The organism is Streptomyces sp. NPDC047002 (genome assembly GCF_040704505.1).
Lineage (GTDB): Bacteria > Actinomycetota > Actinomycetes > Streptomycetales > Streptomycetaceae > Streptomyces.
Genome location: NZ_JBEYWC010000021.1, coordinates 71,133 through 128,803, shown reverse-complemented (window position 1 = coordinate 128,803; position 57,671 = coordinate 71,133). Strand labels below are relative to the sequence as shown.

The 57,671-nt window shown below is 71.6% G+C and carries 51 protein-coding genes, 3 tRNA genes and 1 pseudogene (1 of these 55 only partly in view); 31 read left to right on the top strand and 24 right to left on the bottom strand.

Going from position 1 to position 57,671, the window contains the following annotated elements; genetic code table 11:
• Positions 1–9, bottom strand: the 5' end (the start) of a protein-coding gene (locus tag AB0910_RS20455; protein ID WP_366746005.1) for a CCA tRNA nucleotidyltransferase. Its footprint begins 1,464 nt before the window's first position; the window shows 9 of its 1,473 coding nt (coding positions 1–9); it begins with the start codon at positions 7–9; its stop codon lies off the left edge, out of view.
• Between the two features lie 255 nt (positions 10–264).
• On the opposite strand from AB0910_RS20455, the gene AB0910_RS20450 reads away from it, so the two are divergent.
• From AB0910_RS20450 to trxA, 7 genes are all read left to right on the top strand, one after another.
• Positions 265–2,646 carry a DUF6049 family protein gene (locus tag AB0910_RS20450; RefSeq protein WP_366746004.1) on the top strand — a complete coding sequence of 794 codons (2,382 nt, stop codon included), beginning with the start codon at positions 265–267 and terminating at the stop codon, positions 2,644–2,646.
• Positions 2,647–2,692: 46 nt separating this feature from the next.
• Complete coding sequence (gene murJ, locus AB0910_RS20445) at positions 2,693–4,891, top strand: murein biosynthesis integral membrane protein MurJ (protein ID WP_366746003.1); 2,199 nt, start codon at positions 2,693–2,695, stop codon at positions 4,889–4,891.
• A 119-nt stretch (positions 4,892–5,010) separates the two neighbouring features.
• On the top strand, positions 5,011–6,729 hold the full coding sequence (locus AB0910_RS20440; protein ID WP_366746002.1) for a protein kinase family protein: 1,719 nt from the start codon (positions 5,011–5,013) through the stop codon (positions 6,727–6,729).
• Positions 6,730–6,753: 24 nt separating this feature from the next.
• Positions 6,754–7,458, top strand: a complete 705-nt coding sequence (sigM, locus tag AB0910_RS20435) for an RNA polymerase sigma factor SigM (protein WP_366746001.1) — start codon at positions 6,754–6,756, stop codon at positions 7,456–7,458.
• On the top strand, positions 7,455–8,492 hold the full coding sequence (locus AB0910_RS20430; protein ID WP_366746000.1) for a zf-HC2 domain-containing protein: 1,038 nt from the start codon (positions 7,455–7,457) through the stop codon (positions 8,490–8,492). Before sigM ends, AB0910_RS20430 begins: the two co-directional genes overlap by 4 nt.
• Before the next feature lie 127 nt (positions 8,493–8,619).
• Entirely contained in the window at positions 8,620–9,612 is a 993-nt protein-coding gene (gene trxB / locus AB0910_RS20425; protein WP_366745999.1) for a thioredoxin-disulfide reductase, read from the top strand.
• Between the two features lie 48 nt (positions 9,613–9,660).
• Positions 9,661–9,993: a thioredoxin gene (gene trxA / locus AB0910_RS20420; RefSeq protein WP_366745998.1), complete on the top strand. Its 333-nt coding sequence runs from the start codon at positions 9,661–9,663 to the stop codon at positions 9,991–9,993.
• A 110-nt stretch (positions 9,994–10,103) separates the two neighbouring features.
• Here trxA and AB0910_RS20415 read toward each other — a convergent pair whose 3' ends face one another.
• The 9 genes from AB0910_RS20415 to rpmH all read right to left on the bottom strand — a co-directional run bounded on the left by AB0910_RS20415 (position 10,104) and on the right by rpmH (position 17,050).
• Positions 10,104–10,721 carry a GNAT family N-acetyltransferase gene (locus AB0910_RS20415; RefSeq protein ID WP_366745997.1) on the bottom strand — a complete coding sequence of 206 codons (618 nt, stop codon included), beginning with the start codon at positions 10,719–10,721 and terminating at the stop codon, positions 10,104–10,106.
• A 169-nt stretch (positions 10,722–10,890) separates the two neighbouring features.
• Positions 10,891–11,991, bottom strand: a complete 1,101-nt coding sequence (locus AB0910_RS20410; protein WP_366745996.1) for a ParB/RepB/Spo0J family partition protein — start codon at positions 11,989–11,991, stop codon at positions 10,891–10,893.
• Positions 11,988–13,067 carry a ParA family protein gene (locus AB0910_RS20405; RefSeq protein WP_366745995.1) on the bottom strand — a complete coding sequence of 360 codons (1,080 nt, stop codon included), beginning with the start codon at positions 13,065–13,067 and terminating at the stop codon, positions 11,988–11,990. The genes AB0910_RS20410 and AB0910_RS20405 overlap by 4 nt, the downstream gene beginning before the upstream one ends.
• A 377-nt stretch (positions 13,068–13,444) precedes the next feature.
• A complete protein-coding gene (gene rsmG, locus AB0910_RS20400) occupies positions 13,445–14,161 on the bottom strand; it encodes a 16S rRNA (guanine(527)-N(7))-methyltransferase RsmG (RefSeq protein ID WP_366745994.1) in 717 nt (238 codons plus the stop codon).
• A gap of 106 nt (positions 14,162–14,267) precedes the next feature.
• Positions 14,268–14,789: a R3H domain-containing nucleic acid-binding protein gene (locus tag AB0910_RS20395; protein ID WP_366745993.1), complete on the bottom strand. Its 522-nt coding sequence runs from the start codon at positions 14,787–14,789 to the stop codon at positions 14,268–14,270.
• 15 nt (positions 14,790–14,804) lie between these two features.
• Positions 14,805–16,163 (bottom strand): membrane protein insertase YidC, encoded by a 1,359-nt coding sequence (yidC, locus tag AB0910_RS20390; RefSeq protein ID WP_366745992.1) that lies wholly within the window; start codon positions 16,161–16,163, stop codon positions 14,805–14,807.
• Complete coding sequence (gene yidD, locus AB0910_RS20385; protein ID WP_345644378.1) at positions 16,164–16,526, bottom strand: membrane protein insertion efficiency factor YidD; 363 nt, start codon at positions 16,524–16,526, stop codon at positions 16,164–16,166.
• A complete protein-coding gene (gene rnpA, locus AB0910_RS20380) occupies positions 16,523–16,894 on the bottom strand; it encodes a ribonuclease P protein component (protein WP_366745991.1) in 372 nt (123 codons plus the stop codon). Before rnpA ends, yidD begins: the two co-directional genes overlap by 4 nt.
• Before the next feature lie 18 nt (positions 16,895–16,912).
• The gene (rpmH, locus tag AB0910_RS20375) at positions 16,913–17,050 is read right to left on the bottom strand and encodes a 50S ribosomal protein L34 (protein ID WP_003949374.1); all 138 of its coding nucleotides are present in this window, start codon (positions 17,048–17,050) and stop codon (positions 16,913–16,915) included.
• A 381-nt stretch (positions 17,051–17,431) separates the two neighbouring features.
• Between rpmH and dnaA the strand changes: the two genes are divergently transcribed.
• The 9 genes from dnaA (at position 17,432) to AB0910_RS20330 (ending at position 30,867) form a co-directional block, all read left to right on the top strand.
• Entirely contained in the window at positions 17,432–19,405 is a 1,974-nt protein-coding gene (dnaA, locus tag AB0910_RS20370; protein WP_366745990.1) for a chromosomal replication initiator protein DnaA, read from the top strand.
• A 1,209-nt stretch (positions 19,406–20,614) separates the two neighbouring features.
• Entirely contained in the window at positions 20,615–21,745 is a 1,131-nt protein-coding gene (gene dnaN / locus AB0910_RS20365; RefSeq protein WP_366745989.1) for a DNA polymerase III subunit beta, read from the top strand.
• Positions 21,746–21,821: 76 nt separating this feature from the next.
• Positions 21,822–22,745: a phosphogluconate dehydrogenase (NAD(+)-dependent, decarboxylating) gene (gene gnd, locus AB0910_RS20360; protein WP_366745988.1), complete on the top strand. Its 924-nt coding sequence runs from the start codon at positions 21,822–21,824 to the stop codon at positions 22,743–22,745.
• A gap of 62 nt (positions 22,746–22,807) precedes the next feature.
• Entirely contained in the window at positions 22,808–23,980 is a 1,173-nt protein-coding gene (recF, locus tag AB0910_RS20355) for a DNA replication/repair protein RecF (protein ID WP_366745987.1), read from the top strand.
• Positions 23,977–24,543, top strand: coding sequence for a DciA family protein (locus AB0910_RS20350; protein WP_366745986.1), 567 nt, complete (start codon positions 23,977–23,979; stop codon positions 24,541–24,543). The genes recF and AB0910_RS20350 overlap by 4 nt, the downstream gene beginning before the upstream one ends.
• 679 nt (positions 24,544–25,222) lie before the next feature.
• Positions 25,223–27,304 (top strand): DNA topoisomerase (ATP-hydrolyzing) subunit B, encoded by a 2,082-nt coding sequence (gene gyrB, locus AB0910_RS20345; protein WP_366745985.1) that lies wholly within the window; start codon positions 25,223–25,225, stop codon positions 27,302–27,304.
• Between the two features lie 146 nt (positions 27,305–27,450).
• A complete protein-coding gene (gene gyrA / locus AB0910_RS20340) occupies positions 27,451–30,084 on the top strand; it encodes a DNA gyrase subunit A (RefSeq protein ID WP_366745984.1) in 2,634 nt (877 codons plus the stop codon).
• 90 nt (positions 30,085–30,174) lie between these two features.
• Positions 30,175–30,732, top strand: coding sequence for a DUF3566 domain-containing protein (locus AB0910_RS20335; RefSeq protein ID WP_366745983.1), 558 nt, complete (start codon positions 30,175–30,177; stop codon positions 30,730–30,732).
• A gap of 58 nt (positions 30,733–30,790) precedes the next feature.
• Positions 30,791–30,867, top strand: a tRNA-Ile gene (locus AB0910_RS20330).
• Between the two features lie 162 nt (positions 30,868–31,029).
• Here AB0910_RS20330 and AB0910_RS20325 read toward each other — a convergent pair.
• The gene (locus tag AB0910_RS20325) at positions 31,030–31,491 is read right to left on the bottom strand and encodes a hypothetical protein (protein WP_366745982.1); all 462 of its coding nucleotides are present in this window, start codon (positions 31,489–31,491) and stop codon (positions 31,030–31,032) included.
• Between the two features lie 206 nt (positions 31,492–31,697).
• Between AB0910_RS20325 and AB0910_RS20320 the strand changes: the two genes are divergently transcribed.
• On the top strand, positions 31,698–31,835 hold the full coding sequence (locus tag AB0910_RS20320) for a DLW-39 family protein (protein ID WP_225018557.1): 138 nt from the start codon (positions 31,698–31,700) through the stop codon (positions 31,833–31,835).
• A 185-nt stretch (positions 31,836–32,020) separates the two neighbouring features.
• A complete protein-coding gene (locus AB0910_RS20315) occupies positions 32,021–33,331 on the top strand; it encodes a hypothetical protein (RefSeq protein ID WP_366745981.1) in 1,311 nt (436 codons plus the stop codon).
• An 18-nt stretch (positions 33,332–33,349) separates the two neighbouring features.
• Here the strand turns inward: AB0910_RS20315 and AB0910_RS20310 are convergent, their stop codons facing one another.
• Both AB0910_RS20310 and AB0910_RS20305 read right to left on the bottom strand, forming a co-directional pair.
• A complete protein-coding gene (locus AB0910_RS20310) occupies positions 33,350–35,101 on the bottom strand; it encodes a serine/threonine-protein kinase (RefSeq protein ID WP_366745980.1) in 1,752 nt (583 codons plus the stop codon).
• 28 nt (positions 35,102–35,129) lie between these two features.
• Complete coding sequence (locus tag AB0910_RS20305; RefSeq protein ID WP_345644331.1) at positions 35,130–35,675, bottom strand: DNA-binding protein; 546 nt, start codon at positions 35,673–35,675, stop codon at positions 35,130–35,132.
• Between the two features lie 144 nt (positions 35,676–35,819).
• Here AB0910_RS20305 and AB0910_RS20300 point away from each other — a divergent pair.
• Positions 35,820–35,892 (top strand) — tRNA-Ala (locus AB0910_RS20300).
• Positions 35,893–35,971: 79 nt separating this feature from the next.
• On the opposite strand, the gene argG is transcribed toward AB0910_RS20300, so the two are convergent.
• A complete protein-coding gene (gene argG, locus AB0910_RS20295) occupies positions 35,972–37,417 on the bottom strand; it encodes an argininosuccinate synthase (protein ID WP_366745979.1) in 1,446 nt (481 codons plus the stop codon).
• Positions 37,418–37,885: 468 nt separating this feature from the next.
• Here argG and AB0910_RS20290 point away from each other — a divergent pair, with 468 nt between their 5' ends.
• A complete protein-coding gene (locus AB0910_RS20290; RefSeq protein ID WP_366745978.1) occupies positions 37,886–38,317 on the top strand; it encodes a DUF6344 domain-containing protein in 432 nt (143 codons plus the stop codon).
• 160 nt (positions 38,318–38,477) lie between these two features.
• On the opposite strand, the gene AB0910_RS20285 is transcribed toward AB0910_RS20290, so the two are convergent.
• The gene (locus AB0910_RS20285) at positions 38,478–39,158 is read right to left on the bottom strand and encodes a DUF5324 family protein (protein ID WP_366745977.1); all 681 of its coding nucleotides are present in this window, start codon (positions 39,156–39,158) and stop codon (positions 38,478–38,480) included.
• A 285-nt stretch (positions 39,159–39,443) separates the two neighbouring features.
• Here AB0910_RS20285 and AB0910_RS20280 point away from each other — a divergent pair, with 285 nt between their 5' ends.
• Entirely contained in the window at positions 39,444–39,971 is a 528-nt protein-coding gene (locus AB0910_RS20280) for a peptidylprolyl isomerase (RefSeq protein ID WP_366745976.1), read from the top strand.
• 171 nt (positions 39,972–40,142) lie between these two features.
• Positions 40,143–41,078: a rhomboid family intramembrane serine protease gene (locus AB0910_RS20275; RefSeq protein WP_366745975.1), complete on the top strand. Its 936-nt coding sequence runs from the start codon at positions 40,143–40,145 to the stop codon at positions 41,076–41,078.
• A 312-nt stretch (positions 41,079–41,390) separates the two neighbouring features.
• On the opposite strand, the gene crgA is transcribed toward AB0910_RS20275, so the two are convergent.
• On the bottom strand, positions 41,391–41,645 hold the full coding sequence (gene crgA / locus AB0910_RS20270) for a cell division protein CrgA (protein ID WP_366745974.1): 255 nt from the start codon (positions 41,643–41,645) through the stop codon (positions 41,391–41,393).
• A 147-nt stretch (positions 41,646–41,792) separates the two neighbouring features.
• On the opposite strand from crgA, the gene AB0910_RS20265 reads away from it, so the two are divergent.
• The 5 genes from AB0910_RS20265 to AB0910_RS20245 all read left to right on the top strand — a co-directional run bounded on the left by AB0910_RS20265 (position 41,793) and on the right by AB0910_RS20245 (position 46,089).
• On the top strand, positions 41,793–42,569 hold the full coding sequence (locus tag AB0910_RS20265) for a DUF881 domain-containing protein (protein ID WP_366745973.1): 777 nt from the start codon (positions 41,793–41,795) through the stop codon (positions 42,567–42,569).
• A 175-nt stretch (positions 42,570–42,744) separates the two neighbouring features.
• The gene (locus AB0910_RS20260) at positions 42,745–42,924 is read left to right on the top strand and encodes a hypothetical protein (protein WP_345644309.1); all 180 of its coding nucleotides are present in this window, start codon (positions 42,745–42,747) and stop codon (positions 42,922–42,924) included.
• Positions 42,921–43,562: an aminodeoxychorismate/anthranilate synthase component II gene (locus AB0910_RS20255; RefSeq protein WP_366745972.1), complete on the top strand. Its 642-nt coding sequence runs from the start codon at positions 42,921–42,923 to the stop codon at positions 43,560–43,562. The genes AB0910_RS20260 and AB0910_RS20255 overlap by 4 nt, the downstream gene beginning before the upstream one ends.
• A 284-nt stretch (positions 43,563–43,846) precedes the next feature.
• On the top strand, positions 43,847–45,265 hold the full coding sequence (locus tag AB0910_RS20250; RefSeq protein ID WP_366746013.1) for a class E sortase: 1,419 nt from the start codon (positions 43,847–43,849) through the stop codon (positions 45,263–45,265).
• A 71-nt stretch (positions 45,266–45,336) separates the two neighbouring features.
• Positions 45,337–46,089 carry a class E sortase gene (locus AB0910_RS20245; protein ID WP_366745971.1) on the top strand — a complete coding sequence of 251 codons (753 nt, stop codon included), beginning with the start codon at positions 45,337–45,339 and terminating at the stop codon, positions 46,087–46,089.
• A gap of 19 nt (positions 46,090–46,108) precedes the next feature.
• On the opposite strand, the gene pknB is transcribed toward AB0910_RS20245, so the two are convergent.
• From pknB to AB0910_RS20215, 6 genes are all read right to left on the bottom strand, one after another.
• Positions 46,109–48,106 carry a Stk1 family PASTA domain-containing Ser/Thr kinase gene (gene pknB / locus AB0910_RS20240; protein ID WP_366745970.1) on the bottom strand — a complete coding sequence of 666 codons (1,998 nt, stop codon included), beginning with the start codon at positions 48,104–48,106 and terminating at the stop codon, positions 46,109–46,111.
• A gap of 210 nt (positions 48,107–48,316) precedes the next feature.
• A complete protein-coding gene (locus AB0910_RS20235; RefSeq protein WP_366745969.1) occupies positions 48,317–49,777 on the bottom strand; it encodes a penicillin-binding transpeptidase domain-containing protein in 1,461 nt (486 codons plus the stop codon).
• The gene (locus tag AB0910_RS20230; RefSeq protein ID WP_366745968.1) at positions 49,774–51,186 is read right to left on the bottom strand and encodes an FtsW/RodA/SpoVE family cell cycle protein; all 1,413 of its coding nucleotides are present in this window, start codon (positions 51,184–51,186) and stop codon (positions 49,774–49,776) included. The genes AB0910_RS20235 and AB0910_RS20230 overlap by 4 nt, the downstream gene beginning before the upstream one ends.
• A gap of 28 nt (positions 51,187–51,214) precedes the next feature.
• Positions 51,215–52,819, bottom strand: coding sequence for a Stp1/IreP family PP2C-type Ser/Thr phosphatase (locus AB0910_RS20225; RefSeq protein ID WP_366745967.1), 1,605 nt, complete (start codon positions 52,817–52,819; stop codon positions 51,215–51,217).
• Between the two features lie 142 nt (positions 52,820–52,961).
• The gene (locus AB0910_RS20220; RefSeq protein WP_345644285.1) at positions 52,962–53,480 is read right to left on the bottom strand and encodes an FHA domain-containing protein; all 519 of its coding nucleotides are present in this window, start codon (positions 53,478–53,480) and stop codon (positions 52,962–52,964) included.
• Positions 53,481–53,490: 10 nt separating this feature from the next.
• The gene (locus AB0910_RS20215; protein ID WP_366745966.1) at positions 53,491–54,321 is read right to left on the bottom strand and encodes a DUF3662 and FHA domain-containing protein; all 831 of its coding nucleotides are present in this window, start codon (positions 54,319–54,321) and stop codon (positions 53,491–53,493) included.
• Between the two features lie 513 nt (positions 54,322–54,834).
• Between AB0910_RS20215 and AB0910_RS20210 the strand changes: the two genes are divergently transcribed.
• Positions 54,835–54,921: transfer RNA gene (locus tag AB0910_RS20210), tRNA-Leu, on the top strand.
• Between the two features lie 188 nt (positions 54,922–55,109).
• Here AB0910_RS20210 and AB0910_RS20205 read toward each other — a convergent pair.
• Positions 55,110–55,724 (bottom strand): NAD(P)H-dependent oxidoreductase, encoded by a 615-nt coding sequence (locus AB0910_RS20205; RefSeq protein WP_366745965.1) that lies wholly within the window; start codon positions 55,722–55,724, stop codon positions 55,110–55,112.
• A gap of 161 nt (positions 55,725–55,885) precedes the next feature.
• Between AB0910_RS20205 and AB0910_RS20200 the strand changes: the two genes are divergently transcribed.
• From AB0910_RS20200 to AB0910_RS20190, 3 genes are all read left to right on the top strand, one after another.
• Positions 55,886–56,233, top strand: coding sequence for a helix-turn-helix domain-containing protein (locus AB0910_RS20200; protein ID WP_366745964.1), 348 nt, complete (start codon positions 55,886–55,888; stop codon positions 56,231–56,233).
• Between the two features lie 92 nt (positions 56,234–56,325).
• Positions 56,326–57,120 (top strand): hypothetical protein, encoded by a 795-nt coding sequence (locus AB0910_RS20195; RefSeq protein WP_366745963.1) that lies wholly within the window; start codon positions 56,326–56,328, stop codon positions 57,118–57,120.
• A 39-nt stretch (positions 57,121–57,159) separates the two neighbouring features.
• Positions 57,160–57,501: a rhodanese-like domain-containing protein gene (locus tag AB0910_RS20190; RefSeq protein ID WP_366745962.1), complete on the top strand. Its 342-nt coding sequence runs from the start codon at positions 57,160–57,162 to the stop codon at positions 57,499–57,501.
• 33 nt (positions 57,502–57,534) lie between these two features.
• Here the strand turns inward: AB0910_RS20190 and AB0910_RS20185 are convergent.
• Positions 57,535–57,671, bottom strand: a pseudogene (locus tag AB0910_RS20185) (hypothetical protein); the annotation flags it as partial.

Sequence of the window (57,671 nt, the reverse complement as noted above, 5' to 3'; positions counted from 1 at the left end):
GTTCGGCACAACAGGAAAGCGTACGTGCAGCGGAGGACGCGGTCCGCTCCGGTTTCCGGTATCCCGTACATCAACGGGTATCAACGGGTTTCGTCCGTACCCCCGCCTCCTCGGTGTGCGGTCGCACCGCCGGGCATGAGAGTCTTCACGATCTCGTGGAACACTCCCCAGCACTTCGCCACAGCGCCCATCGTTACCATGCGGGGACGCACCGAACGACAGACCACCAGCGGCAGCCAACGAGGACGAGGGACGGACGAGCGCGTGGCCGATGCGGCACACTTCCGGGGGACGGGCCACAGCGCTGCCCGTCGGTGGCTGCGGCGCGCAGTGGCCCTGACCGCCGGAGCTCCACTCCTCGCGGGCCTGCTCGCGGGCACCGCGCAGGCCGCGCACACGGCGGTCCCCGCGGCACCGGAACCGGCGTCCGCGCCGGTGAAGGCGGGCGCGGACGGCACCGTCGCCGTGGCCCTCAACACGCTCTCGCCGAGCGCACCGGTCAAGGGCGACACCCTCACCATCTCCGGCACCGTGACCAACCGCGGCAAGACCGCCGTCGACGACGCGGACGTCGACCTGCGGGTCGGCCCCCGCCTCTCGGGCCGCAGCGCCATCGACGACGCCGCGAACGCGTCGGCGAGCACCGCGGTCCAGGTCGCGCCGCTGGGCGGCAAGTACCGCGTCAAGATCGCGCACCTGCCGGGCAGGGCCCGCCAGGACTTCGCCCTCTCGGTGCCCGTCAGCGACCTCGGCCTCGACGAGAGCGGCGTCTACCAGCTCGGTGTCTCCCTCTCGGGCGAGACCGCCCGGGAGCCCTGGGATCACGTGCTCGGCATACAGCGCACGTTCCTGCCGTGGCAGCCCGAGCCCACGGACAAGAAGACACAGCTCACCTTCCTGTGGCCGCTGGTCTCCACGATCCACCTGTCGGCGCAGACGGGCGCGGACGAGCAGCAGACGCCCGTCTTCGACAACGACGACCTCGCGGCCGACCTGGCGCCCGGCGGACGGCTCCAGCAGATGGTGGCCCTCGGCAGCCAGCTGCCCGTCACCTGGGTCATCGACCCCGACCTGCTGGCCACGGTCGACGCGATGACGCACAGGTACAGCATCAAGAAGGGGAACACCACGGTCCCCGGCAAGAACCAGCAGCTCGCCAACCAGTGGCTGAACTCGCTGGAGAAGGCCGTGCAGCACCACCCGGTGGTCGCCCTGCCGTTCGCGGACCCGGACCTGGCGTCCCTGGCCCACACCGGGCGGGGCGTGTCCGGGGGGCTCAGCCACCTCCAGCCGGCCACCCAGGTCGCCGCGACCACCGTGGACACGATCCTCCATGTGACGCCGTCCACGGACTTCGCCTGGCCGGTCGACGGGGCGGTCGACCCGTCCATCGTCGACGTGGCGACCTCCGCGGGCGCCGACAAGGTGATCGCCCGCAGCGACAGCCTCGTCGACAACCTGCCCTACACGCCGACCGCGGCACGGCCCGTGGGCGGCGGTACGACGGCGGTCGTCGCCGACACCCGGCTCTCCACGGCCTTCCAGGGCGACCTGACGACGGCCTCCGCCTCCACGCTCGCGGTGCAGCGGTTCCTCGCCCAGTCGCTCGCCCTGGCCCAGCAGGAGCCGGACAAGCAGCGCAGCATCGTCGTCGCGCCCCAGCGGATGCCGAACGCCGGGCAGGTCCAGGCGATGGCCGCCGCGCTGCACGGGCTGGACTCGGAGCGCTGGACCGAGCCGCAGAACCTGATGGACGCGGCCTCGGCCACCCCCGACCCGAGCGCGAACACCCACGTCCCCCCGCAGTCCGGCTACCCGCGGAGCCTGCGCAAGCAGGAGCTCCCGACCTCGGCGTTCCAGCAGATCCAGGACACCCAGGACCTGCTCACCCGCTTCACGGACATCCTCAGCGCCCCCGACCGGGTCGAGGCGCCCTTCGCGAACGCCCAGGAGCGGTCGATGTCCACCTCCTGGCGGGGCGACACCGGGCGGGCGAGCGCCTACCGCGGATCGGTGCGGGCCTACCTGGACGGCCTCAGGGGCGAGGTGCTGCTCGTCCCCAAGTCCGACCTGACGCTCTCGGGAGCGAGCGCGACCATCCCGGTCACGGTCCAGAACAAGCTTCTCCAGGACGTCCAGCACCTCGTGCTGCGGCTCTCGTCGAGCAAGCCCACCCGCCTCAAGCTCGACGGCGACAAGGCCGTGGCGGACCAGCCGATCAAGGTCGGCGGCGGCCACAGTCAGTCGGTGAAGTTCACCGGCACCGGCAACGCCAACGGCCCGGTCGAGGTGAGCGCGCAGCTGTTCACCCAGGACGGCCGCCCCTACAGCCAGAAGATGACCTTCGAGGTCAAGGTCTCGGAGATCACCCCCACCGCCATGCTGGTCATCGCGAGCGGTGTGCTGCTGCTCGTCTTCGCAGGCGTCAAGATGTACAGCAGGCGCAAGCGCGCGGCCGCCCGCCGCGCGGCAGCCCAGGAAGCACGGGGCGACGGCCCGGAGGGCGGGCCGGACGACGGCCCCGCGGACGGTCCCGGCGACGGCCCGGCGAACGGCTCGGACGGCGAGCAGCCGAGTGACCCCGCAGTGGACACCCGACCTGGAAACCCGGCACCGTCGGGCTCGGGTGAGAAGGTGGACCGTTGAGCGATGTCGTGGCCGGCCGGCCCGGGACGATGAGGTGGGGTAATCCATGAACGCGCCGTACGACGGTGAGCGCGGCCCTGGCACGGGCGGCGACCCCGCGGGGCAGCACCCCGCACCGCCGCCGCCCGCGCAGGGCGATCCGTACGCCCAGCAGCCGTACCCCCAGGAACAGCAGCAGTCCCAGCAGCACGCACAGCAGCCGCCGTACGCCCCCCAGGCCGGGGACCCGTACGTCCAGGAGGCGTACCGGGAGGACCCGTACTGGGCCCGGGAGCACTCGTCCCGGGATCCGGTGACCGACGCACTCCAGGACCGCGCGGCGCACCCGCCGCAGGCGCCCGGCACGCCCGCGGACGCCACCCAGCAGCTGTACCGGCCGCAGCCCCAGCAGCAGCGCTACGGTCCCGACCCGCGGGTGTGGGCGCAGAGCACGCCGCAGGAGTCCTACGGCGACGACAGGACCATGCAGTTCACCGGCGTCGACGACCTGGTGACCAGGGCCGGCACGGAGCCGCAGCGGCCGGACGCGTTCGCGCACCTCTACCGCGACCAGCAGGCGGGCGCGCCCGCGGCCCCCGCAGAGCCCGAGCCCGAGCAGCCCGCCCCGGCGAAGCCCGCGAAGTCGGGCGGGCTCCTCAAGTCCAGTGCCGTCATGGCCGCCGGCACCCTGGTGTCCCGTCTGACCGGCTTCATCCGCAGCCTCGTCATCACCGCGGCCCTGGGGGCTTCCCTCCTCGGCGACTCGTGGACCGTCGCCTACACCCTGCCGACGATGATCTACATCCTCACCGTCGGTGGTGGCCTCAACTCGGTCTTCGTTCCGCAGCTCGTCCGCGCGATGAAGGAGGACGACGACAATGGCGAGGCGTACGCCAACCGGCTGCTCACCCTCGCGATGGTCGTGCTCGCCGTCATCGTCGCCATCGTGGTGCTCGGTGCACCTGAGCTGATCCACGCGCTCTCCGGGACCGTGGCCGGCAATCCGGACGCCGACAACGTCGGCGTGACCTTCGCGCGCTATTGCCTGCCCACGATCTTCTTCATGGGCATCCACGTGATCATGGGTCAGGTCCTGAACGCGCGCGGCAAGTTCGGCGCGATGATGTGGACCCCAGTCCTCAACAACATCGTCATGATCGCCACCTTCGGCCTGTTCATCTGGGTCTACGGCACGGCTGCCGACTCCCACATGACGGTACGCACCATCCCGCCGGACGGCGTCCGGCTGCTCGGCATCGGCACCCTGCTCGGCCTGACGGTGCAGGCACTGGCAATGATCCCCTACCTGCGCGAGGCCGGCTTCAAGTTCCGGCTGCGCTTCGACTGGCGTGGGCACGGACTCGGCAAGACCGTGGCGCTCGCCAAGTGGACAGTCCTCTTCGTCCTCGCCAACCAGGCGGGCGTGCTGGTTGTCACACAGCTGTCCACGGCGGCCGGCAACGCGTCCCACGCGCAGGGCAGGGGCTTCCTCGCGTACAGCAACGCCCAGCTGATCTGGGGCATGCCGCAGGCCATCATCACCGTGTCCGTGATGGCGGCCCTGCTGCCGCGCATCTCGCGAGCGGCGAGCGACGGCGACTCCGGTGCCGTGCGCGACGACATCTCACAGGGCCTCAGGACCTCCGCTGTCGCGATTGTGCCGATCGCCTTCCTCTTTCTGGCGCTCGGCGTACCGATCTCGACGCTGTTGTTCTCGTCGAGCGGCCTGGACTCCGCCCGCTCCATGGGCTACATCCTGATGGCGTTCGCCCTGGGACTCATTCCCTACTCCGTGCAGTACGTCGTCCTGCGCGGCTTCTACGCCTACGAGGACACGCGAACGCCCTTCTACAACACCGTCGTCGTCGCCGCGGTCAACGCCGCCGCCTCCGCGATCTGTTATCTGGTGCTGCCCGCGCGCTGGGCCGTCGTCGGCATGGCCGCCTCGTACGGGATCGCCTACGCGGTCGGAGTGGGCGTCGCCTGGCGCAGGCTTGCGAAACGGGTCAACGGCGACCTCGACGGCAAGCGCGTCACGCGGACGTACGCCCGTCTCTGCCTCGCGGCCATCCCAGGGGCCATCGTCGGTGGTGCGATCGGACTGGCGATCCTGAAGTATGTGAGCGAGGGAGCGGGCGGTGCCCTCCTGGCGCTCGCGTTCGGCGGCGCGGCGCTGCTCGGCGTCTTCTACGTCGCGGCCAAGAAGATGCGGATCGAGGAACTGAACGGCATGGTCGGGATGGTGCGCGGCCGCCTGGGGCGGTAGCGGCGCGCGGTCCTGGCACAACCATCGCCGGGCACCGTGTGTCGTGCATAGCACCTACTGCGGGCACAATTGGCTTGGCTGTTGAACAGTGCGCAACGGATGGGGAGGCAGGAGCGACGGTGGCGGAACGTAGCACGGCTGCCGTCGACGTGGCCGACAACGGTGGCGACGAGCCGCTGTCCGCCAAGCAGGACACGGCGGAGGAGACCACGGCCGACGGGGCGGCGGAAGCCCAGGACAGCGCGGAGCAGTCCGCGGCCGCGACAACGCCCGACACGAGCGACGAGGCCGGCGAGGCCGAGCAGGACTTCGTGGCGCCGGAGCTGCACAGCGGCCACAAGCTGGCCAGACGCTACCGCCTGGAGGAGTGCGTCACCCGTCTGGACGGATTCAGCAGCTGGCGTGCCGTCGACGAGAAGCTGCGCCGCGCGGTCGGTGTGCACCTCCTCCCCGCCGAGCACCCCCGCGCCCGCTCCGTGCTGGCCGCCGCCAGGTCCGCCGCGCTCCTCGGCGACCCCCGCTTCGTGCAGGTCCTCGACGCCGTCGAGGAGAACGACCTCGTCTACGTCGTCCACGAATGGCTGCCCGACGCGGTCGAACTCACCGCTCTCCTCGCCTCGGGGACCCTGGAGGCCCATGACACCTACCAGCTCGTCAGCCAGGTGTCCCAGGCCATGGCCGCGGCCCACCGCGAAGGGCTTGCGCACCTGCGGCTGACGCCCGGCGCCGTGCTGCGCACCTCGGGCGGCCAGTACCGCATCCGCGGCCTCGCGGTGAACGCCGCGCTGCGCGGCATCACAGCGGACCGCCCGCAGCGCACCGACACCGAGGCCATCGGCGCCCTCCTCTACGCCTCCCTGACCCAGCGGTGGCCCTACGAGACCGACGCCTACGGGCTGACCGGCCTGCCGAAGGGCGTCGGGCTCCTGCCGCCCGACCAGGTGCGCGCGGGCGTCCACCGAGGGCTCTCCGAGCTCGCCATGCGGGCCCTCGCCAACGACGGCGCCACGGCGTCGCGGCAGGAGCCGCCCTGCACCACGCCCGACGAACTCGCGAAGGCCGTGGCGGAGATGCCCCGCATCCGGCCGCCAGAGCCCGCCTTCACCGCGCCCCCTGACTACCAGCGCACCACCTACCAGCAGGGCAGCTACGGGACGCCGCAGCCCGGCCCGCGCAGCACGGTGGTCGCACCGCCGATCGTGCCGCCGCCCCCGCTCCAGACGCGTCCCGGCAGGCTCCTGAAGTGGGTGGTCTCCGCCCTGGTGATCGTGGCCCTCGGCCTCGGCAGCTGGCAGATCGCCGACCGGGTGCTCAGCCACCGCGACAACGACTCGCCGGCCCCTTCGAAGGTCACCAAGGACGACGGCGACAAGGCGGCCGCCGCCTCGAAGCCCCTGGCCATCGCCGGGGCCCATGACTTCGACCCCCCGCCGGGCGACGGATCGGAGAACCCCGGCGACGTCCCGAAGGCGTACGACGGCAACTCCGCCACCTCGTGGGAGACCAAGCGCTACATCGGCGAGCCGACCTTCGGGAATCTGAAGGCCGGGGTCGGCCTGATCCTGGACCTCGGCAGCGTCCAGCAGGTCGGATCGGTCACGGTCGACTTCGTCGGGCAGACGTCCGTCGAGCTGAGGACCGCGTCAGCCGACGCCGGCGCGAGCCCGACCTCGCTCGACGGGTTCACGAAGATTGCCGAGGGAACCGGTGAGAAAGTACAGCTGAAGCCTTCCGCCCCGGTGAAGTCGCGGTACGTTCTGGTCTGGCTGACCAAACTTCCGGCGGTCGGGGACGGCGGCTACCGGGGCTCGGTCTCGGAGATCCACGTCACCAGCTGACCGGATCAGGGGAGGGGCTCACCGTTGGACGACGCCGCACTCACCGACGTGAGCGACCAAGACCTTCTGGCCGCCCATGTCGACGGCGATCCGGACGCCTTCGGTGAGCTTGTGCGCCGCCACCGCGACCGACTGTGGGCCGTCGCGATGCGCACGCTGGGCGACCGGGAGGAGGCCGCCGACGCCGTGCAGGACGCCCTGGTCTCCGCCTTCCGCGCCGCCCATACGTTCCGGGGCCAGTCAGCCGTCACCACGTGGCTGCACCGCATCACCGTGAACGCCTGTCTCGACCGGGTCAGGAAGGCGGCGAGCCGCCGCACCACCCCGGTGGACGACACCGAGCGCATGGAGCAGCTCCTCGGACCCCATGAGTCGGCCGAGGCCCCCGCGGAGCGCCAGGACCTCCACCGGCAGCTGTTCGCGGCGCTGGCGAAGCTTCCCCCCGACCAGCGGGCCGCCCTCGTCCTGGTGGACATGCAGGGCTATCCCGTCGCCGAGGCGGCCCGGGTCCTCGGAGTACCGAGCGGCACGGTCAAGAGCCGCTGCGCGCGGGGCAGGGCCCGTCTCCTGCCGCTCCTCAGCCACCTCAGAAGTGACGTGGGCGACACGCCCAGGCGGGCCGGGGGACGGAACCGGACGCCCGGGGCTCCCGTCCCACCGACGACGGGACAGAACTCGACGGAACCGGGCGATCCGGCAGCGCTGAAGGGCGGAGGTGGACGCGCGTGACTTCCCCGTCCGACAGGGGCCGGCACCCGGACGTCGAGGAGATCTCCGACTACACCGAGGGCCTCCTGCCCCCGTCCCGCACCGGCGAGGTCAGGCAGCACCTCGACGACTGCGCGGACTGCGCGGACATCCACCGCTCACTGCGGGAGATCCAGGGCCTGCTCGGCACACTGCCCGCTTCCTCCCCCATGCCGACCGATGTCGCCGAGCGCATCGACGCGGCTCTCGCGGCGGAGGCGCTGCTCGACACCGCCAGGGAACCCTCGGCTCTCCACGGCCCCAGGGCCCCCCGGGAGAGCGCGGCCACCACCGACGACCGGACCTCGGCCGCCGCGGAGCACGTCGGGCGAGGTGACGCGCGTAGCGACGAGCAGGCCTCCGCTTCGGAGGCCGTCGCCATGGCCGGCGAGCCTCATGTTTCACGTGAAACATCGCGCTCCTCGCGCGCTCCCGGGACTCCGAGCCGCTCGACCAGCGGCCCGGGCCGCAACGCGACCGGCCCCGGCAGGACCCCGCGCCGACGCAGGAGCGTCGCCCTCGGGACCGCTCTCGGCGTGGCCGTGATCGGTGCGGGAGTCCTCCTCTTCCAGGGCACGGACGGGAAGACGCCGGTCACGTCGGCTGACCGTCAGGCGTCGTCCCGGGCCAGCGCCACGGCGAACGCCGACGAGTTCTCCGGCTCCCCGCTGGAGACCCGTGTCGACACCCTTCTGACCGCGAAACCGAGCGGTACCCCGCGGTCCGCGCCCGGAACCCAGAGCAACTCGGCGGACACGGGTGCCTCGACCAGTCAGCCGTTGATGCAGGCTCTCCCTGAGGTGCCGCGCTGCGTCCAGCAGGGGACGGGCCGCACGGAGGCCGTCCTCGCGGCCCAGCAGGGCACCTACCGGGGGACGCCGGCCTACCTCCTCGTCCTGGCCAACCCCTCGGACGACACCACGGTCCGGGTGTATGTCATCGACTCGTCCTGCGTGGGCGCGACCCCGCCCGTCAAGGGCGCGGTCCTGGAGACGGAGACCCTGCCCCGCCGCTGACCAGAGGCCCTTCGCGCCGACGTCCTGTCCGGGAATGCACGGCCCGTAGTATCCGTTGGGTGGGATGACAGTCCTTGAACTGGTCCCGATGAGGCAGCAGGCAGTCTCCAGAGACGAGGAAGAACCCGTGAGCGACGTCCGTAACGTGATCATCATTGGCTCCGGGCCGGCCGGCTATACGGCCGCGCTGTACACCGCGCGTGCGTCGCTGAAGCCGCTGGTCTTCGAGGGCGCCGTCACCGCGGGCGGCGCGCTGATGAACACCACCGAGGTGGAGAACTTCCCCGGGTTCCAGGACGGGATCATGGGCCCGGACCTCATGGACAACATGAAGGCCCAGGCCGAACGGTTCGGCGCGGAACTCGTGCCCGACGACATCGTCGAGGTGGACCTGACGGGCGCCATCAAGACCGTCACGGACACGGCGGGTACCGTGCACCGCGCCAAGGCCGTGATCGTCGCGACCGGCTCCGCCTACCGCAAGCTGGGGCTGCCCCGCGAGGACGAGCTCTCCGGCCGCGGTGTCTCGTGGTGTGCGACCTGTGACGGCTTCTTCTTCAAGGACCAGGACATCGTCGTGGTCGGCGGCGGCGACACCGCGATGGAGGAGGCCACCTTCCTCTCGCGCTTCGCCAAGTCCGTGACGATCGTGCACCGCCGCGACACCCTGCGGGCCTCCAAGGCCATGCAGGACCGCGCCTTCGCCGACCCGAAGATCACCTTCGCCTGGAACAAGGAGGTCGCCGAGATCCACGGCGACCCCAAGCTCAGCGGGCTGACCCTGCGCGACACGCAGACCGGCGAGACCTCCGAGCTGGCCGTGACGGGTCTGTTCATCGCGGTGGGCCACGACCCGAGGACCGAGCTGTTCAAGGGCCAGCTGGACCTGGACGACGAGGGCTACCTCACGGTGGACGCCCCCACGACCAGGACCAATCTCGCGGGCGTCTTCGGTGCGGGCGACGTGGTCGACCACACCTACCGCCAGGCGATCACCGCCGCGGGCACCGGCTGCTCGTCCGCGCTGGACGCCGAGCGCTACCTCGCCGCGCTGAGCGACAGCGAGGAGACGCCGGAGCCCGAGAAGACCCCCGCGTCGGGTCAGACCGCCACGGTCTGACCCGCCTCCGACCATCCCGCCCCACATCCACGAGTGAAGGAGGCCGCCGTGGCCGGCGACCTGAAGCATGTAACCGACGACACGTTCGAGCAGGACGTCCTCAAGAGCGACAAGCCCGTGCTGGTCGACTTCTGGGCCGAGTGGTGCGGGCCGTGCCGCCAGATCGCTCCGTCGCTCGAGGCCATCGCCGCCGAGCACGGTGACAAGATCCAGATCGTCAAGCTCAACATCGACGAGAACCCGGCGACTGCCGCGAAGTACGGCGTCATGTCGATCCCGACGCTGAACGTCTACCGGAACGGCGAGGTCGCCAAGACCATCGTCGGCGCCAAGCCGAAGGCCGCGCTCGTGCGCGACCTGGAGACCTTCATCAGCGAGTGACCCGCTCCCGCCGTTCTCGGCGACGGCGATGTTTCACGTGAAACGGCCCGCACCCCTCTCGGGGGGCGGGTCGTTCCGCTGTGCCGGAAGCCCGGCGGCGCGGGCCGTCCTCACAGTGGGTGCAGCGCGGGCTCCTTCTGCACGGCGCCGAGGAGCCGGTCCAGTGCCATCTCCATGTCGCCCTTCCACGAGAGCGTGGAGCGCAGCTCCAGCCTCATGCGCGGATACACGGGATGCGGGCGCACCGTCTTGAACCCCACCGCCAGCAGATGGTCGGCGGGCAGCACACAGGCGGGCCGCTGCCAGCGGGCGTCGCCGAACGCCTCGATCGCCTTGAACTCACGGCGGATGAGGTCCTTCGCGACGGTCTGCACCAGGACCCGCCCGATGCCCTGCCCCTGGTGGGCCGGAACGATCCGCGAGGCCATCAGCAGACAGGCGTCGGGGGAGGCCGGGCTTGTCGGGAACGCCGTGGAGCGCGGCACATAGGCAGGCGGCGCGTAGAGCACGAATCCGACCGGGACCTCGTCCACATAGGCGACGCGGCCGCAGGACCCCCATTCCAGCAGGACGGACGAGATCCAGGACTCCTTCTCCTCCTCGGCCGTGCCGTCGTTCACGGCGGCCTCCCCGCGGACCGGGTCCAGTTCCCAGAACACGCACGAGCGGCAGGGGCCCGGAAGGTCGGAGAGGTTGTCCAGAGTGAGCGGTACGAGCCGACGTCCCATGAAAGCTGTTCCTCGCTTCCTCGCCCGCGCGCCCGGGGGCACCGGCCCAGGGGCGCACAGATCGCATCGTATCCAGGCGTCCGCCGCCGGGACACAGAGAGCAAGCAAAGGGCGGGTCGTGCGCCGGTGATGTCCCGGCGCTCGACCCGCCCTCGGCGGTGGGAGCGGCTCAGCCCTCGTCGCCCTCCTCTGCCTCCTCGGACCGTTCATGGTCCATGACGCGCCCCTCTCCGGGGGCCAGCGTGCCGAGGATGCGGTCCAGATCGTCTATCGAGGCGAACTCGACCACGATCTTGCCCTTCTTCTGTCCGAGATCGACCTTCACCCGGGTCTCGAAGCGGTCCGAGAGCCGTGTCGCCAGCTCGGAGAGCGCGGGGGACACCCGGGCGCCGGCCCGTGGTCCCTTGGCCTTGGGGGTCGCCGTGGGGCGGTCACCCATCAGCTGGACGATCTCCTCGACGGCCCGCACCGAGAGGCCCTCGGCCACGATGCGCAGGGCGAGCCGGTCCTGCTCCTCGGAGTCCTCCACGGACAGCAGCGCGCGGGCGTGGCCGGCCGACAGGACCCCGGCAGCGACCCTCCGCTGGACCGAGGGGGAGAGCCGCAGCAATCGCAGGGTGTTGGATACCTGGGGACGCGAGCGGCCGATCCGGTCGGCGAGCTGGTCGTGCGTGCAGTGGAAGTCCTTGAGCAACTGGTCGTATGCAGCGGCCTCTTCGAGCGGGTTGAGCTGGGCGCGGTGCAGGTTCTCCAGCAGCGCGTCCAGCAGCAGCTTCTCGTCGTCCGTGGCCCGCACGATCGCGGGGATGCGCTCAAGGCCGGCCTCGCGGCACGCGCGCCAGCGGCGCTCGCCCATGATGAGCTCGTAGCGCTCGGGCCCGGTCTGCCGCACGACGACCGGCTGCAGCAGCCCGACCTCCTTGATGGAGGTGACCAGTTCGAAGAGGGCGTCCTCGTCGAAGACCTCACGGGGCTGCCGCGGGTTCGGCGTGATGAAACCGATCGGCACCTCGGCGAAGTGCGCGCCCGCCACCGCGTTCGGGCTCTCCTCGGCCGGCTCGTCGGCGGCCCGCCCGCCGGACGGCTCGGACTCCGGGGAGGTGGCGGCCGCCGGGAGCGAGGCGACCTTCGCCGCCGCCACGCCCCGCTCCGCGGTCAACAGGGCCGCCCCCGAAGGGGTCTCGTCCCCGGTCGCCGGTACCGGCTCCTGCGGGGCAGCGGGAATCAGCGCACCGAGCCCCCGCCCCAGCCCCCTGCGTCGTTCGCTCACTGGATGATCCCCTCTGACATGCTCTGCTGGCTGTTCGGGTCGCCCTGGTGGGCCGTGCGGTCGTCGTAGCGGATGCCGACCCCGCGCAACGCGATCTCGCGTGCCGCTTCGAGGTAGGACAGCGAGCCACTCGATCCGGGATCATAGGTCAGCACCGTCTGCCCGTAGCTGGGGGCCTCGGAGATCCGCACCGAGCGGGGAATGCTGGTCCGCAGGACCTCCTCGCCGAAGTGGCTGCGCACCTCGTCCGCGACCTGGGAGGCCAGCCGCGTCCTTCCGTCGTACATCGTCAGCAGGATCGTGGAGACGTGCAGGGACGGGTTGAGATGGCCGCGGACCAGTTCCACGTTGCGCAGCAACTGCCCCAGGCCCTCCAGCGCGTAGTACTCGCACTGGATCGGGATCAGCACCTCCGCGCCGGCCACCAGCGCGTTGACGGTGAGCAGGCCCAGGGAGGGCGGGCAGTCGATCAGGACGTAGTCCAGCGGCTGCTCATAGGCGGAGATCGCGCGCTGGAGCCTGCTCTCGCGCGCCACCAGGGAGACCAACTCGATCTCCGCACCGGCGAGATCGATGGTGGCGGGGGCGCAGAAGAGGCCCTCGACATCCGGCACCGGCTGGACGACCTCGGAGAGCGGCTTGCTCTCCACGAGGACGTCGTAGATGGAGGGCACCTCGGCGTGGTGGTCGATCCCGAGGGCGGTGGAGGCGTTCCCCTGGGGGTCCAGGTCGACCACCAGCACGCGGGCGCCGTGCAGCGCGAGAGAGGCGGCCAGGTTCACCGTGGTGGTGGTCTTGCCCACGCCGCCCTTCTGGTTGGCGACCACCATGACGCGCGTCTGCTCGGGACGCGGCAGCCCCTCGCCAGCGCGACCCAGCGCCTCCACCGCGAGCTGGGCAGCTCTGCCGATGGGGGTGTCGTCCATCGGGGGCGGTGTTTCACGTGAAACATCGTCCCCCACGGGCTCGGTACGGGGACCGGGGACCGGATCGGCCATCGGTCCCGCGATGTTGGCGTCGGACCGCAAGGATTCACTCTCCTCGACTTCAGACTCGCAATGAACAGAGCCTGCCATGCTTTGGGGGCGGCGAACCAGCGAGGCCCGTTGTTCTGTGGAGGAAAGCCCCTCTGTGGACAACTCTGTGCCCCGTCCGAGGGGTTTCCGGGCTCGCGGTGCGGCTGCCGCGCGCCCACGGTCGATGATTCCCTGAAGCAGTGAGCGACGTTTCACGTGAAACACGATGCACGCGCCGCCGGACGAGACGCCCACGACACTCCGGGAGAATCCGGCACCGCGCCATCTATGGAGCATCATGCCCACGGGCTCCGACGGGTCGACGGACCGGCCACGGCCACCCAGGGCTGCCACCGGCGCGCCCGGCCAGGACTCCCCCCGGGCCGCCGTCAGCGGCCCGGACACCCGTGTCCCGCTCCGCGCGCGACGCGCACGTCTCAGCGACGGCGGCGGGTGCGGCCTGTGCGGGCGGCCTTGGCGCGCTTCGCGGCGAACCGGACGCCGCCCGGGCTCTCGCCCACCTCGACCCTGACCACCGTGGCCGGCGGGTCGACGACACCCTCCCCCGCCCGCAGGACGGAGGTGTCCACGACGCCCAGCTTGCCCAGGGCCGCCCTGGCGCCCTTCAGCTCCTCCTCCGCGGTGTCGCCCTTGAGCGCCAGCATCTCCCCGTAGGGCCGCAGCAGCGGCACGCCCCAGCCGGCGAGGCGGTCGAGCGGCGCGACCGCGCGGGCGGTCACCACATGCACGGGCGGGACCTTGCCCAGCATCTCCTCGGCGCGCCCGCGCTCGATCGTCACATGGTCGAGCCCCAGCACCTCCACGACCTCCTGGAGGAAGTTCGTCCTCCGCAGCAGCGGTTCGAGCAGCGTGATCCGCAGGTCGCGGCGGACCAGCGCGAGCGGGATGCCCGGCAGCCCCGCGCCCGACCCGACGTCGCACACCGTGACGTTCTCGGGGACGACCTCGGAGAGCACCGCGCAGTTCAACAGGTGGCGCTCCCAGAGGCGCGGCACCTCGCGCGGACCGATCAGCCCCCGCTTGACCCCCGCGTCCGCGAGCAGCTCCGCATAGCGGACCGCCTCGGGGAAGTACTCGCCGAAGACCGTCCGCGCCCCCTCGGGGGCAGGGGGAAGCTCAGCCGCCTCCGTCACGGGAACCGTCCTTCCATACCGAGCCACCGCGCGGGGGCTCACCTTCAAGGCTGACAAAGACCGGCCCCGTCTGCGAACAGACGGGGCCGGTACACAGAGGGTCCGGTCAGGCGGGCAGGACCACGACGAAGCGGCCGGGCTCCTCGCCCTCGGACTCGCTGCGGAGTCCGGCGGCGGCCACCGCGTCGTGCACCACCTTGCGCTCGAAGGGCGTCATCGGGTCGAGCCGCACCGGCTCGCCGGTGGACTTCACCTCGCTCGCGGCCTTCGCGCCCAGCTCGGCGAGCTCGGTGCGCTTCTTGGCGCGGAACCCGGCGATGTCCAGCATCAGCCTGCTGCGGTCGCCGGTCTCGCGGTGCACGGCGAGCCGCGTCAGCTCCTGCAGCGCCTCGAGCACCTCACCGTCACGCCCGACCAGCTTCTGCAGGTCGCGGCCGCCGGAGTCGCTGATGATCGAGACTGCGGCACGGTCCGCCTCGACGTCCATGTCGATGTCGCCGTCGAGGTCGGCGATGTCGAGAAGACCTTCCAGGTAGTCGGCCGCGATCTCGCCCTCCTGCTCCAGGCGGGTCAGGGTGTCACCGCTCTCCGCGGGGCCCTCGGCGGCGGCAACGGTTCCTTCCGTCACGGATGGTCTCCTTCGTCACTTCTTGGAGGGGTGCTTGGACCGCTGCTGGCCCTTGCGCTGCCCCGACTTTGCTTGGCCCGACCGTGCGGCGGCGGGCTTGCCCGAGGCCTTCGACCTGGCGGACTGCTGACCCTGCTGACCGGACTTCTGGCCGCCCTGCTTCTGGGCACCACCCTTGGCCCCGCCGCCCTGCGAGGAGCCGCCGGCCGGCTTGCCCGCGGGCTGCTTCTCCAGGTCCGTCACGCCCTCGCCGTCGGTCTTCTCGACCGTCCCCGTGGACGCCGTCGCCGTGCCCGAGGACTGCCGCTGGGCCTTGCTCTGGCGCTTCGGCTGCTGCCGCCGCACCGCACCGGCGCCGACGCCGCTCTCCGCCGCGACCGTGTCGCTCTTGACGAGCGAACCGTCGGCCTGGGCCACCAGGCCCGCCTTGGCGAGCCCGGTGATGAACTTGCGCTCGTTGTCGTTGCGGTCGGGGCCCTTGGAGACGATCGCCGCGATCATCTTCCGCTTCCGGCCGGAGCGCACCTGCTCGTGCGTGGTGGCCGTCTTGAGGAGCCGCTGGAGGAACGCGTCCTGCGCCTTGCTGCCCGGGGTGGGGTTCTGGTTGATCACGTACATCTGCTGGCCCATGGTCCACACGTTGGTGGTCAGCCAGTAGACGAGGACACCGACGGGGAAGTTCACGCCCATGCCCATGAAGATCAGCGGGAACACGTACATCAGCATCTTCTGCTGCTGCATGTACGGGGTCTTGACCGTGACGTCGACGTTCTTCGTCATGAGCTGGCGCTGCGTGTAGAACTGCGACGCCGACATCAGGATGATCATGGCGCCCGCGACCACGCGCACATCGGTCAGCGAGGCGCCGAGCGAGGCCGCCTTGTCCGCGCTGTCCAGGAACTTCACGGCGAGCGGTGCGCCGAAGATGTGGGCCTGCCGGGCGCTGTCGAGCAGCGGCTGGTTGATCGCGCCGATCTTGGTGCCGTTGGCGATGCCGGCGAGCACGTGGTAGAGCGCGAAGAAGAACGGCGACTGGGCGATGATCGGCAGACACGAGGAGAGCGGGTTGGTGCCCGTCTCCTTGTACAGCTTCATCATCTCTTCGGACTGTCGCTGCTTGTCGTTCTTGTAGCGCTCCTGGATCGCCTTCATCTTCGGCTGGAGCACCTGCATGTTGCGCGTCGACTTGATCTGCTTGACGAACAGCGGGATCAGGCAGATACGGATCAGCACCACCAGGGACACGATGGACAGTCCCCAGGCCCAGCCCGTGTCAGGGCCGAAGACCGCCCCGTACAGCGAGTGGAACTGGACGATGACCCAGGAAACCGGCCAGGTGATAAAACTGAACAGACTGGCAATCGAGTCGAACATTCAGGCTCCTTGAGCGTGGGGCGAGGTCTCTGCGGCCGGGCTGGAGGACGACGGATCCGATCCCGGTCCTCCGGAAGGCACGCCAGTCGCGGAGTGCCCGCTCTTGCTGCGCCACGCGTCGCGCAGCGCTTCATGCCACCGCGGCCGCTTCCGCGGGGGGACATGATCCACACCACCCGGCGACCACGGATTGCACCGCAGGATGCGCCAGGCGGTAAGCGCCGTGCCCTTGACTGCGCCGTGTCGGTCGATGGCCGTGTACCCATAGTGCGAGCACGACGGGTAGTAGCGACAGACCGGTCCCAGCAGAGGGCTGATCGTCCACTGGTACAGCTTGATCAGGGCAAGCAGTGGATATTTCATCGCGCGCCCCCTCCCAGCAGCCGCTGGAGGGCGGCGTCCAGGTCTCGGGCCAGTTGTTCATGGGTCGCGTCACCCGAACCGGGCAACGCTCGTACGACAACCAGGCTACCGGGGGGAAGTACGGACAGGCGTTCGCGGACGAGGTGACGAAGCTGCCGCTTCACGCGCGTCCTGACGACCGCACCGCCGACGGCTTTGCTCACGACGAAACCCGCACGCGCCGGGAAGGCACTTCCCCCCGGTGCGTGCGGGTCATGGTCACCGCTGCGCAGATGGACGACCAGCAGTGGCCGTCCCGCCCTGCGTCCTCGGCGTACCGCGATCGCGAACTCTTCGCGCCGCCTCAGCCGATGCTCGGTAGGCAGCACGTCATGACCTGACGCGGATCAGGCGGACAGACGGGCGCGACCCTTGCCGCGGCGGGACGCGAGGATCGCGCGGCCGGCACGGGTGCGCATACGCAGCCTGAACCCGTGGGTCTTGGCGCGGCGACGGTTGTTCGGCTGGAAGGTGCGCTTGCTCACTCGGGGGCTCCAGAAAATGATGGGTGATGGCGGGACATCGTCTGGCTGTCACCGTGCGCCCACGAGTAGCAGCTCTCGTTCAACGCCCGAGTGCACCGCTTCACAACCACAGCCCCTTGATCTTGGGCCCGTGATCTTTGCCCATCGGAGGCAGGCGGCAGCAGCCATCGACAACTCGACCTGGTCACGGTACGCGGCGTTACGCCATCCGGTCAAACCAGCAGTATGCGCCCCACCACTGTGCACAGCCTGTGGACAACGACTTGAACCGCGCGGGTCGGCCTGACTACCGTGACGGAACTCCGGCTTCCCGAATCCGCCGGTCTTCCCATCCCGTCCTGAGAAGCACACATTCGTGGGACCTGTGAGAGAGCGTGCCTCGTGGCTGACGTACCTGCCGATCTTGCCGCAGTGTGGCCGCGAGTGCTGGAGCAACTCCTCAGGGACGGCCAGCAGGGTGTGGAGAGCAAGGACAAGCAGTGGATCGAGCGCTGCCAGCCGCTCGCCCTGGTCGCGGACACGGCACTGCTCTCCGTCCCCAATGAATGGGGCAAGCGGGTCCTGGAGGGCAGGCTCGCCCCCCTCATCAGCGAGACGCTGAGCCGCGAGTGCGGCCGTCCGATCAGGATCGCCATCACGGTGGACCCGTCGGCCGCCGAACCCGCGCCCGCGCCGGTACCGCAGCCGCGGCACGGCGCGTACGACGACGGCTACGCGCGCCACGCGCAGGACGACGGGCTCCCTTCCGTGCGCCCCGCCTACCCCGAGTACCAGCAACAGCGGCCCGAGCCCGGCGCCTGGCCGCGCGGCCAGGAGGAGCTGTCCTGGCAGCAGACGCGGCTCGGCGGCTACCAGGACGACCCGTACTCCGGCCCGCGGCCGCAGCAGCACGACTACCGGCGGCAGGCGGACGACTACGGCAGGCCCGAGGACGACTACGGGCGCAAGGACGGCGACTACCGGCAGCCCGAGAACGAGTACCGCCCGGCCCACGACGACTACCGCGCCGGCGGCCCGGGGCAGGACGGCGGCGACTACCGCACCGGCCAGGACGGCGACTTCCGGCGCGCGGAGAACGACTACCGGTCGCCCGAGAGCGACTACCGGCCGTCCTCGGGCGGCGACCGCGGCCCCTACGAGCCGCAGCGCCAGGACGGCAGGGGCCTGCCGGAGCCGCAGCCCGGCCGGGGCGTCGGCGCGCACGCGGGCGCCCCCGCGCCCGGCGGCCACGGCGGCCCCCCTTCGGGGCCCGGCGGCCGGCACCGCGGGGTGCCGGGGCCGCTCGGCGCGCAGCCGGCGCCCGCGCCGGGGCCCGGGGAGCCGCACGCGCGGCTCAACCCGAAGTACCTCTTCGACACGTTCGTCATCGGCGCGTCCAACCGCTTCGCGCACGCGGCAGCCGTCGCGGTCGCCGAGGCCCCGGCGAAGGCGTACAACCCGCTGTTCATCTACGGGGAGTCGGGCCTCGGCAAGACGCACCTCCTGCACGCCATCGGGCACTACGCGCGCAGCCTCTTCCCCGGCACCCGGGTGCGGTACGTGAGCTCGGAGGAGTTCACGAACGAGTTCATCAACTCCATCCGCGACGGCAAGGGCGACACCTTCCGCAAGCGGTACCGCGACGTGGACATCCTGCTCGTCGACGACATCCAGTTCCTCGCGAGCAAGGAGTCGACACAGGAGGAGTTCTTCCACACCTTCAACACGCTGCACAACGCCAACAAGCAGATCGTGCTCTCCTCCGACCGGCCGCCGAAGCAGCTGATGACGTTGGAGGACCGGCTCAGGAACCGCTTCGAGTGGGGCCTGACCACGGACGTCCAGCCGCCGGAGCTGGAGACGCGGATCGCGATCCTGCGCAAGAAGGCGGTGCAGGAGCAGCTGAACGCGCCGCCCGAGGTGCTGGAGTTCATCGCGTCCCGGATCTCGCGGAACATCCGCGAGCTGGAGGGCGCGCTGATCCGGGTGACCGCCTTCGCCTCGCTCAACCGGCAGCCGGTGGACCTCGGGCTCACCGAGATCGTGCTGAAGGACCTGATCCCCGGCGGCGAGGACGCGGCCCCGGAGATCACGGCGGCCGCGATCATGGCCGCGACGGCCGACTACTTCGGCCTGAGCGTCGAGGACCTCTGCGGCTCCTCGCGCAGCCGCGTGCTGGTGACGGCCCGCCAGATCGCGATGTACCTGTGCAGGGAGCTGACGGACCTGTCGCTGCCGAAGATCGGCGCGCAGTTCGGCGGGCGCGACCATACGACGGTGATGCACGCCGATCGCAAGATCCGCGCGCTCATGGCCGAGCGCCGATCCATCTACAACCAGGTCACCGAGCTGACCAACCGCATCAAGAACGGCTGACCCCGCCGGGGCGCCGCCGTACGCGGGGCGCCCGCGGGACCGCCCGCCACCCGCTGCCCGCCGTGCGCCGTGCGCCCCGCACCCGCGCCGCACGCACAGCCGCGCCGTACGCGCACCGTGCGGGCAGCGGCGCCGTACGCGTACCGCGCACCGTCGCAGCGACAGCGGGCACGCACCGGCACCGGAGGCGCCGCGGGACACCTCCTGCGGCGCCTCCCGTCTGTCCGCCACCCGCGCGCCGAGCCCACGCCCGCGCCACGAGCGCGCCCCACCGCGGGCCCAAGGGCGCCCGGCACGCGTCACGCCCCTTGCTCCCCGAGCGCGCCGCCGCCGCGGCCCCTGCGTCCCTGAAACGCCTTCTCCCGCACCCGTGGACGACGGTTCCCGCACCCGTGGACGGCCGCTTCCGCGCCTCCGGAGCGTGCTCCGGAGGCGGTCCGCGGGCCTGGCGCTGTTCGAATACGGGCCGCGGAGCCCGTGGGCGAACCGCTTCTCCACAGATCCGCGGGATTTTCCGCGTCCACACCCTGGGGACTGCCTCGTTGTCCAGATAGCGTCCACAGACGGGCTCGACAAGGGATGATCAAGGCAGGTCAACCACCTGTGGAATTGTGCGCAACCTTCGTCCACAGCCTGTGGACAGAGAACGGGGCGTCAACACGGCGCCGGACTTGTCCACCGGCCACCCACAGGACCAGGGCGGTTACCCACAGCTCATCCACAGCTGCGTCCACTGTTCGGCAACGGAACACGCCCTCTCACCGTGTCGAGTGAAAGGCGTCACACCAAGTCCACGGATTGGGCTGTGGGAAAGGCGGGTAAACCTGGGGACGCAGCTGGGGAGAAGTCGCCCTCGGCTGTGCATGGGGTGTGCAGAACTTCCGCTCGTCCACAGTCGGACCGAGTTGTCCACGGCCTCCGCCCACAGGCGCGGTGGACAAAAAACTGCCGCTGACCTGCGCAGACGACGTTATCCACGGTTTCCACAGGCCCTACTACTACTCCCACCTAGAGTTAGCCGGGAATCCGTTTCGAAGTGGGGCCTGTGCGTAACTCGGCCCGGAGGCCCTCGCGGCGATTTGACCCGGAGCAGCAACAGCTGTCAGTGCGGTGCGTCAGACTGGTCCCCGGCATCCTTCCCCCGGCCCGATCCGGGGAACCGTGCCGACAAGGCCAGCAGGACGCAGCAACAGCAGGAGGCGGCTTACGGTGAAGATCCGGGTGGAGCGCGATGTACTCGCGGAGGCGGTGGCCTGGGTGGCGCGCAGCCTCCCTGCCCGTCCGCCGGCGCCGGTCCTCGCCGGCCTGCTGCTGAAGGCCGAGGACGGCGCGCTGAGCTTCTCCAGCTTCGACTACGAGGTCTCGGCGCGAGTCTCGGTCGAGGCGGAGGTCGAGGAGGACGGCACGGTCCTCGTCTCCGGCCGCCTCCTCGCCGACATCTGCCGCGCCCTCCCCAACCGCCCGGTGGAGATTTCCACAGACGGTGTACGGGCGACGGTGGTCTGCGGCTCCTCGCGCTTCACCCTCCACACCCTGCCGGTGGAGGAGTACCCCGCGCTGCCGCAGATGCCCACGGCGACGGGCACCGTCCCCGGCGAGGTCTTCGCCTCCGCCGCCGCGCAGGTCGCCATCGCGGCCGGCCGCGACGACACGCTCCCCGTGCTCACCGGCGTGCGGATCGAGATCGAGGGCGACACGGTCACCCTCGCGTCGACCGACCGCTACCGCTTCGCGGTCCGCGAGTTCCTGTGGAAGCCGGAGGCCCCGGACACCTCCGCGGTCGCCCTGGTGCCCGCGAAGACCCTGCTGGACACGGCCAAGGCGCTCACCAGCGGCGACACGGTCACCCTCGCGCTCGCCGGCGCGGGCGCCGGCGAGGGCCTCATCGGCTTCGAGGGCGCGGGCCGCCGCACCACGACGCGGCTGCTCGAAGGCGACCTGCCGAAGTACCGCACGCTGTTCCCGACGGAGTTCAACTCCGTGGCCGTGATCGAGACGGCGCCGTTCGTGGAGGCCGTGAAGCGCGTGGCGCTGGTGGCCGAGCGGAACACCCCGGTGCGACTCAGCTTCGAGCAGGGCGTGCTGATCCTCGAAGCGGGTTCGAGCGACGACGCACAGGCTGTGGAAAGGGTCGACGCACAGCTGGAGGGCGACGACATCTCGATCGCCTTCAACCCGACCTTCCTGCTCGACGGGCTGAGCGCGATCGACTCCCCCGTAGCCCAGCTGTCGTTCACGACGTCCACCAAGCCCGCGCTGCTGAGCGGCAGGCCCGCGGTGGATGCCGAGGCCGACGAGGCGTACAAGTACCTGATCATGCCCGTACGGCTGAGCGGCTGACCCCGCAGGTGAGCCGGGGCGGCGCGGCGTAGGCTCGGCTGCGGGTACGCATCGCCACGACGTTAAGGAATCCCTGATGGAGCTCGGTCTCATCGGTCTCGGCAAGATGGGCGGCAACATGCGCGAGCGCCTTCGCCGCGCGGGCCACACCGTCGTCGGATACGACCGGAATCCCGACATCGCCGATGTGCACAGCCTCAAGGAGCTTGTGGACAAGCTCAAGGGCCCCCGCGTCGTGTGGGTGATGGTGCCGGCGGGCGCCGCCACCCAGTCGACCATCGACGAGCTGGCTGACCTGCTCTCCCCCGGCGACGTCGTGGTCGACGGCGGCAACTCCCGCTGGACCGAGGACGAGCGGCACGCCGTCGAGCTGGGCATCAAGGGCGTCGGCTTCGTCGACTGCGGTGTCTCGGGCGGCGTCTGGGGCCTGGAGAACGGCTATGCGCTGATGTACGGCGGCACGCCGGACGACGTCGCCAAGGTCACGCCGGTCTTCGACGCCCTCAAGCCCGAGGGCGACTTCGGCGCCGTCCACGCGGGCAAGGTCGGCGCCGGCCACTTCGCGAAGATGGTCCACAACGGCATCGAGTACGCGATGATGCAGGCGTACGCCGAGGGCTGGGAGCTGCTGGAGAAGGTCGGCTCGGTCACCGATGTGCGCGAGGTGTTCCGCTCCTGGCAGGAGGGCACCGTCATCCGCTCCTGGCTGCTCGACCTCGCGGTCAACGCGCTGGACGACGACGAGCACCTGGAGAAGCTCAAGGGCTACGCCGAGGACTCGGGCGAGGGCCGCTGGACGGTGGAGGCCGCGATCGACCACGCGGTGCCGCTGCCCGCGATCACGGCGTCGCTGTTCGCCAGGTTCGCCTCGCGCCAGGACGACTCGCCTCAGATGAAGATGGTCTCCGCCCTGCGCAACCAGTTCGGCGGCCATGCCGTCGAGGCCAACGCGGCCGAGGCGAAGGCGATGAAGAAGAGCAGCAAGAAGTCCGACAAGTAGTCGGGCCGCTGTCCGGCCGAGCCGCCGGACAGCGGACCCTCCCGGGAGGCCGGCGCACATCCATGCACGTCACGCATCTGTCGCTGGCCGACTTCCGGTCGTACGCCCGGATCGAGGTGCCCCTCGGTCCGGGCGTCTCCGTGTTCGTCGGCGCCAACGGCCAGGGCAAGACCAACCTGGTCGAGGCGGTGGGCTATCTGGCCACCCTGGGCAGCCACCGGGTGTCGTCCGACGCGCCGCTGGTGCGCGCGGGCGCCGAGCGCGCGGTGATCCGCGCATCGGTGACGCAGGGCGAGCGCTCGCAGCTCGTGGAGATCGAGCTCAACCCGGGCCGGGCCAACAGGGCGCGGATCAACCGCTCCTCGCAGGTGCGGCCGCGTGACGTGCTGGGGATCGTGCGGTCCGTGCTGTTCGCGCCCGAGGACCTGGCGCTGGTCAAGGGCGACCCGGGCGAGCGCCGCAGGTTCCTCGACGAGCTGGTGACGGCCCGGGTGCCGCGCATGGCGGGCGTGCGCTCCGACTACGACCGGGTGCTCAAGCAGCGCAACACGCTGCTCAAGTCGGCGGCCATGGCCAGACGGCACGGCGGCCGCGGCATGGACCTGTCCACGCTCGACGTGTGGGACCAGCACCTGGCGCGGGTGGGCGCCGAGGTGCTCGCGCAGCGCGCCGACCTGGTCGCGGCGCTGGGCCCGCTCGCCGACAAGGCGTACGGCGACGTGGCCCCGGGCGGCGGCCCGATCGTCCTCGAATACCGGTCGTCTGCGGCCGGACAGGACACCGGAGGGCAGGCGGCCGAGCCGGGCGCCGACGGCCCGGCGCCCGGCGGCGTGGGCCGCGAGGAGCTGTACGCGCAACTGCTCGCCGCGCTCGGGGCGGTGCGCAAGCAGGAGGTCGAGCGGGGGGTGACCCTGGTGGGCCCGCACCGCGACGACCTGGTGCTGAAGCTCGGGGAGCTGCCGGCGAAGGGATACGCGAGCCACGGCGAGTCCTGGTCGTACGCGCTGGCGCTGCGGCTCGCGTCGTACGAACTGCTGCGCGCCGAGGGCAACGAGCCGGTGCTCGTGCTCGACGACGTCTTCGCCGAGCTGGACGCCAGGCGCAGGGAGCGCCTCGCCGAGTTGGTCGCGAGCGGCGAGCAGGTGCTGGTGACGGCGGCGGTCGACGACGACGTGCCGGGGGTGCTCAGCGGAGCACGGTTCTCGGTGGCGGACGGGGCGGTGGAGCGGCTGTGAGCGGTGGGGAAGGCGGCGCGGGCGCGCAGGGGAAGCCCCAGGGCGGCGCGGGCGCCGAGCCGTCCGGCGTCGACCTGGCGCGGGTGGCGCTGCGGGCCGCGCGGGAGCAGGCGAGGGCGCGGGGCGACGCGGTGCGCGAGCGCAAGCAGGCTCGCCGCGGCGGCGGCCTGAGGTCGGGGGCGCGGGCGGACGGGCGGGATCCGCTGCCGCTTGGCGCGGCCGTCAGCCGACTGATCACGGAGCGCGGCTGGGAGGCGCCCGCGGCTGTCGGCGGGGTGATGGGCCGCTGGCCGCAGATCGTCGGCGAGGAGCTGGCGAAGCACTGCGTGCCCGAGCGGTTCGACGAGGCGGACGACGCGCGGGCGCTGACGGTCGTGTGCGACTCGACGGCCTGGGCGACCCAGCTGCGCCTGCTGGCGCCGCGCCTGCTCGCCCGGCTCAACGAGGACCTGGGGCAGGGCACCGTACGGCTGATCAAGGTGCAGGGCCCCGGCGGGCCGCCCCAGCGGTACGGGCGGCTGCGCGCCCCGGGCAGCAGGGGCCCGGGGGACACCTACGGCTGAGCCGCGCGCGAGGCGTCCGGAGCGTACGGGCGCAGTGCGGAGCCGGTGCAGTGCGTACCGGCGCGGTGCGGAGCCGGTGCGGCCGCTGCCGTGGGCCGTGGGCCGGGGACGCGTGCCGACGCGTGCCCGCGGCGGCGCGGAACGGGCGTGCGGCGGGCCAGAAGCGGGCGCGGAGCGGCCGGTCCGCGGCCGCCGCACGACGTGATGTGCGTCATGGGAGCCGGGCACGGCAGGGGTGTGAACCGGTCACGGGGCGGCGCATCGAGGACCCGCGCGGACCGGGCCCGGCAGGGGTGCGCAGCGCCCGGCGTCGCCCAGGTCGCGGCACCGGCCCGGAAACCCCCTGCTGACCTGGGGATACGGGGCACAGATGTGCGGGGTTTCCGTCGGTAGCCAGAGGTTGACAGGCCGAAGCGCTGAGTGCCCGCCTGAGCCACCTGGAGCCCCGTCGCACATATGGGGAGTCGGATGGGGAGTCCCGAGGGCGGCACATGAGGACTGAGGTACCCGCAAACCCCCATTCAGGTCGCCGGTACCGGTAGACTGGGGGACAATCCCGCGACGCTCGCGGGAGCCCCTCCCCGTCGACAGACGCGACAGGCGCGATCAACCCGACAAGCGCGTCAAGCGCGACAGAAGCCGAGCGACGCAGCCGCTCCCGCGAGCCGGAGAACGGCCTGTGCTGTGCCAGAAAGGGCGCTTCGTGGCCGATTCCGGCAACCCCCAAGAGAAGACACCGACCGCGGGCGCCGAGGGCGTCGGCGGGGTGAAGAACGCCTACGACGCCAGCGCCATCACCGTGCTGGAAGGTCTTGAGGCGGTCCGCAAGCGGCCGGGCATGTACATCGGCTCGACCGGCGAGCGCGGCCTGCACCACCTGGTCCAGGAGGTCGTGGACAACTCGGTCGACGAGGCCATGGCCGGCCACGCTGACACCATCGACGTGACGATTCTGCCGGACGGCGGCGTGCGCGTGGTGGACAACGGCCGCGGCATCCCCGTCGACATCGTCCCCTCCGAGGGCAAGCCCGCGGTCGAGGTCGTCCTCACGGTGCTGCACGCAGGCGGCAAGTTCGGCGGCGGCGGCTACGCGGTCTCCGGCGGTCTGCACGGCGTCGGCGTCTCCGTCGTCAACGCCCTGTCGACGAAGGTCGCCGTCGAGATCAAGCGCGACGGCTACCGGTGGACGCAGGAGTACAAGCTGGGGGCACCGACGGCGCCGCTGCACCGTGGCGAGCCGACCGAGGAGTCGGGCACGACGGTGACGTTCTGGGCTGACCCGGAGATCTTCGAGACGACGGACTACTCCTTCGAGACCCTGTCGCGGCGCTTCCAGGAGATGGCCTTCCTCAACAAGGGCCTCACCCTGTCGCTGACCGACGAGCGGGAGTCGGCGAAGGCCGTCGCCGGCGCCGAGAAGGCCGGCGGCGACGTCGCGGAGGACGGCACGGACGAGCAGCCGCCGATGTCGGTGACGTACCACTACGAGGGCGGCATCGTCGACTTCGTGAAGTACCTCAACTCCCGCAAGGGGGAGCTGATCCACCCCACCGTGATCGACGTGGAGGCCGAGGACAAGGAGCGCCTCATCTCCGTCGAGATCGCCATGCAGTGGAACGCGCAGTACAGCGAGGGCGTGTACTCCTTCGCGAACACGATCCACACGCACGAGGGCGGCACGCACGAGGAGGGCTTCAGGGCCGCGCTGACGGGCCTGGTCAACCGGTACGCGCGCGAGCGCAGGCTGCTGCGCGACAAGGACGACAACCTCGCGGGCGAGGACATCCGCGAGGGCCTGACGGCCATCATCTCGGTCAAGCTGGGCGAGCCGCAGTTCGAGGGCCAGACGAAGACGAAGCTCGGCAACACCGAGGCCAAGACCTTCGTGCAGAAGGTCGTGCACGAGCACCTGACGGACTGGTTCGACCGCAACCCCAACGAGGCCGCGGACATCATCCGCAAGGGCATCCAGGCTGCCACCGCGCGCGTCGCCGCCCGCAAGGCGCGCGACCTCACCCGGCGCAAGGGCCTGCTGGAGTCGGCCTCGCTGCCCGGCAAGCTGAGCGACTGCCAGTCCAACGACCCGACGAAGTGCGAGATCTTCATCGTCGAGGGCGACTCCGCAGGCGGCTCGGCGAAGTCGGGACGCGACCCGATGTACCAGGCGATCCTGCCGATCCGCGGCAAGATCCTGAACGTCGAGAAGGCGCGCGTCGACAAGATCCTGCAGAACACCGAGGTCCAGGCGCTGATCTCGGCGTTCGGCACCGGGGTCCACGAGGACTTCGACATCGACAAGCTCCGCTATCACAAGATCATCCTGATGGCGGACGCCGACGTCGACGGCCAGCACATCACCACGCTGCTGCTGACGTTCCTCTTCCGCTTCATGCGGCCGCTGGTCGAGGCGGGCCACGTCTACCTGTCGCGCCCGCCGCTCTACAAGATCGACTGGGGGCGCGGCGACATCCAGTACGCCTACTCGGACCGCGAGCGCGACGCGCTGATCGAGTTGGGCAGGCAGAACGGCAAGCGGGTGCGCGAGGACTCGATCCAGCGCTTCAAGGGCCTCGGCGAGATGAACGCCGAGGAGCTGCGCGTCACCACCATGGACATCGACCACCGGGTGCTCGGCCAGGTCACGCTGGACGACGCGGCCCAGGCCGACGACCTGTTCTCGGTGCTGATGGGCGAGGACGTCGAGGCGCGGCGCTCCTTCATCCAGCGCAACGCCAAGGACGTCCGCTTCCTCGACATCTGAGCCGCGGGGCCGGGTGCGGCCCCGCGCGGACCGGCCCCGCGGCGCCCGCCGCCGGGCCCGCCCGCGGGGCCCGCGCCGACAGGCCGCCGTACAGGCCCTCGTATCCGTACAGGCCGCAACAGGCCGGAAGGAAAAGCTGACCAGCAATGGCCGACGAGAACACCCCTGACACACCGGACGCCCCGGACGGTCCCGTGCTCCCCGACGGGACCGCCGTCGAGGGCCTGGCGCTGCGCGTCGAGCCCATCGGGCTAGAGACGGAGATGCAGCGCTCCTACCTCGACTACGCGATGTCCGTCATCGTGTCGCGCGCGCTGCCCGACGTGCGGGACGGCCTGAAGCCCGTGCACCGCCGCGTGCTCTACGCGATGTACGACGGCGGCTACCGCCCCGAGCGCGGCTTCTACAAGTGCGCGCGCGTCGTCGGCGACGTCATGGGCACGTACCACCCGCACGGCGACTCGTCGATCTACGACGCCCTGGTGCGGCTCGCGCAGCCCTGGTCGATGCGGATGCCGCTCGTCGACTCCAACGGAAACTTCGGCTCTCCCGGCAACGACCCGGCCGCCGCCATGCGGTACACCGAGTGCAAGATGATGCCGCTGTCGATGGAGATGCTCCGCGACATCGACGAGGAGACCGTCGACTTCACGGACAACTACGACGGCCGCAACCAGGAGCCGACGGTCCTGCCGGCGCGCTTCCCGAACCTGCTGATCAACGGCTCCGCGGGCATCGCGGTCGGCATGGCGACGAACATCCCGCCGCACAACCTGCGGGAGGTCGCGGCCGGCGCGCAGTGGGCGCTGGAGAACCCCGAGGCCACCCCCGACGAGCTGCTCGACGCGCTGATCGAGCGGATCAAGGGCCCCGACTTCCCGACCGGCGCGCTGGTCGTCGGCCGCAAGGGCATCGAGGAGACGTACCGCACGGGCCGCGGCTCGATCACCATGCGCGCGGTGGTCGAGGTCGAGGAGATCCAGAACCGGCAGTGCCTGGTCGTCACCGAGCTGCCGTACCAGGTCAACCCGGACAACCTCGCGCAGAAGATCGCCGACCTGGTGAAGGACGGCAAGGTCGGCGGCATCGCCGACGTCCGCGACGAGACCTCGTCGCGCACCGGCCAGCGCCTGGTGATCGTCCTCAAGCGGGACGCGGTCGCCAAGGTCGTCCTCAACAACCTGTACAAGCACACCGACCTCCAGACGAACTTCGGCGCGAACATGCTCGCGCTGGTCGACGGCGTGCCGCGCACCCTCTCCCTTGACGCGTTCATCCGGCACTGGGTGGCGCACCAGATCGAGGTCATCGTCCGCCGCACCCGCTTCCGCCTGCGCAAGGCCGAGGAGCGCGCCCACATCCTGCGCGGCCTGCTCAAGGCGCTCGACGCGATCGACGAGGTCATCGCGCTGATCCGGCGCAGCGAGACGGTCGACGTCGCGCGCACGGGCCTGATGGGCCTGCTGGAGATCGACGAGATCCAGGCCAACGCGATCCTGGAGATGCAGCTGCGCAGGCTCGCCGCCCTGGAGCGGCAGAAGATCACCGCCGAGCACGACGAGCTGGAAGCGAAGATCCGCGAGTACAACGCGATCCTCGCCTCCGAGGAGCGGCAGCGCACGATCGTCCGCGAGGAGCTCGCGGTCCTGGTCGAGAAGTACGGCGACGACCGGCGCTCCAAGCTGGTCCCCTTCGACGGCGACATGTCCATCGAGGACCTGATCGCCGAGGAGGACATCGTCGTCACGATCACCCGCGGCGGCTATGTGAAGCGGACGAAGACCGACGACTACCGCTCGCAGAAGCGCGGCGGCAAGGGCGTGCGCGGCACGAAGCTGAAGGAGGACGACATCGTCGACCACTTCTTCGTGTCGACGACCCACCACTGGCTCCTCTTCTTCACCAACAAGGGCCGCGTCTACCGGGCGAAGGCGTACGAACTGCCCGACGCCGGGCGCGAGGCGCGCGGCCAGCACGTGGCCAACCTGCTGGCGTTCCAGCCGGACGAGCAGATCGCCGAGATCCTCGCGATCCGCGACTACGCGGCCGCCCCGTACCTGGTTCTGGCCACCAAGGCGGGACTGGTCAAGAAGACCCCGCTGAAGGACTACGATTCACCGCGTTCGGGTGGCGTCATCGCGATCAACCTCCGGGAGACGGAGGACGGCCGGGACGACGAACTGATCGGCGCGGAACTGGTGTCGGCCGCGGACGACCTGCTGCTCATCAGCAGGAAGGCCCAGTCGATCCGGTTCACGGCGACGGACGAAGCGCTGCGGCCCATGGGTCGTGCCACATCCGGGGTGAAGGGGATGAGTTTCCGTGAAGGCGACGAACTCCTCTCGATGAATGTGGTCAGGCCCGGTACGTTCGTGTTCACCGCCACCGACGGCGGCTATGCGAAGCGGACCAATGTGGACGAGTACCGCGTCCAGGGTCGAGGCGGCCTCGGCATCAAGGCGGCCAAGATCGTCGAGGACCGGGGCTCGCTCGTCGGTGCGCTGGTGGTAGAGGAGACCGACGAGATCCTCGCCATCACGCTGGGCGGCGGCGTGATTCGCACGCGAGTCAACGAAGTCAGGGAGACGGGCCGTGACACCATGGGTGTCCAGCTGATCAACCTGGGCAAACGCGATGCCGTCGTCGGGATCGCGCGCAACGCCGAGGCAGGCCGCGAGGCCGAGGAGGTCGAAGGGGACGAGGCCCCCGAAACCGACCAGGCAGCCGTGGCCGAGGTGGCCGAGGGCAATGAGCCCCCGGCCGGGGAGCACGAGGAGTAGAGCGTGAGTGGAACCACGGGCGCCGGATCGGCCTCTTCTACAGGAGCGAACAGCGCCCGTGGCTCTGCCACGGACTCCCAGGGGGTTACGGTGACGGACACCCGGGGGCAGCAGCCCCCGTACGAGGCGTACGGCTCGCAGCAGCAGACGGCGGGCCCCTACCACCCGCCGCAGGCGTACCCCCAGCCGGGGGACGGCGGCGGGCAGGGCCGACCGGTGGGCGGCGCGGGCACGACCGCCGTCCGCAGGCCGCGCACGGGCGCGCGGACCACGCCGCGCACCCGCAAGGCCAGACTCCGGGTCGCCAAGGCCGACCCGTGGTCCGTGATGAAGGTCAGCTTCCTGCTGTCGATCGCGCTCGGCGTGTGCACGGTCGTCGCCGCCGCGGTCCTGTGGATGGTCATGGACGCCATGGGTGTCTTCTCGACCGTCGGCGGCACGATCAGCGAGGCGACCGGCTCCAACGAGGGCAACGGGTTCGACCTCCAGTCGTTCCTCTCGCTCCCGCGGGTGCTGATGTTCACCGCCGTCATCGCCGTCATCGACGTGGTGCTCGCCACGGCCCTTTCGACGCTCGGCGCCTTCATCTACAACCTCTCCGCGGGCTTCGTCGGCGGCGTCGAGCTCACCCTCGCCGAGGACGAGTGAGCCCCGCCAACCGATTTTGGGACTGGCCCTGAAGTGCGCTAATCTTCAGGGGCAGCGCGGGGCTATAGCTCAGTTGGTTAGAGCGCATCCCTGATAAGGATGAGGCCACAGGTTCAAATCCTGTTAGCCCCACCAGCGTGAAAGGCCCCCAGCCGGTATCGGTTGGGGGCCTTTGGCATGGGGTGACCTGGGCTCAGGGCAAGGGTGCGCGGCGGTGAGCCGGACGGGCTCCGTGGGCCCGTCCGGCTCTCGCGTGACACGGGACCGGGCGTCGTGTGTGACCGGGCCGTGGCACGGTCAGATGCGGCCGCCCGTCAGGCGTGACAGGGGGCCCTGGGCCCGGGGGCCCGCGGTGGCGCGGCCCGCCGCGAAGGCGGCGCCGAGGAGGCCTGCGAGGCCCGCGCCCGCGCCTGCCGCGATCTTCTTGCGCTCCTTGACGACCGTCCACGCCTGGGTCGCGCCCGCCGTGACGCTCGTCCCGAGGGACGCCGCCGCCTTGCGGCCGGAGTCGAGGGACGCCGCCGCGGTCCTTCCGGCGTGCGTCGCCGCCGCCCCGAGGGAGGTGCCGGCCGATTCGGTGGCCTTCTCCGTGGCCTTCGCCGACGCCTTGGCCTGCTGCGCGGAGCCCGCGCCGCTCTCCTTGGCGCGGTGTGCGGCGGCCCTGGCCTGTGTGCGTGCGGCGGTGCCGTCGGCGCTGCCGTTGTGTGCGGCGGTCGCCTTGTTCGTCCTGCTGGAATCCTTGCTCTCTTCCGTGGCCATGCTGTGCGTGTTGCCCCTCAACCCGGCCGGAAACCACCGGTGATGGCGGGCCGCCGCCGGGCGCGGGGAGGTGTGGGGCCGGGGGGACGAAACGGGGTGAAGGGTGCGGGCCCTGGGGCGTACCGGCAGGTCACCGATCGGTATCGGCCGGTGTGTATAGTCGGCGAGAGAAGGTCTCCTACGTCAATGAAAGACGAGGTCGCGCGGTGAAGAAGCTCCTCCTGGTCGCCCTGGCCGCCATCGGCGGGTTCCTCGTGTACCGCCAGATCCAGGCGGATCGCGCCGAGCAGGACCTGTGGACGGAGGCGACCGACTCCGTGCCGTCCTCCGGAGCCGACGCCTGAGGCACGCACTCGGCACACAGTCCTGAAGAAACGAGCCCCGGCCGCGCGTGGACGCGACCGGGGCTTCGTGCTGTGCCGCGGGCCACCGCGGCCCGGGGGCACGCTGGCAGGGACGGGCGCGCACGGGCAGGATGGGCCGGGTCAAGCGGCCATCGGCGCCGGTTCGAGCGGCAGGGGGACACAGCGTGGCGGGCCGTCAACTCCTCAGGAACGGGGCGCTGTCCGGCGCGTGCGCGCTGCTGTGCGCGCTCGGGACGCCGGGGCAGACGGCCGCGGCCGCCGCGGGGGACGCCGGGTACTCCTTCGACCCCGGCGCGCGGCAGGTGACGGGCGCCGCGACGACCGCGGACGCGCCCGCCCTCGCCGCGGGCGGCACCTACAGGGACCGGCTCGCACCGGGCGCCACCCGCGTGTACCGGGTGGACCTGGACGCGTCGAGCAGCGCGTACGTCTCCGCGGTCGCTGTGCCGGCGGCCGGTGCGAAGGTGGCGTACGGGGACGGGATCGAGGTCGCGCTCGAAGACCGCAACGGCCGCCAATGCAGCGAGAACGACAGCGAGTTCGGGGCGTCGACCGACTTCCCGCGCCCGCTCGCCGCCTATGCCTACCGGACCGTGGGTGGCACCACCACGGCCTGCGCGCAGGCCGGCCCGTACTTCGCCGTGGTGCGGCGCAGCGGCGACGCGGGGTCCGCGCACGGCACCTGGGACCTGGAGCTGCGCAGCCTGTCCGAGCCCGCGCCGGCGAAGCAGGGCCCGACGTCCGCGCCGCAGGACTGGCCGAGCGCCTCCCCCGCGCCGCGGCCGGGCGCCACCGCCGCGGTGGCAGGCGGCACCGGCTTCCACGACGCGGCGCGGCTCGCGCCGGGCGGCGCGTGGACGGCCTCCATCAGGCCGGGCGAGACGCTGTTCTACCGGGTGCCTGTGGACTGGGGGCAGCAGCTGTTCGGCAGCGTGGACCTGGCGAGTTCGGCGGCGCCCACGCCCGGCGGGCTCGGCCTGGTGAACGGCGCGATGGCGGTCTCCCTCTTCAACCCGGCGCTCGGGTTCGTGGAGAGCGCGGACGCCCCGCTGTACGACGGCCGCCAGAAGACGGTGTCGCTCGACCCGCTGCCGCCCGTGGCGTACGAGAACCGCTTCTCGTACCGCTCGGGCGAGCGGGACATGCGCTTCGCGGGCTGGTACTACCTGCGCGTCAGCCTCAACCCGGAGGTCGGCACGGTGTACGGCGAGGGGCCCTACGGGATCACGCTGCGCCTCGACGTCACGGGGAAGCCGGCGCGGGCGCCCGCGTACGCCGGGCCCGCGGGACCCTTCACCGTGGCGGGCGACCACGCGGCGGCGGGCTCGATGGGCGCGGCGTCCGGCGGCGGCCGCTTCGACCCCCGCACCCTGCGGCTGATCGGCTACGCGGGCATCGGCACCGGTACGGTCCTCGTCCTCGCCCTGCTCGCCTGGACGGCCGCGGCGCGCCGCCGTCACGCCGACTCGGCCTGAGCGGTGGCCTGTTGGCCGTCACGCCTGGCCCAGCGCCCAGAACCCCACGGCGAAGCAGAGCAGCGCGAGCAGCAGCACAGGGACGGCGACCTTCGCGGGCGGCCCCGGGCGGCGCGCCGCGGCGTGTGCCCGCCCGGGCGCCCGCACCGCGAGGGGCGCGGCCGCGCTGCGAGTGGGGGTGTACGGGCGGGCGCCACCAGGACCGTACGGCGCGGAACCCGGCTGCACGGCGGGCAGCGGCGCGGGCGGCGGCAGCGGAAAGCTCCCGGTGTCGGAGGCCGCCGCCCCCGGGGCGCCTGGTGCGCCTGGTGCGCTGAGCGCGCTCGATGGCCCTGATGCCCGCGTGGCCCCCGTGGCCCTGGACGGTCCTGATGTGCCCGGGATCCCCGGTACACCCGATGGACCCGATGGACCGGGGGCTCCTGATGACCCTGGTGCGTTCGGGGCGCCCGGTGTGCCCGGTGTGCCTGGCGCCTCCGGTGCCGCGGATGCCGCCGACTGCGCGTACGTCGCGTACGGCACCGACGCAGCTGACGGCGCGCCACCCGCTGACGGCGCGCCACCCGCCGACGGCCCGCCACCCGCCGACGGCCCGGTGCCCGCGGGTGAGGCGGGGGTCGCGGGGGGTGCCGGCGGGTGGGACGCCCAGCGGGCCGCCATCCCGGCGGCCGTCGCGACCCGGGGGTCGCCCGGCGGCGGGGCCGCGGGCGGGAGCGGCGCGTATGTCGGCACCGGCGGGGTGAGCGGCGCCGGCGGCGCGGTGGGGCGCGGCGGCGTGCCCGCCGCGGGCGGCCAGGCGCCGCTCAGGGGCTCCGAGGCGCCGCTGCCGCCGGGACGGCCGGTGCCCGCTGAGCCGTCGGCCCCGGCGCCCGCGCCCGGCAGCGGCCCCCGCAGCGGGCCCCCGGGGCCGAAGCCGTTGGGCAGCGGGCCGATCTGGTCGAAGACCTCGACGGGCTCGGCCGCCGGGTCCTCCGGCGGCAGCAGCTCCACCGCCGCGGCCAGCGCCTTGCGCGCCCCCGTCGCCGTACGGAACCTGTTCCCGGGGTCGGGCTGGAGCAGCCCGGCGAGCACCTGCCACAGGGGTTCCGGCACGCCCTGCGGGGCGCCGGGGGTGCCGTGCTCGGCGAAGTACTCGACGAGCGCCTTGGCGTCGGGCTTGTGGCCTTCGAGCAGGTAGAGCGCGACGAGGCCGGTCGCGAACAGGTCGGCGGGGAAGTCGGGCTCGGCGCCGAGAAGTTGCTCGGGTGCGAAGTAACCCGGCGTCCCCATCACGTAGTTGGTCTCCGTCAGCCGGGGGTCTCCCTTGCGCAGGGAGATGCCGAAGTCGGAGAGGCGCAGGTGCGGGCGGCGCGTGCCGGTCGCTTCGAGGAGCACGTTCGCCGGCTTGATGTCCCGGTGCACGATCCCCTCGGCGTGCACTGCGGCGAGCCCGGCGAGCAGCTGGTCGAGCAGCACGCACACATAGCGCGGCGGCAGCGGCCCGTAGTCGCCGATGAGGTGGGCGAGCGAGCCGCCGGCGACGAGGTCCATCGTGAAGAGGACCTTGTCGTCGTCGGCGGCCCACGAGGCGGGGGCGAGGACGTGGGGGTGGTCGATCCGCACGGCCTGCTCGCGCACGAACCTCAGCAGGGTGTGCGCGTCGCTCTGCTGGAGGACCTTCGCCGCCACGTAGCGGCGGCGCCTGTGGTCCCACGCCCGCCAGACGGCGCCGATGCCGCCCCGCCCGATCGGGTCGGCCAGCTCGTACCGGCCCGCGAACACCTCACCCATGCCGCTCGTCCCCCTCGGCCGGTCGGCCTCAGCTCTGGTGTGCCTCGTAGTGGGCGACCGCGTCGGCGGTGCGCCCCGCGCCGTACACGCGCAGGAACTCGGCCAGCTCGGGCTGGGACGGCGCGAGCGCGTTCGCGGCGTCGATGATGTCGCCCGCGGCGGCCACCGACCGCAGCAGCGACTGGATCTCCCGCACGACCCTGCGCACCGTGGGGGCGCCCGCCGTGTTGGTCGACTGGCTCGTCGTCAGCACGGAGCCGCCCTGCGACCGCTTGATCTCCTCCATGCGCGCGGTCGCCTCGGCCGCGCTCACGCTGCCGTCGGCGACCTGCCCCGACAGGTCCTGGAGCGACTGGACGCGCTGCACGACGGCGGGATTTCCGATCTTCGCCCGCTGCCCGCTCATCAGCTGTGAGAGCATCGGTGCGGAGAGGCCGAGCACGTTCGCGAGCCTGGCCTGGTTCAGCCCGAGGTCGTCGATGAGCCGGCGAAAGAGCGCCCCCAGCGGCTCCCCGTACCAGCTTCTCTGGAGTTCTCTGGCACGGGCTGTCGTGTCCTGCTGTGTGGCGTCCATCGCGTCTCCCCATCGCTTCCCCAAGCGGCGGCCCCAGCTTCACTGCTGCGAACCTTGTGGGGCATCCTACGGAGGGTGCTGGGCCGCGGGGAGCCCCAAGCTTTGCGGGATGCCCCTCCCGACCCGGTACGCTGTTCCCGGCACGGGGCCTTAGCTCAGTTGGTAGAGCGCTGTCTTTGCATGGCAGATGTCAGGGGTTCGACTCCCCTAGGCTCCACTCGCACACGAGAGAGGCCGCCGGAACCGCAGACGCGGTTCCGGCGGCCTCTCTCGTGTGAGTGCCCGTGGTCGCGGGGTCAGTCCGTGCCCGCCTCCATCGCCGCGCGGTCCAGCAGCTCCTCGTCGCCCGGCTCGTCGTCGCGGGAGGCGATGGCCTCGGCGCCGCCCTCGGACAGGGCGCCGATCAGCCCGGTCGCCGCGGCCTGCGCGGCCCCGATGGCCGGGTTCGCGGTGCCGATCAGGCCGAGGCCCGCGTACTGCTCCAGCTTGGCGCGGGAGTCGGCGATGTCGAGGTTGCGCATGGTGAGCTGGCCGATGCGGTCCACGGGGCCGAAGGCGGCGTCCTCGGTGCGCTCCATCGACAGCTTGTCCGGGTGGTAGCTGAAGGCGGGGCCCGAGGTGTCGAGGATCGAGTAGTCCTCGCCGCGGCGCAGCCTGAGGGTGACCTCGCCGGTGACGGCCGAGCCGACCCAGCGCTGGAGCGACTCCCGGATCATCAGCGCCTGCGGGTCGAGCCAGCGGCCCTCGTACATGAGGCGGCCGAGGCGCCGGCCCTCGGTGTGGTACTGGGCGAGGGTGTCCTCGTTGTGGATCGCGTTGACCAGGCGCTCGTAGGCCGCGTGCAGCAGGGCCATGCCGGGTGCCTCGTAGATGCCGCGGCTCTTGGCCTCGATGACGCGGTTCTCGATCTGGTCCGACATGCCGAGGCCGTGCCGGCCGCCGATGGCGTTCGCCTCCATCACGAGGTCGACCGCCGAGGCGAACTGCTTGCCGTTGACCGTCACCGGCCTGCCCTGGTCGAAGCCGATCGTCACGTCCTCCGCGGGGATCTCGACCTCGGGGTCCCAGAACCGGACGCCCATGATCGGGTCGACCGTCTCCGCGCCGGTGTTCAGGTGCTCCAGGGTCTTCGCCTCATGGGTCGCGCCCCAGATGTTGGCGTCGGTCGAGTACGCCTTCTCCGCGCTGTCGCGGTAGGGGAGGCCGTGGGCCGTCAGCCACTCCGACATCTCCTTGCGGCCGCCGAGCTCGGTGACGAAGTCCGCGTCGAGCCACGGCTTGTAGATCCGCAGCCGGGGGTTGGCGAGCAGGCCGTAGCGGTAGAAGCGCTCGATGTCGTTGCCCTTGAAGGTCGACCCGTCGCCCCAGATCTGCACGTTGTCCTTGAGCATCGCCTGGACGAGGAGCGTCCCGGTGACCGCGCGCCCCAGCGGCGTGGTGTTGAAGTAGGCGCGGCCGCCCGAGCGGATGTGGAAGGCCCCGCAGGCCAGGGCGGCGAGCCCCTCCTCGACGAGGGCGGCCCGGCAGTCGACGAGGCGGGCGACCTCGGCGCCGTAGGCCTTCGCACGGTCGGGCACCGAGGCGATGTCGGGCTCGTCGTACTGGCCGATGTCGGCGGTGTACGTACAGGGGACGGCGCCCTTGTCACGCATCCACGCGACCGCGACAGAGGTGTCGAGACCGCCGGAGAAGGCAATGCCGACGCGCTCGCCGACAGGCAGGGAGGAGAGGACCTTGGACATAGCAAGAGTATGCATCCTCTTGCATGGCCATGCAATCCCCGAGGTGAGACGGCCTGGGGCGCCGTTCCGCGCGGGGCTCGGGGGTGTCGAGGGGTCACAGGGGGGAGGGACCTCGCGGCGCGGCGCGGACGTCTGCGACGGGGCGCGCTCGGGTTGCGGACCTGTGGCGCGCGTGCCGGAGGGGGTGCGGGAGTCGGAGAGTTCCGCAACTCGCCTCATGTGCAGGGGTGTTGAGCACGATCGGGGCGCGCGCGAGGCGGTCGGCGCGGTCGCCGGCGGATCGGCGGTTTTCTGCTTTTCGCATGTGAGGATCGGCTGAACGGGTGGTGTTCATCCGAAGAACTGCGCGCACGACGGCGTATCTCCACCGGAATCGGCTGCGGATCCTCATCATGATGAACGTACTCAAACCGCGCAAATCCGGATAAGCCGATTGTGCGGCCGCCTCTCACCCGAAAGCGAGGAGTCATGGCCGTCGTCAAGGTCAGGAACCTCTGGACCGCGTTCATCACCGCGTTCTTCGCCGTACTCGCCACCCTCGGCCTCACCGCCCCCGCGAACGCCGCGCGCTCCGTCGCGCAGCCGGCCGACCAGCCCGCAGGCCGCGGCGCCGAGACCGTCGCCCCCGCGCCCGCCGCGCCGGTCCCCGTGCCCGCGCCACGCGCCGGCACCAGCGGCACGGCCGCCGCTTCGACCGGCGCAGCCGCCGCACGGAACCGAGCCCCCGAACCCGCCGCGGCCGAAGCCGCGCCCCGCGAACGCGCCCTGCCGCCCACGATCAAGCAGCGCATCACCGCAGAGGCCCACGGCTCGTCCCCCTCGGTCCGCCGCATCCCGGCCGAGCAGCCCCTCGACAGCGGCATCGCAGGGCTCGGCGACGTCGCGCTCGCGGCAGCATGAGGCGCCGGGTCCCGTACGGGAGTCCCGGCGCCCCACTGAACACCGTGTGCCGGACAAGACGTCGTGGAACAGGCCGTTCCACGGCCGAAGGCGCGGAGCACCCGAAGGTGCAGGCGCCGACGAGCAGCCACCGCGGGGCAGGGCCCCGCGGGACGGGACGTCAGGAAGACCGCTTGCCGCGGGTCTCCTGCTCCGTGTCCCTGGTGGCGCCGCTGTCCTTCGCGGCCTCCGCCTCGGACGATCCGTCCACCGACGTCAGGTTCGGCCGGTCCGTTCCCTCGGCGGGAGCCGGCGGTTCGACCAGCCAGTCGGGGTTGGCCTGCTTGTCCCACCACTTCCACGCGGCGAAGGCGCCGCCCGCGACCACGCCGAGGATCGCGAGACCCTTGAAGGCGCGGCCCGCCCTCGCCCGACGGCGCTGCTTCGCCGCCAGCTTCTGGATCTCGCGCAGCGTGACCTGTCCGCGCAGCGCGGCGAACGCGGCGGCGGAACGCGCCGCGGCCTCCTCCGCCATCGGGCCTGCGGCCGCCCTGGCCTGCTCGACCCGGGGAGCCGTGTACTCGGCGGCCTGCCGAGCTGCGGTCCTGGTGCGCTTGGCGGCCTTCTGCGCCGCGAGATCGACCTTCGGCGGCACGTGCGGCGCGACGAGCGAGTCGTACTGGACGCGCGCCTGCTGAGCTGCCTTCGACACGGTCGGCGCGAGCCGCACCCGTGCCTCGTGTGCGTACTGCGCGGCCTGGTCCCTGGCCGTTCCGGCGTACGGAGCCACCGCTTCCGCGGCGTGCTGCACGCTCTCCTTCGCTGAATCGGTAGCGGCGCGCACGCTGTCCATGCGGGTCACAGGATCATCCTCCTCGGTGGCGTGTGAAATGTCGCCTGTCCACCCTTTTTTGCTTTTTCGAAATCATGCCTGGCGCACCCCCTGTCGGCATGCGTTACAGGCATCCGTGTCACAGATCCGTCCTCCTGGCGGCCCCTCGGCCACTCCGAAGGCCCCGTAGCTCCCCGTTACCCCCGACGCGGCGCCGAATGCGCCCCGGGGTGCTCTCGCATGCCCGCGCGCCCATCGGCGGCGGCGTCCGTGCGAGGATCGGGTAAGTCAGAGCAGACTTACGGAAGGCACATCGTGGCCGAGCAGCTGTACGCCACCCTGAAGACCAACCACGGCGACATCGAGATCCGGCTCTTTCCGGACCAGGCGCCGAAGACGGTCAAGAACTTCGTCGACCTCGCCACGGGCGGGCGCGAGTGGGTGCACCCCGCGACGGGTGAGAAGACGACCGCGCCCCTCTACAACGGGACCATCTTCCACCGTGTGATCAGCGGCTTCATGATCCAGGGCGGCGACCCGCTGGGCAACGGCACCGGCGGCCCCGGCTACGAGTTCGCCGACGAGTTCCACCCCGACCTGTCGTTCGACCGCCCCTACCTGCTGGCGATGGCGAACGCGGGCCCCGGCACCAACGGCTCGCAGTTCTTCATCACCGCGGTCCCCACGGGGCACCTCAACCGCCGCCACACCATCTTCGGCGAGGTCAGCACCGAGTCCGGCAAGCAGGTAGTCGACTCGATCATCGGTTCGCAGACCAACCCGCGCACCGACCGCCCCCTCCAGGACGTCGTGATCGAGTCGGTCTCGGTCGAGACGCGCTGATCCGGGCGGGAACCTTCCGACCCCGCCCGTCCGTGTAGCTGGTGTACCGTCCGCGCGGCGGACGGAGCCCGGCGCGCGACGGGCGGGGGGCGGGCCCGCTTCCCCCGGGAGCGGCCGGGCCAGGGGCGGCGGCACAGCCGCCGTCGTCACCGACGTGTAGAGGACCGTGGGATGGACCAGGCGGAGGCGGCCCCGGGCCTGCCCGGCTGCTATCGGCACCAGGGGCGCGGCACGGGCGTGCGGTGCACGCGCTGCGAGCGCCCGATCTGCCCCGAGTGCATGGTGAGCGCCTCGGTCGGCTTCCAGTGCCCCGACTGCGTGCGGGGCACGGGCCCCGCCGTGTCCGCGGGTTCCCACCGGGCCGCAGCCGCGGCGCCCGCCGCGGCGCCGGGGGGCGCGCCCTGGGCCGCCCGCTCGCCCTCGGCCCCGGGCCGGGGCGGCGACAGCAGGCCCCGCACGATCGCGGGCGCCCCGGTACGCCAGGGCCAGAACCAGCGGCTCGTCACGCAGATCCTCATCGGCATCAACATCGCGGTGTACCTCGCGGTGCAGATGCGCGGCCAGACCGCGGGCGACCTCCTGCTGTTCGGGTACGGCGTCGCCGACGGCCAGCCGTACCGCCTGTTCACGTCGGTCTTCGACCACCAGGAGATCTTCCACATCGGCTTCAACATGCTGAGCCTGTGGTGGATCGGCGCGCCCCTGGAGGCGGCGCTCGGCCGGCTGCGCTACACCGCGCTCTACCTGGTCTCGGGGCTCGCGGGCAGCGCGCTCACCTATCTGATCGCCAGCCCCGACCAGGCGTCGCTCGGCGCATCCGGTGCGATCTTCGGACTGTTCGCCGCGACGGCCGTGCTGGTGCGCAGGCTGCGCTACGACATGCGGCCGGTGATCGCGCTCCTCGCGATCAACCTCTTCATCACGTTCTTCTGGTCGGGCATCGCCTGGCAGGCGCACATCGGCGGGCTCGTCGCGGGCGCCGTGCTCGCGGTCGGCCTGGTGCACGCGCCGCGCGCGCACCGCGACCTGGTGCAGGCGGCGACCTTCGCCGGGGTGCTGGCGGCGACGGTCGTGGTGATCCTGGTCAGGACGGCGATGCTGACCTGAGGCCGCCCGCCCGGCGGCCGCCGCGCGGACCCCGGTCGTGCCCGGGTTTTCCACAGTGCGTGGCGGATCTTGTGCATGTCGTGTGCGCGACAGGGGCCCAGCGGCCGTCGCGCGCGCCTGACCTGCGGGAACGGCCGCCCAGAGGTGAGGCGAACCGGGCCCGTGCGGTGGGGTGAGCGACGGCTGCGGTCATACCGGCGTCAACCTGCCGTGAAGTTATCCACAGATCTTCAGACCTTTTCCCCTGCTGTGGAAACGACTGTGGATAACTCTCCCGACCGCCTGGGGGTTACGCCCCCGGACGGGATTTCCTCATTTCCACTGCGTGGAGAAGCCGAACCCCGCCGCGATGAACCCGAACCCGACCGCGATGTTCCAGCTGCCCAGCGCCTCGACCGGGAGGTCCCCGCCCGTCACGTAGTAGAGGACGATCCAGGCGAGCCCGACCAGGAACATCGCCAGCATGACCGGGGCCACCCAGTTCCGGTTGGACAGCCTGATGTCCGTGGCCTTGGCGGTGGGCGGCGGCGTGAAATCCGCCTTCTTGCGGATGCGGGACTTCGGCACGAGGAACTCTCCTGTCGATGTGCTGCGTGACCGCGCAGGGGACTGAACGGCCGGCGAACCGGGAGGCCGGAGGCCGGGGGACGGGCGACCCGGCCGGGCGCTCCGTTAGCGTAGTGCTTCCGTGGCTCCGGAGGAGATAAGGGTACGTTGAGCAATTCAGCACCAGGCGCCCGAGCCCCGGACGAGCCCGCGGGACGCCGCGGAGTCCGGCCCGTCCGGCTGCTCACGCTCGCCGTGTTCGGCCTCGCCGGCCTCCTCTTCGTGACGAGCTTCAACACCGCCAAGGGCACGGACATCCGCACCGACACGTCCCTGCTGAAGCTCTCCGACCTGATTCAGGAGCGCAGCGCCAAGAACGCGGAGCTCGACCGCGACGACGCCGCGGTGCGCCGGGACGTCGACGCGCTCGCCGGGCGCGACGACGGCTCGACCGCGGCCGAGGACGCGCACCTGCGGGGGCTCGAGGACCGGGCGGGCACCAGGACGCTGACCGGCGACGCCGTCACCGTCACCCTGGACGACGCCCCGCCCGACGCCACCGCCGCGCCCGGCTACCCCGAGCCACAGCCCAACGACCTCGTCATCCACCAGCAGGACCTCCAGGCCGTGGTCAACGCGCTGTGGAACGGCGGCGCCCGCGGCATCCGCGTGATGGACCAGCGGCTGATCGCCACGAGTGCCGTGCGCTGCGTCGGCAACACGCTGATCCTCCAGGGCCGCGTCTACTCGCCCCCGTACCGGATCACCGCGGTCGGCGACCCGGCGAAGCTGCACAAGGCGCTCGACGCGGCACCCTCGATCCAGAACTACCTGCTGTACGTACAGGCGTACGGGCTCGGGTGGCGTGTGCACGACGATGGCGGGACCACGCTGCCCGGCTACGCAGGCACGACGGACCTCCACTATGCGCAGCCTGTGAAATGACTGAGCGCGGCGCCCGAACACCGCTGCGACGACTGTGACGAAGCACAACCGGCAAACCCCCGGGCAGGTCAGGAATGCGCCGCCCGCGGGCCGCCGCCGCCGTTTAGTCTGGTGCGAGCGGAACGCGGGCGGTGCGCCCGGGGCGGCAGGGACCGAAGGGGCGGCGAGCGCGGGCATGTACGGGTGGTTCTGGCGGCATCTGCCGGGCAACACGTGGGTGCGTGCGGCCCTTTCGATCGTTCTCGTACTCCTGGTCGTGTATCTGCTGTTCCAGTACGTCTTCCCGTGGGCGGAGCCGCTGTTGCCCTTCAACGACGTCACCGTCGACGGCGGATCCGGAGGTGCCGCGGGATGAGCGCGCGCGTTCTCGTCGTCGACAACTACGACAGCTTCGTCTTCAACCTCGTGCAGTACCTGTACCAGCTCGGCGCCGAGTGCGAGGTGGTGCGCAACGACGAGGTGACGACCGCACACGCGCAGGACGGCTTCGACGGCGTCCTGCTCTCGCCGGGTCCCGGCACGCCCGAACAGGCGGGCGTCTGCGTCGACATGGTCCGCCACTGCGCGGCGACCGGCGTGCCCGTCTTCGGCGTCTGCCTCGGCATGCAGGCGATGGCCGTCGCGTACGGCGGGGTCGTCGGCCGCGCCCCCGAGCTGCTGCACGGCAAGACCTCGCCGGTGGAGCACGGCGGGCAGGGCGTCTTCGCCGGGCTGCCCTCGCCGTTCACGGCGACGCGCTACCACTCGCTGGCCGCCGAGCCCGCGACCGTGCCGCAGGAGCTCGAGGTCACCGCCCGCACGGCCGACGGCATCGTGATGGGTTTGCGCCACCGTGAACTGCCCGTCGAAGGCGTCCAGTTCCACCCCGAGTCGGTTCTCACCGAACACGGCCACCTGATGCTCGCCAACTGGCTGGCGCGGTGCGGCGACCCGGACGCGGTGGCCAGGTCCTCCGGCCTCGCGCCGGTGGTGGGGAAGGCAGCCGTCGCGTGACCGCACTCCGCCCCGAGCAGGACGGCGACCTCGGCGGCGCCCCCGACGAGCCGCGGACGGCCCGTGAATCCGGCGCCGCCGGGTTCGAGGCGGTCGTCAGCGGCCTCGCCGACCCGCTGACCGACCCGATTCCCGGCGCCCCGCCGCGCCCCGCGGCGCCGCAGCCCGAGCGCGCGGCGCCCGCGGCCGAGCCCATACCGCAGGAGCCCCCGGGCAGCCTGCCGCCCGAGCGCCCCTCGGGCCGGCACGCGCGCCCGCCGGCCGCTTCGCCGCCCCCGCCGCCCGTGGAGCGCCCGCCCGCGGCAGGGCCCGCGCAGGACGGGCCGCCGCCCCGTGCGGTACGCGACCCCCGCACGCCCGCGCGGCCGCCCGAGGCCGGGCCCGGGGCGACGCGGCCCGTACCGGCGCCGCAGCCGCAGGCGCCCCGCCAGGCGCCCCGCCAGGCGCCCCGCCAGGCGCCCCACGAGGCCCCGGCGCCGCACCGGCCTCCGGTGTCCGCAGAGGCGGCCACCGAGTACCTGCCGAAGGTGCCGCCCACGCCGCCCGCAGGGGACGCCCCGACGACGTTCCTGCCGAAGACGCCCCCGGCTCCCCGGCCTTCGGGTGCGGCCCCGGCGCCGCCCGCGGGCGACACGCCCACGACGTTCCTGCCGAAGACGGCGGGCCCTGCCCCCGTGCCGCCGGTCGCGGACACCCCGACGACGTTCCTCCCGAAGACACCGCCGCCCGCTCCTGTGCCGCCCGCGGGCGACGCCCCGACGACGTATCTGCCGAAGGCGCCCACGGCGCCGTCCGCGCCCGGGGGGCCCGTGGTGGACCAGGAGACCGTCGCCCTGCGCTCAGCGGACGTCCGCAGGGCCGTGGGGGGCGAGGAGCCGCCGCCCGCGGGCGGCAGGGCCGAGCGCCGCAAGGCGGCCAAGGCCGGTGCGCGCGGCCGCAGACGGCCGCAGGCGCCCGCGCCCGCCGCGCCGACCGGGCGCCCCCTGACGCGGATCGAGGCCAGGCAGGCCGCCCGCGCGCTCAAGGACAGCCCCGGCGTGGTGATCAGCCGCGCCGTGGGCGAGCTGTTCATCACCTTCGGCGTGCTGATGCTGCTGTTCGTGACGTACCAGCTGTGGTGGACCAACGTCCGCGCGGACAACTTCGCCGACAACGAGGCGAGCAAGATCCAGAGCACCTGGAAGTCCCACAAGGGCCCGGCAGCCGGGGCGTTCGAGCCGGGCCAGGGCTTCGCGATCATCCACATCCCCAAGCTGGACGTGGTCGCGCCGATCGCGCAGGGCGTCAGCAAGGAGAAGGTCCTCGACCACGGCGAGGTCGGCCACTACGCCGAGGGGCCGCTCAAGACGGCGATGCCCGAGGACAAGACGGGCAACTTCGCGCTCGCGGGCCACCGCAACACCCACGGCGAGCCGTTCCGCTACATCAACCAGCTGGTGCCCGGCGACAAGGTCGTCGTCGAGACGCAGGACGAGTACTACACGTACGAGATGACGCGCACGCTGCCGCAGACCTCGCCCTCCAACGTGGGGGTCATCTCCCCGATCCCGCAGGGCTCGGGCTTCACCCAGCCGGGCCGCTACATCACGCTGACCACGTGCACGCCCGAGTTCACCAGCACCTACCGGCTCATCGTCTGGGGCAAGATGGTCAGCGAGCAGCCTCGCAGCCAGGGGCTGCCCGCGGCTCTCCAGCACCACTGACGGCGGGGCGCGGGCGCCGGGGCGACACGGACCGGCCGACAAACCGACCAGGGGAAACGGGGCGAGCAGGGGTGGCATCCACGACCGGGCACGACGGCAGAGCACAGCGGCGGCCCGACCGCCCGCCGCGGGCGCGGCGCGGCCCGGTCGCAGGGGCCTTCTCCGTCGTCGGCGAACTGCTCATCACCGCGGGCCTGTTGCTCGGCCTGTTCGTCGTCTACTCGCTGTGGTGGACCAACGTCACGGCCGACAAGGAGGCGGGCCGCCAGGCCGACCAGGTGCGCAGGCACTGGGCCGCGGCCCCGCCCGCAGGAACGGACGGCAAGGCGCCGTCGTTCGACACGAAGGACGGCATCGGCTTCCTGCACGTCCCCTCGATGAAGAACGGCGAGGTGCTGATCAAGAAGGGCACCGGCGTCGGCGTGCTCAACCAGGGCGTCGCGGGCTACTACACGTCCCCCGTCAAGTCCGCGCTCCCCTGGGACACGACGGGAAACGTCACGCTGGCCGCGCACCGCGACGGCCACGGCGCCAAGTTCCACAACATCCACAAGGTCAAGGTCGGCGACCCGGTCGTGGTCGAGACCCGGGACACCTGGTACGTCTACAAGGTCTACAAGATCCTGCCGTCGACGTCGAAGTACAACGTCAACACGATCCAGCAGATCCCCAGGGAGTCCGGGAAGACCACGGCGGGCCGCTATCTGACGCTGACCACCTGCACGCCGGTCTACACCTCGGACTACCGCTACATCGTCTGGTCGCAGCTGGTGCGCACGCAGAAGGTCGACGAGGACCGCACCCCGCCGCGCGAGCTGCGCTGACGCGGGGTGCGGCCGGGCGTCAGTGGTTCCCGCCGAAGAACCCGCCGGGCAGCCCGCCGTTCTGGTTGTTCCCGTCGCCGCCCGACGGCGGCCCCACCGTGGTCAGGGTGACATTGCTCCCCTGGTCGACCATGGTGCCCGCGCCCGGGTCGATGCTCGCGACGTAGGAGTTGTTCGGGTCGTTCGGCGAACCGTCGGCGACCACCGGGTTCAGCCCGGCGCCCTTGATCGCGTTCTGCGCGTCCCCCAGCTTCGTGCCGGGGTTGATCGTCGGGACGGCGACCTGCTGCTTCTGCGGGCCCTTGGAGACCTGGAGCTTCACATGGCTGTGCGCGGGCGCCTTCTCGTTGCCCTGCGGGCTCTGCGAGACCACCGTGCCGGCGTCCTCGTCGGAGTCGACCTGCTGGGTGTCGACCACGAAGCCGATCGACTCCAGCTGGCTCTTGGCGTCCGCCACCTGCTTGCCGGTGACGGGTGGCACCACGACCTGCGCGGTCTTCGCGACCTTGAGCGTGATCGTCGCCCCCTTCGCGGCCTTGGAGCCGCCCGCCGGGTCCTGCGAGACGACCGTGCCCTCGTCCTGGTCGGACTCGACCGTCCGCACGTCGACCTTGAAGCCCTTGGACTCCAGGTCCTGGGTGGCCGAGTCCTGGTCGGAACCCTTCTCGTCCGGCACCTCGACCTTCGCGGCGCCCGCGGAGACGACGACGCTGATCGTGCCGCCCACGTCCATCGTGCCCTTGGCGGGGGACTGGCTGCAGATGGAGCCCTTGGGCTGGTCGCAGTTGTCGGTGCCGGACTGGGTGAGCTTGACGTCCGCGTTCTGCGCGGACTTCCGCGCCTCGGGCAGCGTCTGCCCGACCAGCGAGGGAACGGTGATCCGGTCGGAGCCCGAGTCGCCGGTGAAGATGTACTTCCCGATGAGGATCGCGCCGACCAGCACGCAGATCGCCGCGATCACGATGAGGATCGTGCCGGTGTTGGACTTCTTCTGCCGGCGCCGCCCGCCGGAGCGGTCGTCGTAGCCGCCGTAGCCCCCGTCGTCCGGGTTCATCGGCGGGAGCATCGACGTCTGGCCGCCCTGGTCCTGCGAGCGCAGCGCCGTGGTGGGCTGGTCCTGCGGGCCGTAGCCGCCGCCGTATCCGACGGCGCCGAGCGCCGCGGCGGCGGCGACGGGTTGGCCGTCGAGGCACGCCTCGATGTCGGCGCGCATCTCGTCGGCCGACTGGTAGCGGTAGTCCGGGTCCTTCATCAGCGCCTTGAGGACGATCGCGTCCATGTCGGGCGTGATCTCCGGGTCGAAGACGCTCGGCGGCTGCGGTTCCTCCCGCACGTGCTGGTAGGCGACGGCCACGGGCGAGTCGCCGACGAACGGGGGCCGCACCGTGAGCAGCTCGTACAGCAGGCAGCCGGTGGAGTAGAGGTCGGAGCGCGCGTCGACGGTCTCGCCCTTGGCCTGCTCGGGGGAGAGGTACTGCGCGGTACCGATCACGGCCGCCGTCTGTGTCATGGTCATGCCCGCGTCGCCCATGGCGCGCGCGATGCCGAAGTCCATGACCTTGACCTGGCCGGTGCGCGTGAGCATGACGTTCGCCGGCTTGATGTCGCGGTGCACGATGCCGCTGCGGTGCGAGTACTCCAGCGCCTGGAGGATGCCGATCGTCATTTCGAGTGTGCGCTCGGGCAGCAGCTTGCGGCCGGAGTGCAGCAGCTCGCGCAGGGTGGAGCCGTCGACGTACTCCATGACGATGTACGGGATGGAGACGCCCTCGACATAGTCCTCGCCCGTGTCGTAGACGGCGACGATCGCCGGGTGGTTGAGCGACGCTGCGGACTGGGCCTCCCGGCGGAACCGGGCCTGGAAGGACGGGTCGCGCGCGAGGTCCGCGCGGAGCGTCTTCACGGCGACGGTCCGGCCGAGCCTGGTGTCATGCGCGAGGTAGACCTCGGCCATGCCACCACGGCCGAGCACCGAGCCCAGCTCGTACCGGCCGCCGAGGCGACGCGGCTCATCCATGTCTGTTCCGGCCCTCTCCGTCAGTACCGACCGCACCGGTGTGTGGTCCGGCGGTGTGCTGTCCGCGGCAAGGCTACCGGGCCCGCCGCACCGGATTCGCCGGAGCGTCTGACCTGATACAGGACCGGTACGCTGGCCGCGGGGCCTCTCCGTATCCGGGCTGCGGGCCCCGGCTTTGACTCCGGCGCGCAGGGGCCGGGGCCGCGGGACTCACTTGCCACTGTCGATCACGGCCTTCATCATGTCCCGCGCGATCGGGCCTGCGAGGCCGCCGCCCGAGATGTCGTCGCGGTTCGCGTCGCCGTCCTCGACGACCACGGCGACCGCCACGGGCGAGCTGTTGCCGACCTTCGCGTACGAGACGAACCAGGCGTACGGCAGGCCGCTGTTGTTCTCGCCGTGCTGGGCCGTACCGGTCTTGCCGCCGACGGTCGCGCCGCTGATCTTGGCCTTGCCTCCGGTCCCCTGCGGGTCGTTGACCACGGACTCCATCATCGACTGGAGCTTCTGCGCGTTCTCGGGGCTGAGCGGCTGGCTCATCTGCTCGGGCTGCGTCTTGTCGATCACGTCCAGGTTGGGCGCGCGCAGCTCGTCCACCATGTACGGCTTCATCAGCTTGCCGTCGTTGGCGATCGCCGAGGCGACCATGGCCATCTGGAGCGGGGTGGCGCGGGTGTCGAACTGGCCGATGGAGGACAGCGCGGTCTGCGACTGGTTGATGTCGGTCGGGAACTCCGACGCGGCCGAGCGCACCGGCACGAACTGCTCGGTGTTGAAGCCGAACTTCTTCGCCTCGTCCAGCATCTTGTCCTTGCCGACCTCGACGCCGAGGTGGCCGAAGACGCTGTTGCAGGAGACCGTGAGCGCGAGCCGGAGCGTCGCGTTCTTGCAGGGCAGGTTGCCCTCGTTGGCCAGCGGGGTGGTGGTGCCCGGCATGATGTAGGGCAGCGGCGAGTCGGTCTTCGCGTCGGGGTCGGTGACCTCGCCGTTCTGGAGTGCGGCGGCCGCGGTGACCAGCTTGAACGTCGAGCCGGGCGGATAGGTCTGGCGCAGCGCCCGGTTGAGCATGGGCTGGTTCTTGTCGCTGGTCAGCTGCTTCCAGCTCGTGCCGTCGGTGCGGCCCGCGATCGACGAGGGGTCGTAGCTCGGCGTGGAGGCGAGGGCGAGGATCTTCCCCGTCGTGGGGTCGATCGCGACGGCCGCGCCCTTCTTGCCCTTGAGCCCGTCGTACGCGGCCTTCTGGGCGTCGGCGTTGAGCGTCGTGACGACGTCGCCTCCGGTCTGCGTCTTGCCGGTGAACATCGAGACCGTGCGGTCGAAGAACAGCCGAGGGTCGTTCCCGCTGAGGACGCCGTCCTCGACGCCCTCCAGCATCGTGGAACCGTACGCCTGCGACCCGTACCCGGTGACCGGCGCCCACAGGGAGCCGTCCTTCCAGGTCTGCTTGTACTTGTAGTACGGGTCGTCGGTCTTGACGGCGCCGGTGATCGGCTTGCCGTCGACGATGATGTTGCCCGGCGGGTGGCTGTAGCGCTCGATCGTCGGGCGCTGGTTGTACTTGTTGGTGTTGAGCGCGTCCGCCTTGACGTAGCCCAGCCAGTTCTCGCGGACCAGCAGGGCGAGGACGAGGAGGCCGCAGAAGATCGCGATGCGGCGCAGCGGCTTGTTCACGGTCGGACCACCTGGGTCATCTCGGCGTCGGGTGAGGGTGCGGGGGCCGGGGCCGGACGGCGAGCGGTGTCGCTGATCCTGATCAGGATGCCGATGAGGGCCCAGTTGGCGATGACGGAGGAGCCGCCCGCCGCGAGGAACGGCATCGTCATGCCCGTCAGCGGGATGAGGCCCATCACGCCGCCGGCCACCACGAAGACCTGGATCGCGAAGCCGCTGGTGAGGCCGATCGCGAGCAGCTTGCCGAACGGGTCGCGTGCCGCGAGGGCGGTCCGCACGCCGCGCTCGACGATCAGCCCGTACACGAGCAGGATCGCCATCGTGCCGGCCAGGCCGAGCTCCTCGCCCACGGTGGAGAGGATGAAGTCCGCGTTGGCCGCGAAGCCGATCAGGTCGGAGTTGCCCTGGCCGAGCCCCGTGCCGAGGGTGCCGCCCGAGCCGAAGGACATCAGGGCGTCGCCGATCTGCTGGCAGGCACCGGTCGACTTGTAGCAGTCGAACGGGTTGAGCCAGGCCGTGACCCGGGACTTGACGTGCGGCTCGAAGGAGGCGACGCCGACCGAGGCGATCGCCGACATCAGCAGGCCGAAGACGATCCAGCTGGTGCGCTCCGTCGCCACGTACAGCATGACCACGAAGAGGCCGAAGAACAGCAGCGAGGTGCCGAGGTCGGTCTCGAAGACCAGGATCAGGATGGACAGCGCCCAGATCACCAGGATCGGGCCGAGGTCGCGGCCGCGCGGCAGGTAGAGCCCGAGGAAGCGGCGGCTCGCGAGGGCCAGGGCGTCGCGCTTGACCATGAGGTAGCCCGCGAAGAACACCGCGATGATGATCTTCGCGAACTCGCCGGGCTGGAGCGAGCCGAGGCCCGGGATGCGGATCCAGATGCGGGCGCCGAACTGCGCGGGGAAGAAGACGGGCGAGATGAGCAGGATCAGCGCCACGACCATCGACACGTACGTGTACCGCTGGAGGACGCGGTGGTCCTTGAGGAACAGCAGGACCACCACGAAGATCGCGACGCCGATCGCCGAGTAGAGCATCTGCTTGGGCGCGGACGGCGTGAACGACCCGTAGGCGAGCTTGGCCAGGCTGATCAGGCGCGGCGACTGGTCGAGGCGCCAGATGAAGACGAGCCCGATGCCGTTGAGCAGCGTGGCGAGCGGCAGCAGCAGCGGGTCCGCGTAGCGGGCGAACTTCCGCACCACGAGGTGGGCGACGCCCGCGAGCGCGGCGAGCCCGAGCGCGTAGCCGAGGACGCCCGAAGGGACCTTGCCGTCGAGGGCGAGGCCGACGTTGAGGTACGCGAACACGGCGACGGCGACGGCGAAGACGAGCAGGAGCAGCTCGGTGTTGCGCCTGCTGGGCGCGTCGATCGCGCCGATGGTGGTGGTGTTGGAGATGCTCATGGTGGTGGAGAGGCCCCCTGTGCCCCCGTTACTGCTGCTCGCAGTTGGAGACCAGCTTCTGCTCCTCCTCCGAGAGGGTGGGGCCCGGAGACGGAGGGTGCGGCTGGTTGACGGTGGAGTGCGCGGCGGTCTGCTCGCCCACGGTTCCGGCGGTGCCTCCCCCGGCACCCGCCGTGCCCGCGGTGCCGGCGGCGCCCGTGCTCGGCGAGGCGCCGGCGGACGGCGCGCCGGACGTGCCGGGCGTGGGCGACTTGCTCGCCTGCTGCTCCGAGCTGCGCTCGGCCCGCTTGCGCTCCTCGTTCTTCTTGCATGCGGAGGCCTGGGTGCCCAACTCCTTGATCTTGCCCTGAGCGGTGCCGAGGCTGCCTTCCGTGATGGTGTCCTCGACCTGCTTGCGCTGGTAGTCGGGGAGGTACTTCAGTTCGATCTCGGGGTGGTCGGTCTGCACCTTGGAGAGCGAGACCCACGCCAGGTCCTGGCTGATGCCCCGGTAGAGCGCCACGTGCTGCTTGTTGGAGCCCACGAAGTACTGGGTCTGGGTCCAGCGGTAGCCCCCGTAGACGCCGCCCGCGACCACGGCGACCACGAGCACGGTGTAGAGGGACGCCTTGAGCCAGGTGCGCTTCCTGCGCGGGGCGCCGTCCGACCTGTGGCCCTTGCGGTAGCCGTGCGGTCCCTCGGGGCCGTCCGCGCCGTCCTCCGACGGCATGCCGCCGTATCCCGCTTCGCCGCTGCCCGGTGGGCCGAAGGCGCCGCCGGGGGACTGCTGGGGCACCGGCCTGCCGAGGCCCGCCGCCCGGCCCGCCGGGGTCTGCATGACGGTCGGGTCGTGGCCGAGCTGCTGGTTCTCCGCGACGGCGCCGACCACGACGGGGGTGTCGCTGAGCCGGCCCGCGAGGGTGTCGCCCGTGTCCTGATCGATGACGTCGGCGACGATGCAGGTGATGTTGTCGGGGCCACCGCCGCGCAGCGCCAGCTCGATCAGGTGCTGGACGGTCTCCTGGGGGCCCTGGTAGTCGGCGAGCGCCTCCTCGATCGTCTGGTGCGAGACGACCGCGGAGAGGCCGTCCGAGCAGATCAAGTACCGGTCGCCCGCGCGTACTTCGCGGATCGAGAGGTCGGGCTCCACATGGTCGCCGCTGCCCAGTGCGCGCATCAGCAGCGAGCGCTGCGGGTGCGTGGTGGCCTCCTCCTCGGTGATCCGGCCCTCGTCCACGAGCCGTTGGACCCAGGTGTGGTCCTGGGTGATCTGGGTGAGGACGCCGTCGCGCAGCAGGTACGCGCGGGAGTCGCCGACGTGGACGAGGCCGAGCCTGCGGCCCGTCCACAGCAGCGCGGTGAGCGTCGTGCCCATGCCTTCGAGCTGCGGGTCCTCCTCGACCATCAGGCGCAGCTGCTCGTTGGCCCGCTGGACCGCCGCGCCGAGGGAGGTGAGGACGTCGGAGCCCGGCACGTCGTCGTCGAGCTGGACGAGCGTGGAGATGACCTCGGAGGACGCGACCTCGCCCGCCGCCTGCCCGCCCATGCCGTCGGCGATGGCCAGCAGCCGGGGGCCCGCGTAGCCCGAGTCCTCGTTGCCCTCGCGGATCATGCCCTTGTGCGATCCGGCGGCGAAGCGCAGCGTGAGTGTCATGCGCACGCCTCCGGTCGGGCCGCCCGCTGAATCCGGCACCAGCCGGTCTGGAGCCACAGTGCCCACCCTCCGGTCGGGAGCGCGCACCGGTCCGCTGGCGGGACCGCGGCGGCTCGCTCGCTCCGCTCGATCATTGTCGTGACTACTTCCGCAGCTCGATGACGGTCTTGCCGATGCGGATCGGTGCACCCAGGGGGACCGGGGTCGGAGTGGTCAGCCGGGTCCGGTCGAGATACGTGCCGTTCGTGGACCCGAGGTCCTCGACGATCCACTGGCCGTCGCGGTCCGGGTAGATCCTGGCATGCCTGCTGGACGCGTAGTCGTCGTCCAGCACGATCGTGGAGTCGTGCGCGCGGCCCAGCGTGATCGTCTGGCCCTGGAGGGCGACCGTGGTGCCCGTGAGGGTGCCCTCGGAGACCACGAGCTTCGTCGGGGCGCCCCGGCGCTGCCGGCCCGCCCCCTGCTGCTGCCGCTGGTGCGGCGGTCCGGCGCTCTGCCGGTTCTGCTGCGGCCTCGTGTCGCCGCCGCCGCGGCGCGCGCCGCGCTGCGTGACGCGCGTACCGAACAGGTCGCTGCGGATGACCTGGACGGCCACGATGACGAACAGCCACAGAACGGCCAGGAAACCCAGCCGCATGACCGTCAGGGTCAGCTCTGACATTGCCCCCGCTTCACCCTTCGGCTTGCCGGTAAACGATGGTGGTACTGCCCACGACGATCCGCGAGCCGTCGCGGAGCGTAGCGCGGGTGGTGTGCTGCCCGTCCACCACGATGCCGTTGGTGGAGCCGAGATCCTGGATCGTCGAGGGCGTTCCGGTCCTGATCTCGCAGTGCCTGCGGGACACGCCTGGGTCGTCGATGCGCACGTCGGCGTCGGTGCTGCGGCCGAGGACCAGGGTGGAGCGGGAGATCTGGTGCCGGGTGCCGTTGATCTCGATCCAGTGCCGGGTCCTCGCGGGGGACACCGCACTCGGGGCGGGGCCCGGAGCCCCGCCGTAGCCCCCGCGGCCTCCGCCGGGCGGCGGGGTGTCGGGCATGGGCGGCACGGCGCGCGGCGGGTAGCCGTACCCCTCCTGCTGCCGGTAGCCCTGGTGCTGCGGCGGTTGCTGGGGCGGTTGCTGTGACGTACTCGACGCGAGGGTGCGGCTGCGGACCCGGTACAGGCCGGTGTCGAGGTCGTCCGCCTTCTCCAGGTGGACCTTGATGGCGCCCATGAAGGTGTAGCGCTGCTGCTTGGCGTAGTCCCTGACCAGGCCCGCCAGTTCGTCGCCGAGCTGGCCCGAGTAGGGGCTCAGGCGCTCGTGGTCCGGCGTGCTGAGCTCGACGATGAAGTCGTTGGGCACGACGGTCCGCTCGCGGTTCCAGATCGTCGCGTTGTTGTCGCACTCGCGCTGGAGGGCGCCGGCGATCTCGACGGGCTGGACCTCGGACTTGAACACCTTCGCGAAGGTGCCGTTGACCAGACCCTCAAGGCGCTGCTCGAACTTCTTCAGGACTCCCATGAGGCACCTCCTCCGTAGTCGTTGCCGTGGTCGTACTGGCTCTGGTGCCGGGTCGTGCGCCGGCGTCCCCGGCCGGGTCCGCCCCGGCGGGCCGCCGCCGCGCCGCCGCGCGGGCCGGACCGGGCGTCGTCGCCGCGCGGAACGTACCGCTCGCACTGCCTCTCGTACTGCTTACTGATCGTATCCACGCGTCGGGAAATCGGCTGGTTCCCCTTGTCTGCCCGGTCGATGGGTGTCGCCTCTCACACGGATCGTAGAGGTGGCCCTCTGACAGTGTCCCGCACTCGGCGCCCTCCCTTGAGGAGCGGGTACCGACCCTGTCCTTTCCCTGTACGGACGCTGTCGCGCCGGGCCGTACAAGGCCGTCCCGGCGGCCCGGCCAGGCGCCGGGCGGGCCGCCCCTTCCCCTGGCGGGCGGGGCGGAAACGGATGTGAACCCACCCTGTTCAGCGTGCTAATCTTCAGATGTCGCCAGGGAGACGCAGCAGCGGACACCACGGGGACACACCCAATGCGCGGGTGGCGGAATAGGCAGACGCGCTGGATTCAGGTTCCAGTGCCCGAAAGGGCGTGGGGGTTCAACTCCCCCCTCGCGCACCACAGAAGAAGGGCCCCTGCTCAGCAGGGGCCCTTCTTGCGTGTACGGGCTTGCGTGTACGGGCTGCCGCAGGTGTGGCCTTCTTCATAGGCCGGCCCGGACCCGTGCGCGGGAACGCGGCGGGGCGCCCCGGTGGGGGGCTGCCCGCCGCGTTCCGCCGGCAGGGCGATCCGCGAGCGCCGAGCGCGGGTCAGGCGGCCAGGCGGGCAGCCAGTTCCTTCGCCTTGGCCGCGGCCTGCTCGTGGGCCTGGGTGCGGGACTGCTCGGCGAGCGGGCGCAGCGCCGCCATCTCCTCCTTGACCGGGGCCAGGGTCAGCTCGGGGACGATGAACTGGATGTCCGTGGCGCCGAACATGCCCTCGAGGAGCTTGCGCAGGTAGGTCTGCACGAACTCGAAGTCCTCGCGGGGGGTGCCGGGGGCGTACGAGCCGCCGCGGCTGGCCACGATGGTGAAGGGCTTCTTGCCGACGGCGGAGTCGGGGGTGGCGTTGTGACCCGCGATGATCGCGTGGTCGAGCCACGCCTTCAGGGTCGAGGGGATCGAGAAGTTGTACATCGGGGCGCCGATGAGGATGGCGTCCGCGGCCTCGAGTTCGGCGGCGAGCTCCGCGCGCAGGGCGTGGTCGGGGCCCGCGGCAGCGGCGGCGGCGTCGAGGTGCGGGAGCGGCTGGGCGGCCAGGTCGCGGTAGACCACGGTGCCGGCCGGGTGCTGCTCCTTCCAGGCCTCGACGAACTTCGCGGTGACCTCGCGCGAGGCGGAACCCTCGGGGAAGAGGGAGGAGTCGATGTGCAGCAGCGTGGCCATGGGCGTTCTCCAAAGGATCAGGACACGGGGTGTGGAAGCGAAGGGGACCCTTGGGAACTCATTGGAGACCCTTGGGTTCTCTTCGCACCTATGGATAACACAGCCACTTACTTTTTTTCACCCCCGTCGGAAAGAGCAGTGCGGCCAGTAGTCTGTGAGGCATGGCGCAGCACAGCGAAGACGTGTGCAAACAGGTGGACGTGGGGATCACCCGTGTCTTCGGGCTGCTCGGAAAGCGCTGGACGGGCCCGATCATCTCCGTCCTGATGTCCCGCCCCGTGCACTTCTCCGAGCTCAGGAGGGCGATCCCGGGGATCAGCGAGCGGATGCTCTCCGACCGGCTGAGCGAGCTCGGCTCCGAGGGGCTGGTCGTGCGCGAGGTGGACGAGGGGCCTCCGCTGCGGGTCGCCTACCGGCTCACGGAGAGCGGCGCGGCGATGGAGCCCGCGCTCAACGAGCTGCTGAGGTGGGCGGAATCACACATGGGCGTGAAGAAGGGCAGCTGCTAGACGCCGTCCGTGCCGGGGCGGGCGCGGGCCGGCGGGTGCCGCAGGGACGCGCGGCCGTACGGGCGGCGGTGCGCGGCCACTACGCTGGGCGGGTGACGCAGGACGTACCACGTGAATCCCAGAGCGCGCGGCTCGAACGGGCCGTGCGGGCTGCCGAGCAGGCGCTGATCGAGTTCGAGATCGCCCTGGAGACGTTCCGGATCGAAGTGGAGAACTTCTCCCGGCTGCACCACCAGAAGCTCGGTCCCATGTACACGCGCCTCGACGAGCTGGACGCCCTGATCGCCGAGGCGAGGGCGCGCAGCAGCGGCGACCCCGAGGACCTGCGCAAGGCCAGGGAGGCGCGCGGCATGGTGCAGCCGATGCCGGGCGTGGACGAGCTGTTCCACGACTGGCTCGACAGCGACGGGCTCTCCCCCGAGGCCGCGGCGATGCTCACCGAGCAGCCCGTGCGGCCGCCGCGCCGCGTCAGGCCCAGCGACGAGGCCCGCAAGCTCTACCGCGAGCTGGCGCGCAAGGCCCACCCGGACCTGGCGCAGGAGGACGGCGAGCGGGCGCGGCGCGAGGAGTTCATCGCGCGCGTCAACGGCGCCTACGGGCGCGGCGACGAGGCCTTGCTGCGGGAGCTGGCCGCCGAGTGGGAGGCGGGGCCCCGGCCCGAGCCCGCGCCGCTGACCGAGAGCGAGGAGCTCTACGCCCGCCTCGAATGGCTCTCCCAGCGCAAGGAGCTGCTGACGCTCCTCGCCAAGGACCTGGAGGAGTCGGCGATCGGCGCCATGCTCCGGATGGCGCCCGACGACCCCGACCGGCTGCTCGACGAGATCGCCGAGCAGCTGCTCGCGCAGGTCTCCGAGCGCGAGGCCGAACTCGCACGGCTGGTGCAGTAGGTTCGAAGGACTGGCCCGAACCGGAAGAGAGCATCCCCCATGAGCTTCGCCGCACTTCCCTCAGTCGACGTGTCCGCGCTGCCCGCCGACGCCCTTCTCGTGGACGTCCGGGAGGACGACGAGTGGGCTGCAGGACACGCGGAGGGCGCCCTGCACGTGCCGATGAGCGGCTTCGTCGCCCGCTTCGGCGAGGTGTCGGAGGCGGCCGACGGCCGCACCGCCTATGTCGTGTGCAAGGCGGGCGGCAGGTCGGCGCAGGTCACGCAGTACCTCGTGCAGCAGGGCGTGGACGCGGTCAACGTCGACGGCGGCATGCTGGCCTGGGAGGGCGCGGGCCGTCCCCTGGTCGCCGAGAGCGGCGCGGCCCCGGTCGTCCTCTGAGGGACCCGCGGACCCGCAGGCCGCCCCGCGGGCCTACAGGCCGACTCGGCCCCGCAGGCCGACTCGGGCGTGCGGGCCGACTCGGGCGTGCGGGCCGACTCGGGCGTGCGGGCCGACTCGGGCGTGCGGGCCGACTCGGGCGTGCGGGCCGACTCGGGCGTGCGGGCCGT

Bases quoted from the DNA above. Each gene is read 5' to 3' on its own strand.
- gyrA (WP_366745984.1), top strand. From the start codon at position 27,451: ATGGCCGACGAGAACACCCCTGACACACCGGACGCCCCGGACGGTCCC.
- AB0910_RS20225 (WP_366745967.1), bottom strand. From the start codon at position 52,819: ATGACACTCACGCTGCGCTTCGCCGCCGGATCGCACAAGGGCATGATC.
- AB0910_RS20205 (WP_366745965.1), bottom strand. From the start codon at position 55,724: ATGGCCACGCTGCTGCACATCGACTCCTCCCTCTTCCCCGAGGGTTCC.
- AB0910_RS20325 (WP_366745982.1), bottom strand. From the start codon at position 31,491: ATGGCCACGGAAGAGAGCAAGGATTCCAGCAGGACGAACAAGGCGACC.
- AB0910_RS20405 (WP_366745995.1), bottom strand. From the start codon at position 13,067: ATGGCAGGCTCTGTTCATTGCGAGTCTGAAGTCGAGGAGAGTGAATCC.
- AB0910_RS20200 (WP_366745964.1), top strand. From the start codon at position 55,886: ATGGCGCAGCACAGCGAAGACGTGTGCAAACAGGTGGACGTGGGGATC.
- pknB (WP_366745970.1), bottom strand. From the start codon at position 48,106: ATGGATGAGCCGCGTCGCCTCGGCGGCCGGTACGAGCTGGGCTCGGTG.
- AB0910_RS20305 (WP_345644331.1), bottom strand. From the start codon at position 35,675: ATGGACGCCACACAGCAGGACACGACAGCCCGTGCCAGAGAACTCCAG.
- AB0910_RS20220 (WP_345644285.1), bottom strand. From the start codon at position 53,480: ATGTCAGAGCTGACCCTGACGGTCATGCGGCTGGGTTTCCTGGCCGTT.
- AB0910_RS20275 (WP_366745975.1), top strand. From the start codon at position 40,143: ATGGACCAGGCGGAGGCGGCCCCGGGCCTGCCCGGCTGCTATCGGCAC.
- AB0910_RS20230 (WP_366745968.1), bottom strand. From the start codon at position 51,186: ATGAGCATCTCCAACACCACCACCATCGGCGCGATCGACGCGCCCAGC.
- AB0910_RS20415 (WP_366745997.1), bottom strand. From the start codon at position 10,721: ATGGGACGTCGGCTCGTACCGCTCACTCTGGACAACCTCTCCGACCTT.
- AB0910_RS20255 (WP_366745972.1), top strand. From the start codon at position 42,921: ATGAGCGCGCGCGTTCTCGTCGTCGACAACTACGACAGCTTCGTCTTC.
- recF (WP_366745987.1), top strand. From the start codon at position 22,808: ATGCACGTCACGCATCTGTCGCTGGCCGACTTCCGGTCGTACGCCCGG.
- AB0910_RS20260 (WP_345644309.1), top strand. From the start codon at position 42,745: ATGTACGGGTGGTTCTGGCGGCATCTGCCGGGCAACACGTGGGTGCGT.
- gnd (WP_366745988.1), top strand. From the start codon at position 21,822: ATGGAGCTCGGTCTCATCGGTCTCGGCAAGATGGGCGGCAACATGCGC.
- AB0910_RS20290 (WP_366745978.1), top strand. From the start codon at position 37,886: ATGGCCGTCGTCAAGGTCAGGAACCTCTGGACCGCGTTCATCACCGCG.
- AB0910_RS20310 (WP_366745980.1), bottom strand. From the start codon at position 35,101: ATGGGTGAGGTGTTCGCGGGCCGGTACGAGCTGGCCGACCCGATCGGG.
- yidD (WP_345644378.1), bottom strand. From the start codon at position 16,526: ATGAAATATCCACTGCTTGCCCTGATCAAGCTGTACCAGTGGACGATC.
- argG (WP_366745979.1), bottom strand. From the start codon at position 37,417: ATGTCCAAGGTCCTCTCCTCCCTGCCTGTCGGCGAGCGCGTCGGCATT.
- yidC (WP_366745992.1), bottom strand. From the start codon at position 16,163: ATGTTCGACTCGATTGCCAGTCTGTTCAGTTTTATCACCTGGCCGGTT.
- AB0910_RS20190 (WP_366745962.1), top strand. From the start codon at position 57,160: ATGAGCTTCGCCGCACTTCCCTCAGTCGACGTGTCCGCGCTGCCCGCC.
- AB0910_RS20215 (WP_366745966.1), bottom strand. From the start codon at position 54,321: ATGGGAGTCCTGAAGAAGTTCGAGCAGCGCCTTGAGGGTCTGGTCAAC.
- murJ (WP_366746003.1), top strand. From the start codon at position 2,693: ATGAACGCGCCGTACGACGGTGAGCGCGGCCCTGGCACGGGCGGCGAC.